Annotated in this window: 62 protein-coding genes and 1 pseudogene (2 of these 63 running past the window's edge); 33 read left to right on the plus strand and 30 right to left on the minus strand. The window is 64.9% G+C overall.

Going from position 1 to position 54,526, the window contains the following annotated elements; translation table 11 throughout:
* The 3 genes in view from AB0L63_RS20615 to AB0L63_RS20625 are tightly spaced (at most 54 nt apart) and all read left to right on the plus strand, a layout consistent with a single transcriptional unit that may run on beyond the window.
* Window positions 1-17: the final stretch of an amino acid permease gene (locus tag AB0L63_RS20615; protein WP_364503059.1), read on the plus strand. It extends 1,411 nt beyond the left edge of the window; only the last 17 of its 1,428 coding nucleotides appear in the window; its start codon lies beyond the left edge, outside the window; the stop codon is at window positions 15-17.
* 26 nt (window positions 18-43) lie between these two features.
* On the plus strand, window positions 44-1,066 hold the full coding sequence (locus AB0L63_RS20620; protein ID WP_364503062.1) for an FAD-dependent monooxygenase: 1,023 nt from the start codon (window positions 44-46) through the stop codon (window positions 1,064-1,066).
* Window positions 1,067-1,120: 54 nt separating this feature from the next.
* Window positions 1,121-1,774 carry a class I SAM-dependent methyltransferase gene (locus AB0L63_RS20625; RefSeq protein WP_364503065.1) on the plus strand — a complete coding sequence of 218 codons (654 nt, stop codon included), beginning with the start codon at window positions 1,121-1,123 and terminating at the stop codon, window positions 1,772-1,774.
* Window positions 1,775-1,915: 141 nt separating this feature from the next.
* Here the strand turns inward: AB0L63_RS20625 and AB0L63_RS20630 are convergent, their stop codons facing one another.
* Window positions 1,916-2,212, minus strand: a complete 297-nt coding sequence (locus AB0L63_RS20630; protein ID WP_364503068.1) for an FAD-dependent oxidoreductase — start codon at window positions 2,210-2,212, stop codon at window positions 1,916-1,918.
* 167 nt (window positions 2,213-2,379) lie between these two features.
* Here AB0L63_RS20630 and AB0L63_RS20635 point away from each other — a divergent pair, with 167 nt between their 5' ends.
* Together AB0L63_RS20635 and AB0L63_RS20640 are read left to right on the plus strand one after the other, a co-directional pair.
* Window positions 2,380-2,589, plus strand: a complete 210-nt coding sequence (locus tag AB0L63_RS20635) for a hypothetical protein (RefSeq protein ID WP_364503071.1) — start codon at window positions 2,380-2,382, stop codon at window positions 2,587-2,589.
* The gene (locus tag AB0L63_RS20640) at window positions 2,586-3,323 is read left to right on the plus strand and encodes a hypothetical protein (protein WP_364503074.1); all 738 of its coding nucleotides are present in this window, start codon (window positions 2,586-2,588) and stop codon (window positions 3,321-3,323) included. Before AB0L63_RS20635 ends, AB0L63_RS20640 begins: the two co-directional genes overlap by 4 nt.
* Before the next feature lie 6 nt (window positions 3,324-3,329).
* Here AB0L63_RS20640 and AB0L63_RS20645 read toward each other — a convergent pair whose 3' ends face one another.
* Entirely contained in the window at window positions 3,330-4,742 is a 1,413-nt protein-coding gene (locus AB0L63_RS20645) for an MDR family MFS transporter (protein WP_364503077.1), read from the minus strand.
* 461 nt (window positions 4,743-5,203) lie between these two features.
* On the opposite strand from AB0L63_RS20645, the gene AB0L63_RS20650 reads away from it, so the two are divergent.
* Window positions 5,204-6,085: an SDR family oxidoreductase gene (locus tag AB0L63_RS20650; RefSeq protein WP_364503080.1), complete on the plus strand. Its 882-nt coding sequence runs from the start codon at window positions 5,204-5,206 to the stop codon at window positions 6,083-6,085.
* 12 nt (window positions 6,086-6,097) lie between these two features.
* Here AB0L63_RS20650 and AB0L63_RS20655 read toward each other — a convergent pair whose 3' ends face one another.
* A complete protein-coding gene (locus AB0L63_RS20655; protein WP_364503083.1) occupies window positions 6,098-6,847 on the minus strand; it encodes a hypothetical protein in 750 nt (249 codons plus the stop codon).
* A gap of 158 nt (window positions 6,848-7,005) precedes the next feature.
* Here AB0L63_RS20655 and AB0L63_RS20660 point away from each other — a divergent pair, with 158 nt between their 5' ends.
* Window positions 7,006-8,022: an NADP-dependent oxidoreductase gene (locus AB0L63_RS20660; protein ID WP_364503086.1), complete on the plus strand. Its 1,017-nt coding sequence runs from the start codon at window positions 7,006-7,008 to the stop codon at window positions 8,020-8,022.
* A gap of 68 nt (window positions 8,023-8,090) precedes the next feature.
* Here the strand turns inward: AB0L63_RS20660 and AB0L63_RS20665 are convergent, their stop codons facing one another.
* The 3 genes and pseudogenes from AB0L63_RS20665 to AB0L63_RS20675 form a co-directional block, all read right to left on the minus strand.
* Window positions 8,091-8,450, minus strand: coding sequence for a hypothetical protein (locus AB0L63_RS20665; protein ID WP_364503089.1), 360 nt, complete (start codon window positions 8,448-8,450; stop codon window positions 8,091-8,093).
* 59 nt (window positions 8,451-8,509) lie between these two features.
* The gene (locus tag AB0L63_RS20670; RefSeq protein WP_364503444.1) at window positions 8,510-8,839 is read right to left on the minus strand and encodes an SAM-dependent methyltransferase; all 330 of its coding nucleotides are present in this window, start codon (window positions 8,837-8,839) and stop codon (window positions 8,510-8,512) included.
* A 15-nt stretch (window positions 8,840-8,854) separates the two neighbouring features.
* A pseudogene (locus AB0L63_RS20675) lies at window positions 8,855-9,064 on the minus strand (SAM-dependent methyltransferase); the annotation flags it as partial.
* 218 nt (window positions 9,065-9,282) lie between these two features.
* Between AB0L63_RS20675 and AB0L63_RS20680 the strand changes: the two are divergent.
* On the plus strand, window positions 9,283-9,558 hold the full coding sequence (locus tag AB0L63_RS20680) for a hypothetical protein (RefSeq protein ID WP_364503447.1): 276 nt from the start codon (window positions 9,283-9,285) through the stop codon (window positions 9,556-9,558).
* A 123-nt stretch (window positions 9,559-9,681) separates the two neighbouring features.
* Window positions 9,682-10,677: an aminotransferase class I/II-fold pyridoxal phosphate-dependent enzyme gene (locus AB0L63_RS20685; RefSeq protein WP_364503092.1), complete on the plus strand. Its 996-nt coding sequence runs from the start codon at window positions 9,682-9,684 to the stop codon at window positions 10,675-10,677.
* A 118-nt stretch (window positions 10,678-10,795) separates the two neighbouring features.
* Here AB0L63_RS20685 and AB0L63_RS20690 read toward each other — a convergent pair whose 3' ends face one another.
* The gene (locus AB0L63_RS20690) at window positions 10,796-11,836 is read right to left on the minus strand and encodes a PDR/VanB family oxidoreductase (protein WP_364503095.1); all 1,041 of its coding nucleotides are present in this window, start codon (window positions 11,834-11,836) and stop codon (window positions 10,796-10,798) included.
* Window positions 11,836-12,123, minus strand: coding sequence for a hypothetical protein (locus AB0L63_RS20695; protein WP_364503098.1), 288 nt, complete (start codon window positions 12,121-12,123; stop codon window positions 11,836-11,838). The genes AB0L63_RS20690 and AB0L63_RS20695 overlap by 1 nt, the downstream gene beginning before the upstream one ends.
* Window positions 12,124-12,222: 99 nt before the next feature.
* On the opposite strand from AB0L63_RS20695, the gene AB0L63_RS20700 reads away from it, so the two are divergent.
* The 4 genes from AB0L63_RS20700 (at window position 12,223) to AB0L63_RS20715 (ending at window position 14,279) form a co-directional block, all read left to right on the plus strand.
* Window positions 12,223-12,840 carry a helix-turn-helix domain-containing protein gene (locus AB0L63_RS20700; protein WP_364503101.1) on the plus strand — a complete coding sequence of 206 codons (618 nt, stop codon included), beginning with the start codon at window positions 12,223-12,225 and terminating at the stop codon, window positions 12,838-12,840.
* 189 nt (window positions 12,841-13,029) lie between these two features.
* Complete coding sequence (locus AB0L63_RS20705) at window positions 13,030-13,266, plus strand: hypothetical protein (RefSeq protein ID WP_364503104.1); 237 nt, start codon at window positions 13,030-13,032, stop codon at window positions 13,264-13,266.
* Window positions 13,267-13,705: 439 nt separating this feature from the next.
* Window positions 13,706-14,032 carry a hypothetical protein gene (locus AB0L63_RS20710; protein WP_364503106.1) on the plus strand — a complete coding sequence of 109 codons (327 nt, stop codon included), beginning with the start codon at window positions 13,706-13,708 and terminating at the stop codon, window positions 14,030-14,032.
* Between the two features lie 79 nt (window positions 14,033-14,111).
* Window positions 14,112-14,279: a hypothetical protein gene (locus AB0L63_RS20715; protein WP_364503109.1), complete on the plus strand. Its 168-nt coding sequence runs from the start codon at window positions 14,112-14,114 to the stop codon at window positions 14,277-14,279.
* A gap of 203 nt (window positions 14,280-14,482) precedes the next feature.
* Here AB0L63_RS20715 and AB0L63_RS20720 read toward each other — a convergent pair whose 3' ends face one another.
* The 6 genes from AB0L63_RS20720 to AB0L63_RS20745 all read right to left on the minus strand — a co-directional run bounded on the left by AB0L63_RS20720 (window position 14,483) and on the right by AB0L63_RS20745 (window position 21,429).
* Entirely contained in the window at window positions 14,483-15,775 is a 1,293-nt protein-coding gene (locus tag AB0L63_RS20720; protein WP_364503111.1) for a dihydrolipoamide acetyltransferase family protein, read from the minus strand.
* A gap of 11 nt (window positions 15,776-15,786) precedes the next feature.
* Entirely contained in the window at window positions 15,787-16,770 is a 984-nt protein-coding gene (locus AB0L63_RS20725; RefSeq protein ID WP_364503114.1) for an alpha-ketoacid dehydrogenase subunit beta, read from the minus strand.
* Between the two features lie 42 nt (window positions 16,771-16,812).
* Window positions 16,813-17,874: a pyruvate dehydrogenase (acetyl-transferring) E1 component subunit alpha gene (pdhA, locus tag AB0L63_RS20730; protein WP_364503116.1), complete on the minus strand. Its 1,062-nt coding sequence runs from the start codon at window positions 17,872-17,874 to the stop codon at window positions 16,813-16,815.
* A 9-nt stretch (window positions 17,875-17,883) separates the two neighbouring features.
* A complete protein-coding gene (gene lpdA, locus AB0L63_RS20735; protein ID WP_364503119.1) occupies window positions 17,884-19,338 on the minus strand; it encodes a dihydrolipoyl dehydrogenase in 1,455 nt (484 codons plus the stop codon).
* 155 nt (window positions 19,339-19,493) lie between these two features.
* The gene (locus AB0L63_RS20740; RefSeq protein ID WP_364503121.1) at window positions 19,494-20,702 is read right to left on the minus strand and encodes a helix-turn-helix domain-containing protein; all 1,209 of its coding nucleotides are present in this window, start codon (window positions 20,700-20,702) and stop codon (window positions 19,494-19,496) included.
* A gap of 232 nt (window positions 20,703-20,934) precedes the next feature.
* Window positions 20,935-21,429, minus strand: coding sequence for a phosphoribosyltransferase (locus AB0L63_RS20745; protein WP_364503123.1), 495 nt, complete (start codon window positions 21,427-21,429; stop codon window positions 20,935-20,937).
* Window positions 21,430-21,526: 97 nt separating this feature from the next.
* On the opposite strand from AB0L63_RS20745, the gene AB0L63_RS20750 reads away from it, so the two are divergent.
* Together AB0L63_RS20750 and AB0L63_RS20755 are read left to right on the plus strand one after the other, a co-directional pair.
* Window positions 21,527-22,111: an NAD(P)H-binding protein gene (locus AB0L63_RS20750; RefSeq protein ID WP_364503126.1), complete on the plus strand. Its 585-nt coding sequence runs from the start codon at window positions 21,527-21,529 to the stop codon at window positions 22,109-22,111.
* Between the two features lie 114 nt (window positions 22,112-22,225).
* A complete protein-coding gene (locus AB0L63_RS20755; protein ID WP_364503128.1) occupies window positions 22,226-22,591 on the plus strand; it encodes a hypothetical protein in 366 nt (121 codons plus the stop codon).
* 34 nt (window positions 22,592-22,625) lie between these two features.
* On the opposite strand, the gene AB0L63_RS20760 is transcribed toward AB0L63_RS20755, so the two are convergent.
* Entirely contained in the window at window positions 22,626-22,862 is a 237-nt protein-coding gene (locus AB0L63_RS20760; RefSeq protein WP_364503131.1) for a hypothetical protein, read from the minus strand.
* A 16-nt stretch (window positions 22,863-22,878) separates the two neighbouring features.
* Between AB0L63_RS20760 and AB0L63_RS20765 the strand changes: the two genes are divergently transcribed.
* Genes AB0L63_RS20765 through AB0L63_RS20780 form a run of 4 tightly spaced genes read left to right on the plus strand, consistent with a single transcriptional unit; the run spans window position 22,879 to window position 26,645 of the window.
* Window positions 22,879-24,474, plus strand: a complete 1,596-nt coding sequence (locus AB0L63_RS20765; protein WP_364503133.1) for a hypothetical protein — start codon at window positions 22,879-22,881, stop codon at window positions 24,472-24,474.
* The gene (locus tag AB0L63_RS20770; protein WP_364503136.1) at window positions 24,471-24,941 is read left to right on the plus strand and encodes a FixH family protein; all 471 of its coding nucleotides are present in this window, start codon (window positions 24,471-24,473) and stop codon (window positions 24,939-24,941) included. The genes AB0L63_RS20765 and AB0L63_RS20770 overlap by 4 nt, the downstream gene beginning before the upstream one ends.
* A gap of 31 nt (window positions 24,942-24,972) precedes the next feature.
* Window positions 24,973-26,100 (plus strand): hypothetical protein, encoded by a 1,128-nt coding sequence (locus AB0L63_RS20775; RefSeq protein ID WP_364503139.1) that lies wholly within the window; start codon window positions 24,973-24,975, stop codon window positions 26,098-26,100.
* The gene (locus AB0L63_RS20780) at window positions 26,100-26,645 is read left to right on the plus strand and encodes a hypothetical protein (RefSeq protein WP_364503141.1); all 546 of its coding nucleotides are present in this window, start codon (window positions 26,100-26,102) and stop codon (window positions 26,643-26,645) included. Before AB0L63_RS20775 ends, AB0L63_RS20780 begins: the two co-directional genes overlap by 1 nt.
* A gap of 11 nt (window positions 26,646-26,656) precedes the next feature.
* Here AB0L63_RS20780 and AB0L63_RS20785 read toward each other — a convergent pair whose 3' ends face one another.
* Window positions 26,657-28,453: an acyl-CoA dehydrogenase gene (locus AB0L63_RS20785; protein ID WP_364503144.1), complete on the minus strand. Its 1,797-nt coding sequence runs from the start codon at window positions 28,451-28,453 to the stop codon at window positions 26,657-26,659.
* Window positions 28,454-28,563: 110 nt separating this feature from the next.
* Between AB0L63_RS20785 and AB0L63_RS20790 the strand changes: the two genes are divergently transcribed.
* On the plus strand, window positions 28,564-29,172 hold the full coding sequence (locus AB0L63_RS20790; protein ID WP_364503147.1) for a QsdR family transcriptional regulator: 609 nt from the start codon (window positions 28,564-28,566) through the stop codon (window positions 29,170-29,172).
* Here AB0L63_RS20790 and AB0L63_RS20795 read toward each other — a convergent pair.
* Window positions 29,157-30,149 carry a pyridoxal-phosphate dependent enzyme gene (locus AB0L63_RS20795; RefSeq protein ID WP_364503150.1) on the minus strand — a complete coding sequence of 331 codons (993 nt, stop codon included), beginning with the start codon at window positions 30,147-30,149 and terminating at the stop codon, window positions 29,157-29,159. The two genes, AB0L63_RS20790 and AB0L63_RS20795, sit on opposite strands and share 16 nt — an antisense overlap.
* Before the next feature lie 409 nt (window positions 30,150-30,558).
* On the opposite strand from AB0L63_RS20795, the gene AB0L63_RS20800 reads away from it, so the two are divergent.
* A complete protein-coding gene (locus AB0L63_RS20800) occupies window positions 30,559-31,173 on the plus strand; it encodes a hypothetical protein (RefSeq protein ID WP_364503152.1) in 615 nt (204 codons plus the stop codon).
* A 10-nt stretch (window positions 31,174-31,183) separates the two neighbouring features.
* Window positions 31,184-31,666 carry a hypothetical protein gene (locus AB0L63_RS20805; protein WP_364503154.1) on the plus strand — a complete coding sequence of 161 codons (483 nt, stop codon included), beginning with the start codon at window positions 31,184-31,186 and terminating at the stop codon, window positions 31,664-31,666.
* A gap of 5 nt (window positions 31,667-31,671) precedes the next feature.
* Here AB0L63_RS20805 and AB0L63_RS20810 read toward each other — a convergent pair whose 3' ends face one another.
* The 4 genes from AB0L63_RS20810 to AB0L63_RS20825 form a co-directional block, all read right to left on the minus strand.
* A complete protein-coding gene (locus AB0L63_RS20810; protein WP_364503156.1) occupies window positions 31,672-32,811 on the minus strand; it encodes a hypothetical protein in 1,140 nt (379 codons plus the stop codon).
* Between the two features lie 346 nt (window positions 32,812-33,157).
* Window positions 33,158-33,577, minus strand: a complete 420-nt coding sequence (locus AB0L63_RS20815; protein WP_364503159.1) for a hypothetical protein — start codon at window positions 33,575-33,577, stop codon at window positions 33,158-33,160.
* Window positions 33,578-33,829: 252 nt separating this feature from the next.
* Complete coding sequence (locus AB0L63_RS20820; protein WP_364503161.1) at window positions 33,830-34,048, minus strand: hypothetical protein; 219 nt, start codon at window positions 34,046-34,048, stop codon at window positions 33,830-33,832.
* On the minus strand, window positions 34,045-34,293 hold the full coding sequence (locus AB0L63_RS20825) for a hypothetical protein (RefSeq protein WP_364503164.1): 249 nt from the start codon (window positions 34,291-34,293) through the stop codon (window positions 34,045-34,047). Before AB0L63_RS20825 ends, AB0L63_RS20820 begins: the two co-directional genes overlap by 4 nt.
* A gap of 916 nt (window positions 34,294-35,209) precedes the next feature.
* Between AB0L63_RS20825 and AB0L63_RS20830 the strand changes: the two genes are divergently transcribed.
* The 3 genes from AB0L63_RS20830 to AB0L63_RS20840 are packed head-to-tail and all read left to right on the plus strand — an operon-like array spanning window position 35,210 to window position 36,522.
* On the plus strand, window positions 35,210-36,088 hold the full coding sequence (locus AB0L63_RS20830) for a helix-turn-helix transcriptional regulator (protein WP_364503450.1): 879 nt from the start codon (window positions 35,210-35,212) through the stop codon (window positions 36,086-36,088).
* Window positions 36,085-36,291: a DUF397 domain-containing protein gene (locus tag AB0L63_RS20835; RefSeq protein WP_364503167.1), complete on the plus strand. Its 207-nt coding sequence runs from the start codon at window positions 36,085-36,087 to the stop codon at window positions 36,289-36,291. The genes AB0L63_RS20830 and AB0L63_RS20835 overlap by 4 nt, the downstream gene beginning before the upstream one ends.
* A 24-nt stretch (window positions 36,292-36,315) precedes the next feature.
* Window positions 36,316-36,522, plus strand: a complete 207-nt coding sequence (locus tag AB0L63_RS20840; RefSeq protein WP_364503170.1) for a DUF397 domain-containing protein — start codon at window positions 36,316-36,318, stop codon at window positions 36,520-36,522.
* Window positions 36,523-36,820: 298 nt separating this feature from the next.
* Here AB0L63_RS20840 and cysC read toward each other — a convergent pair whose 3' ends face one another.
* From cysC to AB0L63_RS20855, 3 genes are read right to left on the minus strand one after another with little or no spacing between them, the layout of a single operon-like run.
* Window positions 36,821-38,659, minus strand: a complete 1,839-nt coding sequence (gene cysC, locus AB0L63_RS20845) for an adenylyl-sulfate kinase (RefSeq protein WP_364503173.1) — start codon at window positions 38,657-38,659, stop codon at window positions 36,821-36,823.
* A complete protein-coding gene (gene cysD, locus AB0L63_RS20850) occupies window positions 38,659-39,591 on the minus strand; it encodes a sulfate adenylyltransferase subunit CysD (protein ID WP_364503176.1) in 933 nt (310 codons plus the stop codon). Before cysD ends, cysC begins: the two co-directional genes overlap by 1 nt.
* Before the next feature lie 32 nt (window positions 39,592-39,623).
* The gene (locus AB0L63_RS20855) at window positions 39,624-40,511 is read right to left on the minus strand and encodes a helix-turn-helix domain-containing protein (protein WP_364503179.1); all 888 of its coding nucleotides are present in this window, start codon (window positions 40,509-40,511) and stop codon (window positions 39,624-39,626) included.
* Window positions 40,512-40,600: 89 nt separating this feature from the next.
* Between AB0L63_RS20855 and AB0L63_RS20860 the strand changes: the two genes are divergently transcribed.
* The 3 genes from AB0L63_RS20860 to AB0L63_RS20870 are packed head-to-tail and all read left to right on the plus strand — an operon-like array spanning window position 40,601 to window position 43,713.
* Window positions 40,601-41,764, plus strand: a complete 1,164-nt coding sequence (locus AB0L63_RS20860) for a hypothetical protein (RefSeq protein ID WP_364503182.1) — start codon at window positions 40,601-40,603, stop codon at window positions 41,762-41,764.
* Entirely contained in the window at window positions 41,764-42,540 is a 777-nt protein-coding gene (locus AB0L63_RS20865) for an SDR family oxidoreductase (RefSeq protein WP_364503185.1), read from the plus strand. Before AB0L63_RS20860 ends, AB0L63_RS20865 begins: the two co-directional genes overlap by 1 nt.
* A 9-nt stretch (window positions 42,541-42,549) precedes the next feature.
* Window positions 42,550-43,713, plus strand: coding sequence for a sulfotransferase (locus tag AB0L63_RS20870; RefSeq protein ID WP_364503188.1), 1,164 nt, complete (start codon window positions 42,550-42,552; stop codon window positions 43,711-43,713).
* Between the two features lie 44 nt (window positions 43,714-43,757).
* Here the strand turns inward: AB0L63_RS20870 and AB0L63_RS20875 are convergent, their stop codons facing one another.
* Window positions 43,758-44,429, minus strand: a complete 672-nt coding sequence (locus AB0L63_RS20875) for a PaaI family thioesterase (protein WP_364503191.1) — start codon at window positions 44,427-44,429, stop codon at window positions 43,758-43,760.
* A gap of 236 nt (window positions 44,430-44,665) precedes the next feature.
* On the opposite strand from AB0L63_RS20875, the gene AB0L63_RS20880 reads away from it, so the two are divergent.
* Window positions 44,666-45,319 (plus strand): HAD family phosphatase, encoded by a 654-nt coding sequence (locus AB0L63_RS20880; RefSeq protein ID WP_364503194.1) that lies wholly within the window; start codon window positions 44,666-44,668, stop codon window positions 45,317-45,319.
* Between the two features lie 94 nt (window positions 45,320-45,413).
* On the opposite strand, the gene AB0L63_RS20885 is transcribed toward AB0L63_RS20880, so the two are convergent.
* Window positions 45,414-46,037 carry a TetR family transcriptional regulator gene (locus AB0L63_RS20885; protein WP_364503197.1) on the minus strand — a complete coding sequence of 208 codons (624 nt, stop codon included), beginning with the start codon at window positions 46,035-46,037 and terminating at the stop codon, window positions 45,414-45,416.
* Window positions 46,038-46,058: 21 nt separating this feature from the next.
* Between AB0L63_RS20885 and AB0L63_RS20890 the strand changes: the two genes are divergently transcribed.
* Both AB0L63_RS20890 and AB0L63_RS20895 read left to right on the plus strand, forming a co-directional pair.
* The gene (locus AB0L63_RS20890; RefSeq protein ID WP_364503200.1) at window positions 46,059-46,427 is read left to right on the plus strand and encodes a hypothetical protein; all 369 of its coding nucleotides are present in this window, start codon (window positions 46,059-46,061) and stop codon (window positions 46,425-46,427) included.
* Window positions 46,424-46,927: a hypothetical protein gene (locus tag AB0L63_RS20895; protein ID WP_364503203.1), complete on the plus strand. Its 504-nt coding sequence runs from the start codon at window positions 46,424-46,426 to the stop codon at window positions 46,925-46,927. Before AB0L63_RS20890 ends, AB0L63_RS20895 begins: the two co-directional genes overlap by 4 nt.
* Window positions 46,928-47,063: 136 nt before the next feature.
* On the opposite strand, the gene AB0L63_RS20900 is transcribed toward AB0L63_RS20895, so the two are convergent.
* From AB0L63_RS20900 to AB0L63_RS20915, 4 genes are read right to left on the minus strand one after another with little or no spacing between them, the layout of a single operon-like run.
* Entirely contained in the window at window positions 47,064-48,320 is a 1,257-nt protein-coding gene (locus tag AB0L63_RS20900) for a sigma-70 family RNA polymerase sigma factor (protein ID WP_364503206.1), read from the minus strand.
* 8 nt (window positions 48,321-48,328) lie between these two features.
* Window positions 48,329-48,676, minus strand: coding sequence for a YciI family protein (locus AB0L63_RS20905; RefSeq protein ID WP_364503209.1), 348 nt, complete (start codon window positions 48,674-48,676; stop codon window positions 48,329-48,331).
* Between the two features lie 38 nt (window positions 48,677-48,714).
* Window positions 48,715-49,587, minus strand: coding sequence for an ATP-binding cassette domain-containing protein (locus AB0L63_RS20910; RefSeq protein ID WP_364503212.1), 873 nt, complete (start codon window positions 49,585-49,587; stop codon window positions 48,715-48,717).
* A 42-nt stretch (window positions 49,588-49,629) separates the two neighbouring features.
* Entirely contained in the window at window positions 49,630-50,301 is a 672-nt protein-coding gene (locus AB0L63_RS20915; RefSeq protein WP_364503215.1) for an FCD domain-containing protein, read from the minus strand.
* 168 nt (window positions 50,302-50,469) lie between these two features.
* Between AB0L63_RS20915 and AB0L63_RS20920 the strand changes: the two genes are divergently transcribed.
* Window positions 50,470-52,221: a 2-isopropylmalate synthase gene (locus AB0L63_RS20920; protein ID WP_364503218.1), complete on the plus strand. Its 1,752-nt coding sequence runs from the start codon at window positions 50,470-50,472 to the stop codon at window positions 52,219-52,221.
* A 79-nt stretch (window positions 52,222-52,300) separates the two neighbouring features.
* A protein-coding gene (locus AB0L63_RS20925; protein WP_364503221.1) for a LuxR C-terminal-related transcriptional regulator crosses the window boundary here: on the plus strand, window positions 52,301-54,526 show its 5' portion. It continues 54 nt past the right edge of the window; 2,226 of the gene's 2,280 nt are visible here — the first part of the coding sequence; the start codon lies at window positions 52,301-52,303; its stop codon lies off the right edge, out of view.

A 54,526-nucleotide genomic window follows, 5' to 3' on the forward strand; every position in this document is an offset into this window, starting at 1 on the left:
CCGAACCGGTGGCCTAACGGTCCACACCGGACTGAGGAGTCACATGGTCACCATTATCGGCGGCGGTATCGCGGGCACGATCCTCGCCGGAGCCCTTGCACGCGATGGACTTCCGGCCACCGTGTACGAGCGCCGGTCCACGGTCGACGCGGGTGCATTCCTCACTCTCGACGCGCGGGCGCACGCGGCGCTTGGCGAACTCGGGATAGATCGCGCGGATTTGGCCGCCGCGTCGTATGAGGTGCGCGCGCTCGGTGTGCACGACCGCACCGGATATCGCGCGCAGCCCGGTGCCGGTCGGCGGATCTACTTCCGCCCGGATCTGCTACGAGTGCTCACCGGCTTCGCCCACGCCACGGCCGCGGCGTTCCACTACGACCGTCCGGTGACCGATCTGGACATCGAGAACGGAACCATGTGGCTCGCAAGTGAATTGGTGACGCCGGACGGGCCGATTATCGCCGCGGACGGTATCGACTCGCTCGTGCGCGCCCACCTGGAACCCGACCGGCCCGCGGTCTACTCGGGTCAGGTCGTCATCTACGGGGTCACCACCACCCCGGTCACCCTGCCCACCGAAGAATCGGTACTGCACTTCCATCGCACCGGCAATGCCCGGCCGACCGACGCCTTCGGGCACCTGTGGAACGACGAGACGGCGGTATGGTTCGCCAGAATCCGCCGCCCGCCGATTCCCATGGCGGACAACGGTTTCCACCCGGTCGATGTCTGGGCGGAGCAGATCCACACCGCGCTGCCCGCCATCCCGGAACTGATCGACTCGCTGCTCGCGATCACCGATAAGGTGCACGTCAGCAATGCCCGCGATGTGCCGCTGACCCATCCGCGCCTGCCTCGAGACGACATCATCCTTTGTGGCGACGCCGATCATGCCATCACGCCTGCCGCTGGCGTCGGTGCCCGCGACGCGATCGAGGATGCCGCCGCCCTCTACCGGGCACTCGTCGCCGAGACGTCGATCGCCGAGAGCATGGCGACCCGTCGTGACCAGATCCGCGCCGAGCGCGCCGAGGTCGCCGAAGCCTTCCGCCGCGGCCGCTTCTGATGTCGGTGGGTTCGTGGTTGCAGCCTGGTCGGCCTCGCGTGCGAGACTGGTTGGATGGCCGTGAATCGAGATGCCGATGCCAGCAGGTTGGCCGCGAAGTCGCTCGCGCAGGACGATCCGACCGGGTGGTTCGAACAGCTATACGCGGAGGCGGCCGCCGGGGCGGCGATTGTGCCGTGGGATCGTGATCAGCCCAATCCGATGGTGGTCGAGTGGACCGAGCGGCGCGCCTCGAACGGTGCCGGGCGGCGGGCATTGGTGATCGGCTGCGGGTACGGCCAGGATGCGGAATACATCGCGCGGTTCGGCTTCGCGACCACCGCCTTCGATATTTCGCCGACCGCGATTGCCGAAGTGCGCCAACGATTTCCGGAATCGGCCGTGGAGTATGTGGTAGCCGATCTGCTGGATCCGCCCGCCGCGTGGCGGGATGCGTTCGATCTCGTCGTCGAGTCGATTACGGTGCAGTCGATGCCGGTGTCCGTGCGCGACACTGCGATCGCCAATATCCGGCGGGCCGTGGCGCCCGGTGGTCAGCTGATCGTGATTGCCGGAATTCGAGCGGAGGGAGAGCAGGTCAGCGGACCGCCGTGGCCACTCACCCGGTCGGAGATCACCTCGTTCGCGGATGGGCTACAGATAGTGGAGATCGAGCAGAATCCGCAGACGCAACGCTGGCGGGCCGAATTCCATCGACCGATGCCGTGATCTGCGCGGCGGCATGTCTACCCGAGCACACCACGGTACGTGCGCCGGTACCACGCGCGACATCCGATCCAGCCGTCGCAGCCCGATGTAGGCATCCAGCAGGGCGGACGCGGCGATCAACGGAATCCGACCGCGACGGCGCTACAGTTTCCCGTGCGGTTCGAACAGCTGCCGACCGGCGATGTAGGTGGGAAACGTCGCCAGCCCCGATCCGTCGATCAGTGCCATTACCCGGTCCTGATCGGGGCCGACCCACCGCCCACCGACCTCGACGATCTTGCCGTCCCCGATCGGGTGGTTCACGGTGCGACCACCGACCGGATCCCGTCGCATCGACGACCACGTATCGAATCCATCTCGGCGCAACTGGCGAGCCGCCGTCGATCCGGCCAGTCGGCCGCCGATCACCGCGATATCCACCGTGCGCTCGACACCCATGGCGACCACCGATCCACCCGTGACCGATCGACTCGGTCCTATGCTCCGACGTCAGGACCGGCGCGGTACCCGTCGATGACCCCGAAGAGCATGGTTTTCTTGCATCCCGCCACAAATCGCCCCACTGTTGATCACGAGCGAACCCGATGGGCCCGACGGAGGCAACCATGGCAGAGCACACGCTGGCGGAACTGATACCTGATGAGCTACCCCCGGGCATTGCCGCGCTGAGCCCGGAGCACCAAGCTGAACTCGCCCAGGCGATCGAGGCTGCCGGATGGCGGCAGATCGGCGAGCTCAGGGATGCCGCCGCCGGCATGCTCGACTTCCTGCCGCGCTTGCTACGCGGCCCGGTCAAGAAGGCGGCCGGATTGTGACGGTGCAATTGCTGAAACTCGCACGGACACTGGGGGTTGCGGTCGAGCAGCTGGATTATCTCGGCGACGTATCCGATGCGGACCTGCGTGCCTTCCGCCTTCAGATCACGGATCTGTTCGTGGCCGGACAGGAGCCCGGACTGCGGCGGGTTGCCCAGGCGTCCAAGGTGATTCCGGCGCAGATCACCGCGAAAATGGTGGCGCGCAGCCGCGGTGCACTACTCGCGGCCCGGATGTCGGGCGTGCTCGACCCGTCGCACGCGGTGGATGTCGCCAAGCGCCTCCCGGTCGACTTCCTCGCCGATATCGCCGCACGGCTCGATCCACGCCATGCCGCGGCCATAAACGGTGGCCTGTCCGAGGCGACCATTGTTGCGATCGGCAAAGAGCTTGCGGCCCGCGAGGATTGGCTCACCCTCGGCGATCTGGTCGCCTCGATCTCCGATACCGTGGCCCGCGCCGCCGAATCCGCGCTCGATGGCGTCGCGCTCGTCCGCTCGGCCTACCTCGTCGACGACACCACGCAGCTGGCCCGCTTCGTCAACCTGGCATCGCCCGACAAACTCACCGAAATGCTCTATGCCACAGCCGAAAACGATCTATGGTCGCAATATCGCTGCGTACTGGACGCCCTCTCCGAATCCGCGATCGACGTCGTCCGCACCGCCGCCGAACAACTACCCGTCGAGCAACGGGCCCGCGCGCTGGCCGAAATCGTGGAGCGGCGAGGCTGATAACCCTCACTCGGCGTTCGCGCCTCGGCGCGGCATCATCGCGGATGCGATCACCATGACCAAGGCCATGGCGGCCACCGCGAGGAAAACCAGATGCACCGCCGAGGACAGCAGTTCCGGTGCCGGATGGTCGGTGTCGCCGACGCGCGAGTTCACGATTGCGCCGAAGATAGCGACACCGACCGCACTGCCCAATGACCTGGCGAACATATTCGCCGAGGTAACCACGCCGCGCTCGGACCACTCCGCTGTGGTCTGGGCCGCGATCAGGGTGGGTGTGGCGACCAAGCCCATGCCGGTGCCGATCACGAAACACGAAGCCGCGACCTGAATCAGCGTGGAGTTCTCATCGATCAGCAACGTGGTCGCGGCACCTAACGCGGCCAGGGTGCTGCCGATCAGCGCGGTCGCGCGAAAACCGATGCGCAGGTAGACCTTGCCGGCCTGTGAGGCGGCCAGCGGCCAGCCGAGGGTGAGCGCACCGACGGTCAGACCGGCCAACAGTGCCCCGGTACCGAGCACGCCCTGGGTGAAGGTCGGCACATACGAGGTCATACCGAGCAGGATCGCGCCGACCAACACCGAGAGCAGGCTGCTGGCGATAATGACTCGACGCGTGAAAACCCACAGCGGCAGAATCGGATTCGCAGCCCGGCGCTCTACCAGGCCGAACAGCACCAGCAGGAGTGCGCTGCCGACGAAGATGCCGATGCCGGTCGGAGACGACCAAGCCCAGGCCTGTCCGCCCTCGAGCAATCCGAGAATCAGCGCCCCGGCGCCGACGGTGAGCAGTGCCGCACCGAGGTAGTCGACGCGTTGTTCGCGCCGTGGCGTGCTCTCCGCGAAGCTGCGCACCAGCATCCACCCGGCCAGGGCGGACAGCGGGATATTGATCAGGAAGATCCAGCGCCAGCTGACGTATTCGGCGAACAGCCCGCCCAGCAGCGGCCCGACCACCGCCGAGATCGCCCACACGCTGGCCAGGTAGCCCTGCACTTTGGCGCGTTCGGTCAGGGTGTACAGATCACCGGCGATGGTCATGGTCATCGGCATGATGGCGCCGGCGCCGATACCCTGCACGGCGCGGAAAATGATCAGCCCCAACATGCTCGTCGCCACACCGCACAGCAGCGAGCCGAGCGCGAAAACCGCTATGCCGAATAGGATTACCGGCTTGCGCCCGACTGTATCGGCAACCTTGCCGTACACCGGCACGGTAACCGCTTGTGTTAGTAGGTAAATCGAGAACAACCACGGGAATTGCGAAAATCCGCCGAGGCTGTCGGTGATGGTCAGCACCGCGGTCGCGATAATGGTGGAATCCAGCGCGACCAGTCCCGTCGCGAGCATCAGCGAAGCAAGGATCGCACCCCGATCGGATCGCAGACCGACAGACGACTCCACTGCCTCGGTTGCCACCGACCGGCCCCTCTCTTTCGCTTCACTAACTACCCGAAGCAACGTATCGCGGTCGCGGCTATTCCCGCGCGGAATTTTTTCGGCACCGATCGGTCGGCGCAGTCCGGGTTCGGTCGCGATCTCCTCTTGCAGTGGCAGGCATCCCGTTTTTTGGCCATGGGGTGCCCGGCCGTGCGGCAGGGTGCCGGTCTCGTGGATTGCGGCAAACCGGGGATACGAATTTCTACTGATTAGATGCGTGATACTCATCACGCTTGCGATCAAAGTGCCTGTTAGAAGAGGTTCTGAAGTTTCTCGGGTTCGTCATCTACTATTTATCTCAGTAGTTCGAGCAGGGGCGAAGGGGCCGTGATCCATCGAACAACGACCGGGACCAGGCGGTGCGGCGGAGTTCTCGCGCACCGTGTGACGATTCGGCAATGTGGATGCTGGCCGGTAGCGGGCGATTAGACTCGTGGACCATGACCGCCTTCACCGGCAAAGTTGTACTCGTCACCGGCGGCGCGAGCGGCGTAGGCGCGGAGGTCGCTAGACGGTTGCGCGCCCGGGGTGCGCACCTCGTGCTCGTTGATCTCGACCTGTCCCGGCTGCGCGAGTTCGCGAAAGAACTCGGCGGCGACGAGCATGTCGTGGCTGTCCCTGCCGACGTGCGCGACCTCGCCGCGATGGAGGCCGCGGTCGCGCAGGGGATCGAGAAGTTCGGCGGCATCGACATTGTCCTCGCGAACGCCGGAATCGCCAGCTACGGGTCGGTCCTCGAGGTGGACCCCGCCGCCTTCCGGCAGGTGATCGAGGTCAACCTCGTCGGTTGCTTCCACACCGTCCGCGCGGCCCTGCCGGCGGTCATCGAGCGGCGCGGTTATGTGCTGATCGTCGCCTCCCTCGCGGCCTATGTGGCGATGCCGACGATGGCGGCCTACAACGCCTCGAAGGCCGGGGTCGAGCACTTCGCGAACGCGTTGCGGCTCGAGGTCGCGCACCTCGGCGTCGATGTCGGGTCCGCGCACATGTCATGGATCGACACCCCGCTCGTGCGGGAGAGTTTCGCCGATCTACCCGCGACCACGCGAGCGCTCGCCGCGCTGCCGAGCCCGATTCGTAAGACGACCTCGGTGCAGGAGTGCGGTGCCAAGTTCGAGCGCGGAATCGAGCGGCGCGCCAGGCGGATCAATGTGCCCGCCTGGGTCGGCGTCCTACGCTGGCTGAGACCGCTGCTGCAGACGCCGTTCGCCGAACGCGAGAGCAGCAAGACCACTTCGGCCTGGCTGCCGGAGGTCGACGCCGAGGTGGCCGGGCTCGGTCGTTCGCTCAGCGCCCGGACGCAGGCTCTCGGCAAGGACTAGCATCTGCTTTCATCAGGGGTGCCAGGTGATCCGACCGCCCTGGAATTCCTGCGCCTTCCCGCCCTGGTAGTCGTATTCCTCGCCCGTCGGGAAGCCGTAGCGCCCGGATTCCGCGCCGTTGGACACCCACAGATCGCGGATCGCACCCCAGACGACATGTACACCGGAACGCGGGGACCAATAGATCGCGCCGCCCGGGAACAGGTTGTAGCGCCCGTTGTCCGCGCGTGCGGCCGACTCGTCGGTGAGCGGGAACCCGAGCGCGCCGCTCTCCCAACCGTAGGCTCCCCATTTATCGCGTATCGCGCCGCCGATCTGGTGCGCGGCGGTGCCGAGGGACCAGTAGATGGACCCGCCCTGGAAAACGTTGTAGGTGCCGGATCCCGACGGCGTGGATAGCTGACGGGTGACGGGGTAGCGCAGTACACCGGTCTCCCCGCCGAGGTCGCGCCACTTGTCGCGGATCGGGCCGCCGATCTCATTCGCGCCGGTATCGGGATGCCAGTAGATCGAGGCATTGCGCTCGAATGTCTGGTACCGGCCACCGTTGGCGGCGTCGAGTTCGGGTCCGGTCGGGTCGCCGAGCGCACCCGGGCCGCCCACCTGGTCGTATTCGACCTCGATGGCTCCGCCGACGTCGTAGGGACCGACGGGGCGCGCGGTCGCGGTGCCGAGGCCGACGCTCAGCAGCAAGGCCAGTGCGGCGGTGGTCGAGGTGAGCGCCGTCCGTGCAGGGTGTCCGATGCGAAATTGCGGTGCCAAATTAACTCCTGAGCAGGTCGTAGTCGAATACGAACTTCGGTGAAGCCGCGAACTGTCGTCAGAGGAGTCGACAGTCCTGTATCGGTGGCAGCGCGATATCCGTTAGCCGAATTAGCTATTCCATGCCTGGGCGAGTGGCTAGCGATAGGGTAAGCCATATGGTCGAGTCGACGAGGATTGTGCTGGCATCCCGGCCGGAGGGCGCACCGACCCCGGCGAATTTCCGCATCGAGACCACGACACTTCCCGCGCCCGGCGAGGGTGAGGTGCTGCTGCGGACCCGGTATTTATCCCTCGATCCATATATGCGCGGGCGGATGAGTGCCGCTGAATCATATGCGGCGCCGGTCGAGATCGGTGCTGTGATGGTCGGCGGCACCGTCGCCGATGTACTCGAATCACGCGCTCCGTCACTTACGAAAGGTGATGTGGTGCAAGCCTATTCGGGCTGGCAGACGCATCAGGTCGCGTCCGCGTCGGGACTACGCAAGCTGGATCCGGACAAAGCGCCGATATCGACCGCGCTCGGTGTGCTCGGTATGCCGGGGTTCACGGCGTATTCCGGGCTGCTGAAGGTCGGGCAGCCGAAGGCGGGGGAGACCCTGGTGGTCGCCGCGGCCAGTGGCCCGGTCGGCTCCGCTGTCGGCCAGATCGCCCGCATCAAGGGTCTGCGGGCGATCGGCATTGCGGGTGGCCCGGAGAAATGCGCCTATGTGCGCGAGGAATTGGGCTTCGATGCGGCAATCGACCATCGCGCACCGGATTTCGCCGATCGATTGCGTGCCGCCGTGCCCGATGGCATCGATATCTATTTCGAAAATGTCGGCGGTGCGGTGGCGGACGCAGTTTATCCGTTGCTGAATACCTATGCGCGCGTTCCGGTTTGCGGCCTGATTGCGAATTACAACGCAATCGGAACACCCGAGGGCCCGGATCGCCTGCCCGGCTTCTACGGTCGCATTCTGACCAAGAGTCTCACGGTGCGTGGATTCATTCAGACCGAATTCGTCCGGGAGATGTACAAGGATTTCCTGCGCGAGATGTCCGGCTGGATCGCCGAAGACCGGGTCCGCTACCGCGAGGACATTGTCGAAGGTCTCGAGCAGGCGCCGAAGGCGTTCATCGGCATGCTCGAGGGCCGTAACTTCGGCAAACTCGTGGTGCGGGTCGGGTAGCTCGGATTACACCGGCTGCGGCATGTGCACAACCACATCGCATATGCCTCACATCACACCCTGATTGCTCAGCCCGCGACGCTGCCACCGCCGATGCCCAGATAGACGATCATCATGGTGAACAAGAACCAGCCTCCGCCCTGCCAGATCGGCCAGCTCCGGCCGCGCCGCCATTCGCGATAGGTCTGCACGAATGCGCCGATGCCGCCGAGTATCAGCACCACGGTCGGTCCGGCCAGGACCGCGGCTTTCGCGGCGGTGTCACACAGCATGCTTTCCGCGGACGCGCAGGCCGCCCGGCCGGCCGCCCAAATCGCGGTAATCACGAAGACGGCCGCGGCCACCGCCAGCACCGCCGCCACATAGATAGCCACCCGGCGAAAGGTCCGGTCGTCCCCCGCCCACCGTTTCTCCAGATCGTTGACCATGATCGATCACCTCATGAGTGGGGTTGCCGACCGGCGTCGACCCAAACATCGGACGGCGATCAGGCCCTGCGGCCCACACCCGCCCAATACCACGCGGATTCCGGATCGGCGAGGACCGCTTGTGCTCGACCCGATAGGTCGCCGACCAATTCCGGATGCCAGGTGACGACGGGGACGACGCCCGGTTCGACGATCTCGGCTCCGGCGAACAGACTTTCGGGGTCGTCCCGGCTGCGCGGATTGAAGGAGATTCCGGCGGATTCGGCCGAGGCCACCACCCTGGCCATGGCGCGGGCGTCGAAATCGGCGGTCGGATGGGTGATCACGAGATAGCTGCCGGACGGGACGACGTAGCGCACCGCGCGGCCGGCCCGATTGTCGCGGGCCATAGTCTGGATGGCCGGAATGTGGGTGGCTATCGCGTCACCGAGTGCCCGGTCGGCCGGATAATTATCCTTTCCGCCTAGCCAATAATCGTAAACTCGAGCTTCATGGGCCACTTGTGTCGATTTTGGCCGGCAACCCAGTGGCGGTTTCGGCCCAGCTATCCGGCATGAAGATTCCCTCCTGTGACGGGGCGGGATGTCAGGTCCCGCAATCGCCGATCTGCCCACGGTCGGCGGCCCGCTCCGGCGAATTTTTCCCGCTCAGGATAGGCGTGGCGAATGCCCGGCAGGCCGGGATTCGAACCGCATCAGGGGATCGAATCCGGTGTGTCGGCCACGCCACATGATCTTGATGAGGTTGAATCTGTGGAGGTCGACGCGCTCTAGCGGTCCATTGCGAAGTCTTCTCCCAGCACCGGCATGCGACAAGGAGCATGAAAGTGAGCATGATTCTCGCTGCATTACACGACACTGTGCTAGCCGAGATCAGTAATCCGGAGCCCGAGGCGCCGCCGGTGGCGGACAAGCTGATGCAAATGGGCCGGTATTTCACCTGGCTGATTCAGTTGTCCGGGGTCACCGCCATTACCTATGGCGGTGGTCGGTTCGCCTGGGAGAAATGGTCCGGGGGTGGACTGCAGTCGCCGAAGATGATTGCCAGTGCGATGGCCGGTGGCGTGGTCGCGACCAGTGCGGGCACGATCATGAATGCGGTGATCTAACGACCGCGGAGCATGCGTTCGAATCGAGCGCCCGCACAGATAGCCGTGCGGGCGTTCGTCGTAGCCGTGGCATCAACGGAACCGTCCGGTAACCGTGGCGGACACTGAGCGAGGGGATTCGATATGTCGCCGACCTCGGAACTGGAGCATCGGCTTTCGCTAGATGAAAACCCTTATGGCCCTTTACCATCCGTGCGCGCCGCGCTGCGGGGCGCACGGCTGGCGGCGAACCGTTATCCGGAGTACCTGCCGCGCAGGCTGCCCGGAATGATCGCCGAGCAGCTCGGCGTACCGGCCGATCAGGTGGTGGTCGGCGCGGGTGCGACCGGGGTCATCAGGCATATCTTGCGCGAGTTCGTCGCGCCGGGCGATGGCGTGGTGATGGCGACACCGACCTTCGACGGATATCCGTTGCTGACCGAGACCATCGGCGGTCGGGTCGTGGAGGTTCCACTTACAGCGGACGGTCATCAAGATCTCGACGCCATCGGCGATGCCATCGATGCGCGCACGCGGATGGCTGTGCTGTGCAGTCCGCACAATCCGACCGGCACCTGTATCGGACAGGTGGAACTCGAGGGGCTCCTCGATCGGATCGATCCATCGGTCACGGTCGTGCTCGACGAGGCGTACATCGACTTCGTCGCGGAGGCGGATCGGGTGGCCGCGGCCGACCTGGTGGTGCGGTATCCTAATCTTGTTGTGCTGCGGACTTTTTCGAAGGCACACGGGTTGGCGGCGCCACGGGTCGGGTATGCGTTCGGAGCGGTCCCGGTGATTGCGCGGATTCGACGGCGGCAGTTGCCGTTCGGGGTGACCGCACCGGCTGAGGCCGGTGTGCGGGCCTGCTATGACGCCGAGGCGGAATTGACGGTACGCACCGCGGCGATCACCCGCGAATGTGGTCGGCTCACTACGGGGTTGCGCGAACTGGGCTTCGCGGTGCCGACGAGTGCGGCGAACTTCGTGTACCTCGGTTCCTGCGGTCCTGCCGAAATAGATCGGCTCCATGCGGCTTTCGTGCGAGACGGAATCCAGGTCAAGCAGTGCGGCATGGGTATCAGGATTACCGTCGGCGCTGCCGCGGCGACGGATGCGGTGCTTGCCGCATCGGCCTGAATTCCGATGCCGGGGAGTGTCGTCCGAGGCCGCCCGAGCCAAGGACTTTCGAATGCGATCCGCGCCAGCGCGGCCGTTGTGCCGGGTGGCAGTGGAACCGGGGTTGGCCGCCGGCCGTTCAGAGGTCGAGTACGAGTTCGTCGCTGACAGCGCGCGACACACACACCAGCATGTGATCGGCTCGTTCGGATTCGGCGAGCAGGCGGTCGCGGTGATCGACGGATCCGGCGGCCACGCCGACCTTGCAGGTGCCGCAGAAGCCCTGCTGGCAGGAGTAGGCGGTATCCGGGAGCCGACGGCGCAGCGCGGTCAGGGCGGTCTCGTCCGCGCCGACGCGGACCGTGCCGCCGGTGCGAGCGAGGGCGATATCGAATGCGCGGCCATCGGTGACCGGTAGCGCCGAGAAGCGCTCGGTGTGCAGCGATCCGGTCGGATTCAGCTCGAACATGCAGCGCTGCGCCGCCGCCAGCATCGGCGGCGGTCCGCAGACGTACACGGCTGCACCGGGTTCGGCGCGAGCAATGAGTTCGGCGATATCGGAGACACCGAATTCGTCGTCGGGACGGATATCCGCGTCGGGCAGTTCGTGCAGAAATGGCATGGTGTCGCGCGAGCGTCCGAGGTACACCAGTTGCCCGCGTGTACCCGCGGCCCGCACCATCGGCAGAATCGGTGTGATGCCGATGCCACCGGCCAGGAACAGATACGACGGGGCGTCGACGAAGGTGAATGCGTTGCGGGGGCCGCGAATGCGCAGCCGGTCATCGGTGCGCAGCGTCTCGTGCACCTCGCGGGAGCCTCCGCCGCCGTCCTGGATGAGTCGCACCGCGATGCGGTAGCGGAACCGATCCGACGGATCCCCGCACAGCGAATACTGCCGCTGCCGGCCGGAGGGCAGAAATACATCCACATGAGAGCCCGGTCGCCAGGTCGGCAGCGGGCCGCCCGCCGCAACGCGCAGCGTCAGACTCACCACATCATCGGTCTGGCGTTCGATACGCTCGATGCGCACATCGAGCTCGAATCCCGTGCGCCGCACCGGCTTCGGTTGCGACAGCAGTGGGGCGGCCCCGCCTTTCACGAAGACGCTCTTGTAGGCGTCCACGATCGCGCCGAGTACCCGCAGACTCATCGGCGTGCCATCGGTCGGCCTGCCCATCAGTGAACCGCCGCCCGAGCCGCGCGCGAGTGCCCGAGATACCGCAACGGCTTGCTCATCGGACCCAGCTGCGTGGGAGGGAAACCCGGTCGCAGACAGCGCGGGATTTCGGTCGTCCAGCTGGGGATCACACTGCGGCGGGTGGCACTGGCGAACTGCCGCAACCACAATCGGCCTGTGCCGGCCTCCGGATCCTTCCGTTCGAACTCGAAATGGACGTCGCTCGCATTGATCGCGTGCATGTCGTCGCGGTGGGTGCGCTTCGTCGCGTCCGCCGTGTCAGCCATGCCAGGACCGTACAGCGCCACAAATCTCATTGCAATGTGGCAGCATGTTCCGCCCATCGGCCACATTTCCGGCGTGGGCGGTCTGCTAGCGTCAATTGCGTGACGGCGTCGAGAACACCCCTGAGTCGCCACGATGCGTCCGATCTCGAGGCGCGGATCCTCGACGCTGCCTTGATCCAGTTCGCGAAGGTCGGCGTCAAGAAGACGACGATCGAGGATGTTGCCCGGCGGGCCGGGGTGGATCGGGTCACGGTCTACCGGCGGGTGGGTTCGCGCGATGATCTCGTGCAGGCGGTGATCAGCCGTGAGGTCGCGACCCTGCTGGCGGAACTCGGCGCAATGCCCGAACGTCACGACAGCATCGATGATCTCGTCGCCGATATATTCGTCACGGTCGTGACGGGCTGGCGCACCCACCCCATGGTCGAACGAATGCTCACGGTCGAACCCGAGCGGGTGATCATGAAACTCACCGTCGACGGCGCCACCACGTTCACCATGTGCGTCGCCGCAACCGCCACCATACTCGAAGGCGCGGTAGCGCGCGGACTCCTCGCCGACGCGGACGACTTGGGGATTCGTGCCGAAATCGTTTGCCGCGTAGTGCATTCACTCATCCTTGCCCCGCACGGTACGGCCCGGCTGGGGTCCGACGACGAGCTCGCCGCGTTCGCGCGCAGGTATCTGGTGCCGGTCGTCACCAACGCCCGCGGCTAGCGCGCACGTTCGGGCCGCCCGCGCGCCGCGTACTGGTGATCCACGGATGGCGGGATGGTTGTTCCCCTGCGTCGAGTCGATCGTCCGCTACTTCGCGGCCGGGGCCCATAAACCCTTCGCCTGTCTTCGCGTGCTCCCGCACCGCAACGATCCGGTCCATCCGCGGCGGCGTGTGTTGCTGATCATCTGGTGGCGCGGCCTCCGGCACCGGATCTGGTTGTGGCCGCGGTGCTGCTCGCTTTGGTGGCCAGTCGGGTACTCAGCCGCAGTACCTGGTTGTGGGCGGTAGCGGTGGCTTCGGACTGCGCGCTCGACTCGCGCAGCACACAGCGGCCGGTGCCGGCTACCACGTTGCTGAGTCAGGTGGAATTCGCCGTCCGCTACGACCGGGTAGCCACCGGGAGCTGGCCAGAGCGGCGATGCTGACGGTACGCAACGGCAGGCTGCTCGACACGACCATGTGGTCGATCGGCTGTGCCGGAACGTGTCGCGATCAGGCGTGGTCGCCGCTCAGCAAACGCGCCGCTTGATATCGGTTCGGTAACTTCGGCGTCTCCCCAACAGACGCAAGTGTCGCCGTGTAGGCAGTTATCCACCGAGGTCATGGATCAAATCCGTGCGCCAGGTCACGATTCGGTCTCGCGTGAGCGTGTGGAGTCGGATATCACATTCGGGCTTTTCTCGAAGCTGAATAACCGGCACGCTATCGATATCCAGTAGTTAGCAATCGTAGACGTGAGGGAGCGGCAGTCGCGCCGCATGACAGGACGGATCGGTCGCCGACCACGGCGATTACCCCGTGTTGCGCCATTTTCCATATCGAATCGCTACCGCGGTCGATCGCAGTGTCGGCCTGGAGAACGCTATGGCTATCCGAACCTCCATACCCAACTCCTTCGAGACAATCGATACGGGTGTTCCCGCCGCCCGACCGAGTTCGCGGGCCGCGGATCCGGCGCGGTCCACCCGTGCCGTTCTCGATGAGCAGCTCGCGCCGCTGAGGATCCCGGCACTGGTGGTCGGCGCACTGCTCATCTGCCTCGGTGTGGTGGCGCTGCTGCCGTTACCGGGATGGCTGCACGACTACGGCAGCTGGCTGGTCATTGCCGCTTACCTGCAATACATGGCCATGGCGACAACCGTGGAGGTGTGGGGTCTGCGCATGTCCAGGAAGAGTCGACGCCGCATGTGATACGGCTGCGATGCGGCGTGAGTTCCGGCGCTGTCGACTGTTCACCTTTCGGTCAGAGTATGCCGATAGTGTCTCGAAAATGACCGACGCCGCGACGCGGCAGCCATTGCTTGATTTCAGTGCGATCGGCGACCTCGAGCCCGCGGTCGAATTATTCGGCACCGTCGGTATCGTCGTCGACGATTTCGACGCCCGCGGTAGCTACGAGGCCGACAAACGCCTATTGCAGATTCCGGTTGCACTCTAAGCAACTGTCGCACCGGGACCGGACCGAGTGCGGTCAGCAGCGCCTCGCGAAGCACACCGCCATGGGTCGCCAGCGCGAACGGCGCGTGTGCTGCCGGCAGCCGATGGGCCGAGCGCATGAAGGCGACGTCGGTTGGCTCGCCGTACAGCAAGGCTGGATCGGGCGATTCGAGGTCGGGGCCCGAAGACGATGAGGTGGTCGAGTTAGGTGATGATGCGTAGGGGGTGCTCCAGAAGTTCGGTCAGTTGCTGGAGGAATCGTGCGGCGGTGGCGCCGTCGATTGCGCGGTGGTCGGCGGAGAGGGTGACGCGCAGGATGCTGCGGGTGATGACCTGGGTGTTGTCCAGGCGTAGTTCGTCTTTGGCGGCGCCGATGGCGAGGATGGCGGATTCGGGTGGGTTGATGACGGCGGTGAATTGTTCGATGCCGAACATGCCGAGGTTGGAGATGGTGAAGGTGCCGCCGCTCATTTCGTCGGCGCGGAGTTTGCGGTCGCGGGCGCGTTCGGCTTTGTCGCGGGTTTCGGCGGCGATCTCGGAGATGGGTTTGCGGTCGGCGTCGCGGATGACCGGGACGAGGAGTCCGGCGGGGGTGGCGACGGCGATGCCGAGGTGAATGCCGCGGTGCCGCAGGAGTTTGTCGTCGAGGATGGAGACGTTGACGGCGGGGTCGGTGCGCAGTGTTGTGGCGACGGCTTTGACGAGTAGGTCGTTGACGCTGACCTTGGTTTTGCCTGCCTGTTCGAGGGTGCGGTTGATCTCGGCGCGGAAGGCCAGCAGGTCGGTGACGTCGATTGCGCTGGTCAAGTAGATGTGCGGGGCTTGCTGTTTGCTTTGGGTGAGGCGTTTGGCCGATACCTGCTGGATGGTGCTGAGCGGGATCTCGTCGTAGTCGCCCGAGGTAGGAATCGCGGTAACAGCTGCGTCGGCCGAGGTATCGGGGGTGGATTCGATGGTGCGGTGGGCGGATTCGACATCGTGGCGGGTGATCCGCCCGCTGGGCCCGGTGCCGGTTACGGTGGCGAGGTCGATACCGAGTTCGCGGGCGATCTTGCGGGCCAGTGGTGAGGACTTCTCGCGGCGTCCGGTGTGGGTAGCCGCGGGAACAGTTCCGGCCGCGTCGATCGGATTATCCTGCGCACCAACGCTTCCCGACGGCGTTGGTGAAGTGGCCACACGCCCTTTCGCCGTATCACTCGATGCCGGACCACTTTCGGCAGGCGAGTCGTTCGATCCGCCGGAGCCGCCCGGTGTGGACCGGGTTCCGTCGCCGATCAGCGCGATTGTGTTGCCGATCGGGACTCGCGAGCCGGGTTCGAACAGGATCTGTTCGAGGATGCCGTCATCGTAGGCTTCGAGTTCCATCAGGGCTTTGTCGGTTTCGATTTCGGCGAGGATATCGCCGCGGTTGATCGTGTCGCCGACTTGCTTGAGCCAGGCGACGATGACGCCTTCCTCCATGGTGTCGGAGAGGCGGGGCATGGTGATGTCGGGCATGTGTTCTCTCCTCAGCGGCGTCGGCCGACGGCCGCGAGTGTTTCCGCGGCGGCGGTGTAGAGGGATTCGGCGGACGGCAGCGCGATCTGTTCGAGGGTTTTGGCGTAGGGCAGTGGTACTTCGGCTGCGGCGACTCGTCGGACGGGGGCGTCGAGGTAGTCGAAAGCGCCGTCGGAGATGGAGGCGGCGATTTCCGCGCCGATGCCGTAGGTGAGCCAGTCGTCTTCGGCGACCACGGCGCAGCCGGTCTTGCGTACCGAGGTGACAATGGTGTCGCGGTCCAAGGGGCGTAGGCTGCGCAGGTCGATGACCTCGGCCGAGATCCCTTCGGCGGCAAGGCGTTCGGCGACTTGGGTGGCGATCGTCGCCATTCGCGAGTAGCCGATGAGGGTGATGTCGGTGCCGGCGCGGGTGATCGTTGCCTTGCCGATCTGGGCGGGCGGAAGATTCTCGGGTACTTCGCCTTTGGTGTTGTAGAGGGCGAGGTTTTCCAGGAACAGTACCGGGTCGTCGTCTTCGATCGCCGCGCGCAGCAGTGCGCGGGCGTCGGCTGGAGTGCTGGGGGCGACGACCTTCAGTCCGGGTACGAACGCGTAGTACAGCTCGATGTTCTGTGAGTGGGTGGCGCCGAGTTGTTGGCCGCCGCCACCGGGAGTGCGGATCACCATCGGGACGCTGGTCTGTCCGCCGAACATGCCGTAGATCTTGGCGGCGTGGTTGACGATCTGGTCCAGCGCCAGCAGCGAGAAGTTGATCGTCATGAGTTCCACGACGGGGCGCAGGCCGAGCATGGCGGCGCCGATGGCCGCGCCGACGAATCCCTCTTCTGCGATCGGAGTGTCGCGGACCCGTTTATCGCCGAATTCGGCGAGTAATCCAGCGGTGATCTTGTAGGAGCCTTCGAAGATGCCGATCTCCTCCCCGATCAGCAGGACGTCGTCATCGCGACGCATCTCCTCGCGCAGGGTTTCGCGCAGCGCTTCGCGATAGGTCATGACAGGCACGGTGGTGTCCTCAGCGGTTTGCGGGAAGTGTTTTCAGAACAGCGGATCGGCTGGTAGCCGTCGGGACTCACCGGCCACCGGGGTGGCGTAGGTGTAATCGAACAGGCTCGCCGGCTCGGGATGCGGACTGGCGTCGGCGAATGCCACGGCGGCGTCCACCCCTTCGCGCACCTCGGCTTCCATAGCGGCAACGGTGTCCTCGTCGAGGACACCGGCGGCAATCAGCTCGCGCTGTAGCCGCGCGACCGGATCGGCTTCGTGTGCGGTCGAAACCGCTTCGGCGCTACGGTATTTCGCGGGGTCGACCACCGAATGCCCCTTGAGTCGGTGGCTGACGGCTTCGAGCAGGGCCGGTTTGCCCTCTCGGCGAGCGGCTTCCACCAGCTCGGTGGCGATATCCCGCACCGCGAGGACGTCGGTCCCATCGACTCGTTCGCCGCGCATCCGGTATGCGGTGGCCCGCTTGTAGAGGTCGGGTTCGGCGGAGGACTGTTCGACGGTGGTGCCCATGCCGGTCTGGTTGTTGATGACAACGAACACCACGGGCAGGCGCCACAGTGCCGCGATATTCAGCGACTCGTGGAATGCACCGATATTCGTTGTGCCGTCACCCATTTGGCAGACCACCACATCGTCGCCGCCGCGGTAGTCGATGGCCAGTGCGGCGCCGACGGCCAGCGGCAACTGGCCGCCCACGATGCCATAGCCGCCGAGCAGCCGGGTCGCGGTGTCGAACATGTGCATCGAGCCGCCCCAGCCTTTGGAGGTGCCGGTGGATCGGCCGTAGAGCTCGGCCATCACCCGGCCGGGTTCGATGCCTTTAGCGATCGCGTAGCCGTGTTCGCGGTAGTTGGTGAACAGGTAGTCGGTGGGGCGCATCGCTGCGGCGAGTCCGACGACGGTGGCTTCCTCGCCGAGGTTGAGATGGCAGTAGCCGCCGATCTTGGCCTGGGTGTAGCCCTGCGCGGTGCGCTCTTCGAAGCGGCGCACGAACAGCATGTCGCGGAAGTAGCCGCGCAGAGTATCGGGATCGGTGCCGGCGAATGCCTCGCGGGCTTTCGATGCGGTTTTCCGGGGGGCGGTCCTCGTGGTCACGGTGGCTCCTCAGCGTTTGCGTGGCGCGATGTGTACGGGCAGTCCGAGTCCGGCCAGTGCCGCCTCCATGCCGATTTCGCCGAGAGTCGGGTGGGCGTGGATGGTGTCGGCCAGTTCGTCGAGTGTCGCCTCGAGCGAAATCGCCAATGCGCCTTCGGTGATCAGGTCGCTCGCTGACGGGCCGATGATGTGCACACCAAGGACCTCCTGATGCTTTTGTCCAGCAACAATTTTCATGAAACCCTCGGTATCGCCGAAGGTCTTGGCTCGCCCCAGAGCCGCGAACGGGAAGCGCGCGGTGATCACCTCGTGCCCGGCGGCGCGGGCGGCGGCCTCGGTGAGTCCGACGCTGGCGATCTCCGGATGGGTGAACGTGGCCGCGGGGATCACTGTGTAGTCGATACGCGCCTGGTGTCCGGCGATCACGTCGGCGGCGGTGAGGCCCTGATGGGAGGCGACGTGGGCGAGTAGCGCCCGACCGGTCACGTCGCCGATGGCATAGACGTGTGCGGTCCCGGTACGCAACTGCTCATCGACGGTGATGAATCCGCGATCGTCGGTGGCGATTGCGGCGATGTCCAAGCCCAGGTCGGCGGTATTGGGCCGCCGACCGACACCGACCAGCACCACGTCGGCGTCCAGCTCATGCGCCTGCGGGCCGTCGACCGTCACGCGCAGTGCCTGATTCGACTGTTGCGCAATGGATTTCACCGTCGACCCGGTGCACACCGTGATGCCGCGCTTGGTGAAGGACCGGCCGAGCGCAGTCCCGATATCCTTGTCCTCCGCGGGAACGAGCCGGTCCTGCATTTCGACGATGGTGACCTCGGCGCCGAAGGTGGCGAACAGGCTGGCCCATTCGGCGCCGACCGCGCTGCCGCCGATGATCACCAGCCGCCGCGGCACCTCGGTCAGCCCGAACGCGCCATCGGAAGTGATCACCCCGGGCAGATCAGCGCCGGGAATCGGTAGCCGAGCCGGCACCGAGCCGGTCGCGATGATCACATCACGGCCGCTGACCAGCTGGATCGGCGTGGTCGGGGCGGCGGCGTAGCGCGGGCCCTCCGGTCCTATGGGGGAGGGACCCACCTCGTGCACCTCGACGGTGGTGGGATCGATGAAGCGGGCATGGCCATGGATGACCTTCACCCCGTTGGCGGCGAGCAAACCCGCGACACCGTTGGTGAGTTCGGTGACGATGCCGTCCTTGCGCTGGCGAACGGCGGCGAAGTCGTAGCGCACATTGTCGACATGGACGCCGAAATCCGCTGCGGCACTGACTGTCTGGAAAACCTCAGCGGATCGCAACATGGCCTTGGTCGGAATACAGCCCCAATTCAGGCATACCCCGCCCGGCCGTTCCTTCTCCACCAAACCGACCGTCAAGCCGTGCTGGGCCGCGCGGATGGCGGCCACATAGCCGCCGGGGCCGCCACCGACCACCAAAACATCGAAGTCCGGCACTCGTGGTGCTCCTCGTCTCGAACGATATCGACTCGGCACGGGTATGGCGCGAGTCATCATTGACGAGTCTCGTCACCACCCAGCGCACAAACAATCACTCCGAAGCCCAGGAAATCGGTCCCGAAAATGGGCGCTGAGCCCAATTTCAACGGTGACTATCGGGACTCTGAGGAGCCGGATTGGCCAAGTTGGAGTGCCGCGAGCGCCAGTGACAACTCCACATAGCAGCGCTGCCCGTCAAGCGGACGATCGAGCAGGGCCGAGATGCGTTGCAGCCGGTTGATCACGGTATTGCGGTGGCAATGTAAACGCGGCGCGGCATTGGCCGCCGAGCAATTCTCCGCCAGCCACACCGCCAGCGTGTGCAGCAATGAGTCGCGCTCTTTGCCGGGCAGCGCCAGCACCGGGCCGAGGGTTCGCGTGACCAGCAGTTCGGTCAGGTCGGGCGAGCGCACCAGCAGCGCTTCCGGATACCGCTCGTCCAAGGCGACCACTCCCGTCGCGTCCAATGGCAATGTCTGCATCGCTATGACAGCGAGTGCGTGCGCGGTATCGACATCCGCGAGTCCCGCGACAGCAGGAGAGACTCCAGCCAGTCCGCGTATCTGGGGGCGAAGATGAGCCAGCACGGCAGCGCTGTCGTGACGTGCCAGCGACACCAGCCCGATCGTCGCATCCACACGGTCATGCCACACCGACCGAATCCCCAACGCGCCCAACGCCGTCTCGGTGCCCGCGCGCAGCGCCCGCCCCTCACCACCGCGGACCGCGACCACCAAATACCCACCCTGCGCGGGCAAGTTCAGCTCACGTGCCACCCGCGCCGCGAAGCTCGCATCATGCGCCCGGCCCGCGAGCAGATCCTCGATCAGCGCATGCCTGCGGCGCTCATCGCGGCGCACCTGTTCGAGCTCGGCGTTGCGATACGAGGTAACCAACGCCGAGGACAACCCATCGACCACCGTCCACATCGCCGTACCCGCCGCACGGACCTCCCGCGCATCAATCGCCTCGGCCTTGTCCAGCAACGCCTCCCACACAATCGCGCCGCCGAGCCGGAAGGTGCGCAGCATCGCCTCCAACGGCACCGCCTGCGCAGCGCGATGCCGACCGATCGCCGCAGCCACATCATCATGCTCGGGATCGATCCCCGCCCCGCCCAGCAGATCCAAAATCCGAGTCAGATACTGCCGACACCCCTCCCGCAACTCCTTACGCGGCACCGATGTGTAATCCGTCCACTCCGGGTTATCGGTGAAAATCGCCGACAACAACCGCCGGGTCAGCAGAGGAATCTCCGCACGGCAAGCCGCGGCCAACTTCCGCGTACCCACAGTGGCGACCGGATGCTGAGATGTAGCCATAACACTCGACGCTACTCAGTACCGTCGAGTGAGCCACCGGCCATGCCACACAGCCATTTCGGCGGCCGGCGGGGGCCGCCCGGAACAGTTCGGTGATTGGACGATCGTCTGCGTTTATCCAACTGCGCGACCAGGTCAACGCACTCGGCACCCGCCTCGACGCCGCTACGGCCCAGCGCTCCGGGTAGTCACCGTCGCACGGGACGTATGAAAAAGCGTCGAGTCGGGCGGCTCAGGCGTCGAGCACTCGGGCCTGCCGATCGACGACCGGCGGTTCGGTGGACCAGGGGAAGTTGATCCAGCGGTTGGTGCGCCGCCAGACGTATTCACACTCGACCTCGGAATGCGGCTTCTGGTATACGACCGCGCAGCGCACCTCGGCGACATGGTCGATGCAGAAGTCGCGCACGAGTTTGAGGGTGGCGCCGGTATCGGCGACATCGTCGGCGATCAGGACCGTCGCACCCGCGAGATCGACCGCCTGCGGGACCGGTGGCAGCATGACGGGTAGATCAAGGCGCTGATCGATACCTGTATAGAACTCGACATTCATTACGTGCAGGTTCTTGACGTCCAGTGCGTAACCGAGCGCCCCGGCGACGAATAGGCCACCGCGTGCGATCGAGAGGATCAGGTCTGGCTCGAACCCGTCCTTGGCGATTTCGATGGCGAGCTCGCGGCTCGCCGTCCCGAATAATTCCCAGGTCAGCACTTCCCGATCCGCCATAGATCCTCCATCTCCCTCGATACCGCCGGCTTAGAGCATACGACCAGCTACGCGGGCGCGTTCCGGACTATTTCATCCGAGAATTAGGCTGGGGCGGGTGCGGATCTATCTGGCCGGTGCGACCGGTGTCATCGGAACCCGGTTGTTGCCGTTGTTGATCGAGGCCGGGCACGAGGTTGCCGGGATGACCCGGTCTGCGGCAAAGGCCGACCAGTTGCGTTTCGTCGGTGCGGAACCAGTGGTCTGCGATGTGTACGACCTCGACGAGCTCACCGTGGCGGTCGTCGCCTTCCGGCCCGATCTGGTGATGCATCAGCTCACCGATCTCCCCGACGATGTCACGCTGCTTCCGGAACGCGCCGGTGCGAATGCGCGTATCCGCTCCGAGGGCACTCGGAATCTGATCGCCGCCGCCCAGGCCGCGGGCGCGAAACGTTTTCTCGCCCAGAGCATTGCGTGGGAGCTGCCCGCCGGTCGTGGTGCCGTCATTCAGGAACATGAGGCCGCGGTGCTCGATATCGGCGGCGTGGTCGTGAAGTACGGCCAATTCTATGGTCCGGGTACGTATTACGAATCCGAGCTGCCCGATCATCCGCGCGTGCATGTGGATGATGCTGCCGCGCGGACGGTTTCGCTGGTCGATGCACCCAGCGGTGTGGTGGTTATCGCGGATCCCGCCTGATTCTCGGCGCGATGGACGACTTGCGGTCTCAGGTCGTCGCCGAGCCGGTCGATGTGGAATACGGTGGCTGGGGGTGCTCGCCCGGATCCGCTCACATCCACGAAGGAGACCCGCTTGCGCAACACGCTGCTCGTCACGTCCGTACTCGGTGCCGCACTGCTGGCGATGCTGCCCGCTGGTGCGGCCGGTGCGCAGGCACCGGGCGATGGTCCGCTGAAGGTGCAGGCGACCACCGGCACCGATCAACTGCCGGTGACGGGTGTGGAGGTCGGCATCACCACCTGCGCCGCCGGTCCGGTGCTGGCCACCTTGACGACCGGGGGTGATGGGACCGTGACGCAGACGTTCCCGAACGGCTGCTACCAGGCGCAAGTGACCTCCGTTCCGTCCGGCTGTGAATTGGCGAGCATCGCCTACGTTCAGGTCAACGTGGCACCCGACACGACACCGGTCGCTGGCTTCCAATTCCGCTGCGCATAAACCGGTTTCGACTCGAGCCGGGGGCGGTCGATGGCTACGACAATGCGTGCGCACTGTGCAACGCGCGGCGCGCATAAGCCGCCGAGCGAGCGGATGCGGCGTCATCGTCGAGCGCATCGTCGGTGCGTTCCCGGTCTTGGGGTCCCGCAGGTGGCCGGGCGGTGGTTCCGACGGTGAGCCGGGGGATTATCCGGATGCCGGGATACCGCGGCATCACACCAGCGGGTGAGGCGAAATCCCCGCTGGGTGTGATGTTCTCGCGGGTCCGCATCCCTACCATGACAGGCGTGGCTGTTGTCGCCGGTATCGGTCGTGCTCTGCTGGTCGCAGGGGTGTGTGCATTGTTGGTGTCGATCGGCGTGGGTTCCGCGTCGGCGGATTCGGCGTCCTCGGGTTCGGATACTTCGGTGGCGCAGTCGCTCGGTGATCGGGAGCTCACGATCATCTTGCGCCGGGTGACCAGCGTTCCCGGGCCATTGCGGGTGGAAGTGGTCACCCACGCGGGTACCGCCGCGGGGCGGCTGACTCTCGTGGCGACACCAACGGGGGTATCGGCGCAGTCGAGGCAGCCCGCACCGGGAGCGCCCACCGCCGAGGCGGTTGTCGAACTCGGCGATACCCCCGGAATGTATTCGGCCACTGTCCGAATGGACCGGGCCGGGCCGTGGGAGCTGGCCGTCGGGGACGGCACGCGGGTGGCGCGGATTCCGTTTGTCGTGCCCGCGCAGGTGACCTCGCCACCCGAGCGCTTGGTGTACGGCGGGTTTCTGATGGCTGGCCTACTGCTGCCCGTCGCTGCGGTGATCGCGATTCGTGCTCGACGCAGCGCATGGGCTCTGGTTCCGGCCGCCGGAATGGTGGCCGGGGTGGCGGTTTCGGTGACGGCCGCCCTGCTGTCGGTATCGCTGCCGCTGCCGCCGCAACCCGGCGGTCAGCTCGATCCCACGCTCGACAATGTCACCGATCCGTATGCCGTGAATCAGCCCCTGATTTCGGACTTTTCGCGGCCGCCGGTACTGCTCACGGTCGCCGGTGGGCCCGGGCGCGCTGAGCAGCCGGGCGATCTCGACCTCAGGCTGATCGATGCCGCCACCGGTGCGCCCGTCGACGATCTGGTTGTGCACGACAGTGCGCTCATGCATCTGCTGCTGGTCGGCCCGACCGGGCGCCTGCGGCATCTGCACCCGATTCGGGTCGGACCCGGTCGGTATCAGGTTCACCTGGCCGCACCCGAGGCTGGGCAATATGCACTGTCCGCGGAATTGGTGCGGCGCGGCGGTGGTGTGCAAATGATCCGCGCGGCAACCGGATTCACGGTCTCGCCCGGTGCGGCGACACCGGATTCCGCCAGCGCCACGGTGCATCTCGGTGGTGGTGACAAGTCCGCGTCGACCGTGATCGACGGTAACCAGGTCACTGTCCGGACGACTACGCCGGTCGCAGGGTCGCCGACCACGATCACCGCCGAATTCGGCGACTCCGCCGATCTACAGCCGTGGCTCGGCATGGTCGGCCACCTGATCATGGCGGGTCCACTGCCGGACGATTCGAATATTGCTGTAGCAGTGCAGAATTCACCCATCTGGGGCCATGGCCACTCAATGGGCCCGACATCGATGCAGGGTATGTCCGACATGCCGGATATGGATATGCACGGCATGGATATGACCGCGCGCGCCGCGAGCCGCGGCACTATGCTCATGCCGCCCGCCAACGGTGAAAGTGCACCCGACGAGACGGTCGCCGCATACGGCCCCGATGTGCCGTTCACCTATACGTTCCCGATTGCCGGCCGCTATCGCCTCTGGATCCAGGTCGAACGGCGCTACACCGTGCTCACGGTCCCCGTCGTTCTCGATGTCGCGGCGGGAGCGCAGTCATGAGCGAGCGTAGCGAGCGAATATCGGACACAGCCGAGCAAGCGAAGAACACGGCCACACCACGGAAAAGCGTTCTCCTCGCCGGGGGAGCGGTGATCGTCGTCGCGCTGGCCGCCATCGCCTGGTTCGTCTGGCCGCGCCCATCCGGTCCGCTCATATTGCGAACCGGTACGCCGCAGCATCTCGTCACGGTGTCCATCAACAGCCTCCGCATCGGCAGCACCGCAATAGATATCACCGTAACCGACCGCGCCGGCGCGACGAAAGACCATGCCGCAGTGCGTATTCAGGTGAACCAGCCGCTCATGGGTCATGCGGGACAGGCCATCGCGGCGACGGCCACCGGTCCGGGACACTTCCATGCCGCAGCGGTACCACTGATGATGACCGGCCCATGGGAGCTTCGCCTATCGATAGACGAACACGACAGCGTCGACGAACTCACGGTGCCGATCTGGGTCGGCGGCTGAAACCACGTACAGATCAGGAGGAATGATCACTATGAGCACGTCAGCACCACCGGAGACGGTTGCGGCCGACTCCGGACCGAACGTCTCTGATGACTCCAGCGCGGCCCGCATCGGCGCCTGGGGCGTATTACTCGGCACCGCGGTCACATTGATCGGCCTGAGCTGGGATATCGAGTGGCACAACGAAGTCGGGCCGGACACCTTCTTCACCCTGCCGCATCTGTTCCTGTACTCCGGCAGCGCGATCTCCGGATTCGTCAGCCTGGCCATGGTTCTCATCGTCACCGCCGCCCAACGGGCCGGGCGGCCCGTGCCCCGGCTCGGCGGCACACCCATCCGGGTATTCGGCAGCAACCTGACCGCACCGCTCGGCTACATGATCGCCGGAGCCGGTGCGGCATTGTTCCTGATCTATGGCCTGCTCGATCTGGAATGGCATTCGATCTACGGCTTCGACGCGGTGCTCAATACCCCGTCGCATGTGGCGCTGTTCCTGTCCATCGCGCTCACCATGATCGGCAGCATCATCGCTTTCGCCGCCCACCGCGACCATCGCTGGGGTCGGCTGGGCATTGTCGTCGCGATTCCGATTCTGATCACCTTCGCCCCGATTCCCACCAACGCGTTGAACAACCTGCATCTGCCCGTCGACCCGACCATCCTCGGCATCGTCGGTTTCGGGCCGATGCTGCTCATCCTCGGCGCGGCACTGCTGGCGCGCGCGGGCGCGGCCACTGCGATCGCGGTTTCGCTCGGCGCCATGCAGGCGATCCTGTGGTGGTTCTCGCCCTGGGCCGCGGAAACCTATGCGTCGGCGATCGGGTTGCCACTGCGGGACGGCCTCACCGGACGGCCGCCGGATCTGCCCGCCATGATGCCGATGTTCCTGATCGTCGCGGCGGTCGCGGTCGAGGGCCTGTTCTGGCTGGCCCGCGCCCATGGTTTCGACGCGCGGAAGATCGTATTGATAGCCGGTGCCGTGACCGGCGTCATCGTCGGCGTGACATTCCCGCTGCAGTTGAACCTAGTCCGCGCCACATCGCACATCGGCCTCGGCGACATCGTGACGATAACAGCGCTCGGCATTCCGCTCGGCCTGCTCGCCGGATTCCTCGGCGGCCGGTTCACCGCCATGTTGCCCGCAGTGAAGGATGCGTGATGTCCGTACTCCGCAGGCTCGCCGTCACTGTACTGGCCATGATCACTCTGTCGCTGCTCGCCGTCGCCCCCGCGTCGGCCTATGCGCCGGTCGAGATCGTGCATACCGAGCGTGTCCAGGTGGGGCCGTACGGCGTGACCGTCGGCTTCTCCACCTGGCCTATCCGCGCGATGAAGTCGCTGGACTTCACCTTCATGCCCGATGGCGGCATCGCCGACAAATCCGGGACGCTGCACATGACCGGCCCCGCGATCCGACCCGGCCGCCGCGCCGCGCCGCTGGTCCGTCATCCCCGCAAGCGTGACTCCTGGGGCCTGGACGTCAAGGCCTTCGACGACCCTGGCACCTACACCTTCACCTTCGCGATCGACGGCCCGCTCGGGCACGGCGAAGGGACCCTCGGCAATGTCACGGTGCTCGATCAGCCCGGCCCGCCGCTGCCGCTGAGCTGGACGATCGGCACCCTGCCGTTGGTGGGTCTGCTGGTGTTCTTCGCCGTGGCCTGGCGCCGCACCCGACCCGGGCGGCAACTACTGGTCGTTTGACGGCGTTGCGGTCAGAACCAGGCGTCGCGCATGTCCAGCGTGGTGCGGTCCATCAGCTCCAGCAGATCCAATTGCGGTGTGGTCTTGGGCAATTCGTAGCGGAAGAAGTAACGGGCCGCCGCGCGCTTGCCGTCGTAGAAGTCGCCGTCCTTGCCGTGGGCGGCGAGCGCCTGCTCCAGCCAGATCCAGGCGACCACGACGTGTCCGAATGCCTCCAGGTAGATGCTGGAATTCGCCATGGCGGCGGCAATATCGCCGGAGGCGAACATCCAGCCGGTGACGGTGAGCAGCCGCTGCCAGACCGCGTCGAGCTGGCCGCCGAATTCGGTCCACTCGCCGCCCGCCTCGGTGGCCGCGAGTACGGTCCGCTCGATTTGGACGGCCAATAGCCGCAGGCTCGCGCCGTCGTGCTGGATCACCTTGCGGCCCAACAGATCCAGACCTTGGATGCCGTGGGTGCCTTCGTGGATGGCGTTGAGACGGTTATCGCGGTAGTGCTGTTCGACATCGTATTCGCGGGTGTAGCCGTAGCCGCCGTGCACCTGGATGGCGAGGTTATTGGCCTCCAGACACCATTGCGATGGCCAGCTCTTCGCCACGCCGGTCAGGATTTCCAGCAGCGGGGTGTATTCGCGTTTGGCGATCGGATCCGTGGTGGTGTGTTCCAGATCGACAAGGCGGTTGCAGTAGAGCAGCAGTGCGAGCGCACCCTCGACATAAGACTTCTGCGCCAACAGCATGCGCCGCACATCGGCATGCTCGATGATCGGCACCTGCGGTGCGGCCGGGTCCTTGGCGGTGACCGCACGGCCCTGACGGCGTTCACGGGCGTATTCGAGTGATTTCAGATATCCGGTGTAGCCCAATGCCGTCGCGCCCAGACCGACACCGAGGCGCGCCTCGTTCATCATGTGGAACATGTAGGACAGGCCGCGATGCGGTTCGCCGACAAGGTAACCCACCGCACCGGGCGCACCATCCGGATTGTGCTTGCCCTCGCCGAAATTCAGCACCGTGTTGGTGGTGCCCCGATATCCCATCTTGTGGTTCAACCCGGCCAGCACCACATCGTTGCGCGCCCCGAGCGAACCGTCCTCGGCCACCAGGAATTTCGGCACGATGAACAGCGAGATGCCCTTGGTTCCGGCCGGTCCGCCCGGAATCTTGGCCAATACGAGGTGCACGATATTATCGGTCAGCTCGTGATCGCCGCCGGAGATCCACATTTTCGAGCCGAACAGTCGGTAGGTGCCGTCGTCCTGGGGTTCGGCGCGGGTGACGATATCGGCCAGCGACGAGCCCGCCTGCGGTTCGGACAGACACATCGTTCCGGTGAACCGGCCCTCGACCATGGGCTTGACGAAACGGTCGATCTGTTCCGGGGTGCCGTGCGCGGCAAGGAGATTGGCATTGCCGACGGTCAGGAAGACGTAGCCGGTGGTGCCGACATTGGCCGCCTGGAACCAGCAGAACCCGGCCGCCTCCAGCGTGGCCGGCAGCTGCAACCCGCCGATCTGCTCATCCATCGCGGCACCGATGAGATTGGCCTTGGTGAAGGCTTCGATGGCGGCCTTCACCTCCGGGATGATGGTGACCCGCTCGCCGTCGAAGGTCGGCTCATTGGTGTCGTTGCGCTTGTTATGAGTGGCGAAGTGTTGCGTGGCCAGATCCGCGCAGAGGTCGAGAAAGCCGTCGAAGGTCTCCCGGGAGTGTTCGGCGAACCGGGGCAGTGCCGTGAGCTCCTCGACCCGCAGCCATTCGTAGAGCAGGAAGTCCAGGTCCCTACGGGAAATCAGGGTCGAGCGCACGGGCACATCCTCTCGCGGTGGCGGAGCACTGGCCCAGACGGGCGCGGTACTCGCTCGGGTTGGTTTGGTACGTTACTACGCATGTGTCGCGAATTGATTCCAGGGCTGGGATGACCAATACTTCCGGTGCCGCCCGTCCCGTCGGCCGTCCCGCCGCCGCCTCCCCGGAGCAGGTGTTAGCCGCGGCCAGTGCCCAGTTCCTGGCCTGCGAGCGGGTCGATGTGCAGGCAATCGCGGCGGAACTCGGATTGTCGCGCGCGACCATCTACCGCTGGTTCGGTTCGCGCGACGGTCTACTCGGCGCGGTCATTGTGTCGGAATTCGAGCGGATGGCCGTCGCGGCGCAGACGCGCACCGATGGCACCGGCGCGTCGCGGGTGCTCGCCCTGCTGGACCGGATGGCGCAGTGGCTGACACGCAGCGAGCCATACCGGTATTTCATCGCGACCGAACAGGCCACCGCTGGCCGCATCATCACCACCAGTGACGGGCCGGTGCAGCCGAAGGTGGTCGGGGTGGTCGCCGATATTATCGATACCGCGATCGCCGAGGGCTACCAGAACCGGGTCGATACCCACACCTTCGCCTATGCGCTGGTCCGGCTCATCGAGGCGTTCCTGTATCAGGATGCGGTGACCGGTATTCGGGGTGATGTGGAGCGGTTGCGTGCGGTGCTGGCGGTGATTCTGGGGCTGGATCCAGATCAACGAGGTCCGTAGGTATTGAGGAACAGAACTGGTCCGTTGCCGAAATCGCCGCGGGTATCCATCTCGAGAAGTCCGGCCAAAGCCTTTGCGGTGTAGACGGTTTCCAATTCCAGCCCGTTGGTCGCGGCGAGCTTCTTCGCGGCAATGGCGGCTGGGGTTTCATGGCCGTAGCCGGGTCCGAGCCAGTCGCGCACCATCGTCACGTCGTCCGGGCGCAGCTGGGGCGCGGTGAATTCCGCGCCGCGTGCGTGCAGCACAGTCGCGGCGCGGTTCGCCAGCTCGACAATGTGTCGCGCGTCGAGGGGGAGCGAGTCGTTGACGACGACTCCGACGACGCGGGTGCGTAGTCCGGCGAGCCGTAGGCCGAGGGCCAAACCTGCTGCCGTACCACCGGATCCAACGGCGGTCACCAGATGTGTCGGTTGCGGTAGTTCGCCCGCGGCGATCTGCGCCGCCAGTTCCAATGCGACCTCGACGTAGCCGAGTGCGCCGATCGGCGACGATCCGCCGACGGGCACCAGATACGGTGGGGTGCGCCCGTGCATATGCCGCAGCAGTAGCCATGGTGCGGCCAGGACGGTGCGTAACTTGCTGTGCGTGAAATGTAGGGTGGCGCCGGAGTTTTCCAGTCGTTGCAGCTGCGTGCGGACGTGGTCGTCCACCGGTTGGTCGACCAGCGCGAGCGCGGTTTCGATGCCGAATTCCCGGGCGTAGAGCGCCGCCGCCAGACCCCAGTTGGTTCCGGTGCCGCCGAAGGTGAGAATGGTGCGGGCACCGCGCCGTCGGGCCTCGGGCAATAGCCACTCCAGCTTGCGGATCTTATTGCCACCCCAGCCACCGGAGCCGTACCCGCTTTCGTCCTTGCACCACACAGTGCTGTTGGTGCCGAGGTCCAGCGGGCGGACTGGCGTCGGCGCGATACCGAGCCGGGCGAACGGCAATGAGCCGGCCAGTTCGGGGAAGCGCTGGTGGAGTAGGGATTCGGTCATAGTCTGACCATTATCGGGGTTCAGCTCACTTCGGTGAGCAATTGGTCGAGGCGGAACGCGCAGACCTGGGAGAGATCGCTCATGCCGAGATGGCTGGACCTGCGCGGCGGGAGTACGGAAAGCAGGACTGCGCAGAAGATTTCGCAGCCTGTCGATCATCAACGGCTGGTTCGTCCCGCCGACCTGGGACCGGCGTTCGACTGGTTCGGCAGCCGTGCTGCGGGCGAATCCCTGACGTTGCGCAATGGAGTAAGGTGCAAGGCGGCGAGACTGCGCTATCGACTGGGGGAGATTTCCGGTGGCACCACAAATTCCGGGAATGCCGACGCCGCCACCGGATGACCCGGGACAGGCTCCGCACGGTTCGCAACCGTGGTACAGCCGCGCCGACGACATCGCGTTCGCGGAGGTGGCAACCGCCGCGGCAGTTGCCGCGGATGTCCAAGGGTTGACTCACGCATCGAAACATCTGCGTCATTACCTCGATAACTCCGGCACCGATTTGATCCTCGACCCGGACCAGATCATGGATGATGATCCCGGCTTGAAGCGGTTCGCCGAAGATATCGTCGCCAGGTCCATCCTGAAAATCGCTGGCCAAGCAGCGGTGACGAACAGCTATGAGAATTCGATCCCCTTCCAGTCGGGGTGGGATGGCTACACATTCGATCGTTCGAGCCAGCGGGACTGGTACCTGGCAATAGGATCGATGCACGTCGCCGCCAGCGGGGTGGTCACGGTTCATCGCCCGGACGACGCCGCACAGCCCCGTGTCACGGTCTACTACGAGATTCATCTGCATGACCGCTACAACTGGGATGGCAAGAAGTCGACCGAAATCGCTGGAGTCACCTTCACCGACCGCCGGTTGGGTGCGTTGCATACCGCCGGATTGGCGCAGGAATTCGAGCAGTACGGTTCATCGATCGAAAAACTATATGAGGGGGTAGTGCCCACCAATGGCTCAATCGACCTGCAGGGGCCCGAAAATCGCAAAGACACTCGCACCGACCCGACCCGGTGAGGGGCGTTCGATGACGGGTTCGGGGATGACGCTGCGCGTGCTGCTGTCCGGGATCCTGGCGCTGGTTTCACTGGCCGTGGCCGGATGCTCGAGCGCCGTCGATCGTGCGATAGCGCCGGATGTCGAGACATCGACCAGTCCAGAACTGGTGCGGGAAGCCACGGAATTCGGCGGTTGGACGCTGCCTGCGAATGGGAAGGTCCTCATGGTGAGAAGGGAGATCGTGCGCCACAAGATATACAAGTTGGCCGTGGAGATGTCTCCGGACGAGTTCCGCTCGATGTTGGAGGCATCTCACTTCACGGCTACTTTCGAGAAGCTGTACTTGGCCTCTCATGAGACGACGATCGCGGGGCCCGATCTGGCCTCGTCGCCGAATGTCGAGACAGCTCAGGACACGTTCCAATCATCGACTGGAGTTGGGATGCTCCGTACCGTCATAGTCGATGAGCGCGATGCGAATACTCGGATCGCGCACATCACGTTTTTCTGAAGCAATCAGACCGAGGATGCAGCGGAATCGATGCTGTGCTCCCACCAGGCATTGTTGCCGAATCCATACTTCACACTGCCCATATCAACTACCACCTTGGCGGGGATGTCGAAATCCGTTGCGTTGTAGGTCGGAGCCGCCTGCCCAGGAGAATAGTTGAGCGCCTGGGAAATCCGGCCGACAGTCGTGGTGATGGCGTTCTTCGTTGATTCGGCCGTCTGCTTCAAGGAATCGACCGCGGAAGTTATCTCGGATCTGATCGATTCGTTCATGGGATCGTTGATCCGCAATGCCCACACTCCCACTGGCATGGTGAATCCGAGTGCGTTGATAGGCCGGGTGATCGCGCCGGCGATTCCGATCGCTTGGTTGTACACAAGGCGTTCGAGGAGTGTGCCGCCGTTTTCCACGATCTTCGACACTGTCTCGACGCCATTGCTGCGTTCGTCGACCGACCGTCCAAGGCTGCCCGCACTCGATCCGAAGCTCTGCGCGGCACTTCCCGTCCAGGCACTGCGTAACCAGGTGGTTCCGCCGGAGATGTTCTGCGATGTGACGTAGTCGTTGATTCCGAGAAACCTGATCCGTTTACCGATGGCTTGTAGCGATTCCCAATCCGACACCAGCGGGTTTAGGTAGTCCGCCGCGGGCTTGATGCCGACGACTTGGCTCCAGGGGTCGTCGTAGGCGGAGATCAGCTCGATTGCTGAGGTAACCACCTGACGGACGGTGTATGTACCGTCCTCGACATGCGGCAGGTCGGGAAGTTGCAGACTGCTGTAACGGGTGACACCCTGTGGATCGCCCGATCGAGCGGACGTTGCCGCGTCTCCTGTCACATTCGAGGTGCCCGCCGATATCGAATCCGCGTACGCGCCATCGGTGGCTTGATAGTCACTCTTGGCGGTGGAAAGGTCTGTGACAAGGGTATTCACCGCGCTCACGTCACGTTGGTGCGCTCCGGACAGCGTGTTGTGAAAGCCATCCAATGCCGAAGTCAGCGTGGCCAGCAGCCCCGTCGTCCCCGAGGGAAGTTCCAGCCCCGACAGCTGGGTCGAGGCATTCGAGGAAAAGTTCGTCACCAGGTCCTGGAGATCCAAGGCGAATCCGGCAATACTGGGCAGGTCGACGCTGAACTCAGCCACGCCGGCCCCGAATCGCATTGCAGTGCCGCATAATCAAGAACTTCCCCTCCCTGCGAGCCGCAAGCTACACCCTACTGCTCCGGAATACACCCGTCGACGGGCGGACCGACGCGAGCAGAAGCAGTAGGCACGAGAGCGGCCCGGCACCCTTCGAGGCGCCGGGCAGCTCTCGTGCTACCAGGTTCGGGGGCACGATGGAACAGAGCCGGACGGCGAATCAGCAGCGCTGAGATGGTCGCGCTCGTTTAGACATTCGAGTTCGGCCGCGCCCGTTTCGTGCCCACAACCGCCCGGAATCCGCTGTCATCGCGGATCAATCACAGTCATGTGTTTCCGCCCGGTGGTTTCAACTGGCCGAGCCAGTGCGGACCTTGGGGGCGTTGGGGTCGTATATCACAGCCGCGGAATAGCCGATACGTGTTGGTTCGGTCGGCAGTTGAGTAGTTCTCGTGGGGAAATCGTTGCCCATGGGCGAATGTTCAGTTGTCACATGCGGTGGGCAGTTCACCCCTTTGACTTCCACAGATTCGTGGGGTCGAACCACTACGTTGAACGGGATTTCGGTTTCTGATGCGGTGCCGATGATGCGGCAGTGCTGCCAGGCTTCGATGAGATAGGTGTCGTCGGTGTCGTTACGGCAACTCGTGGCCGAACACGACACCCCCGCGGGGAAGGGGCGCGCACTGGCCTGCGGGGCCAGTCCGACGACGGTGGCTGTGAATACAGCGCCCGCGATACCCGAGACAGCCAGCAACCGTTTGAACAAATTGATCGTTGTCCTTTCGACTTTCCCGCATGCTGTGACATGCGCGATTACCGACCACCGCCGCACCGGAGGACCCGGTGTCGACGGCGGCCCGGACGGTAGCCCGTCCATCGAAGTATGCATTCGCCTCGGCGGTGGGAACATCCGCGAGGTGCGGTGGTGGCAGCTGGCCGCGCGGTCCGGCCAACACATGCCGGTAAGCGCGCGCGTCGGGGCAGGTGACCAACGGTTCGAACCACTACGTGTGTTCGATCAGGGTTCCAGATACAACCGTTCATTGGGGAGACGCGGGTAGCCGCTGGCATTGCCGAGGTCGATGGTCACCGCATCGGTGTAGTGCCGCGCCTGGTGCTCCTGCATAAAAGTCAGCGCTGCGGTGAGGCAGGCGGCGAAGTCGAATCGTGCCCCCTGCAGGAACACGCTCAGATGCACATCCGGCTCTTCGGGGTTCGGAGATACGTTCGCGCTCATGGGTTCTCGCGATCCACGGCGCTGACCGGCAGGACATCCCTCGCGTCGTTGCTTCGGTCGTCGTCGTAGTCGGCGAGCCAACCGTCTTCATCCACCTCGGTAATCCCGTCGGAGGTGTGGCAGAGCATGACGCTATCGACAGGCGCGAGGTTCAATTTCTCTGACGTGTGCTCATGAAAGACCTTAAGCAATGCCGCCACCGACGGCGCGAGGTCGGTCCCACGTTGCCGTTCAACCTCATTCATGGCGCACAACTCCGAAACCGCTGGGCGCGAGGTCGGTGCGGTCGTCGAAGACCCGCACCCCGTCCACGGACCACTCAAGCATGAGCGTCCCTCGGTCGCATAGGCCGGCACTGCCTCGAGCAGGCGCGGATCGCGTCAACCACCACAAGTCCGGACGGTCGGAAGGTGCATCGGGGTGGTTCGATCCAGCGCCGGAACTGCTCACCTTGGTCGACTGGTGACGGTAACGCGACAGTGCCACCGGTTCGCACCACCGATACGTTCAGACGGAACATCTCGGCGAACAGGCGCACGTCATCGGGGATGTCGGGCCTGACCAAGTACGTCCAGCGGTTCGAGCGTGGATGCGACAGGATCGGACCAATGTTCGAACCCTGGTGCTGCATATGTATTTTCACGGCTTGGCCGAGGTGAGCAGGAAGTATCAGTGCCCAAACGTGTTCGGCCTTCATGATGATGCGGCCCAGGTGCGGCGGATCGATGTTCGCGGGCAGATCGCATACCCGCCGATAGAAGTGGCAGCGTGACACCGGGCTGTCGCCAAAAGCTATGTGGTCCATCGGTTTCAGGCCCCTCGATTGGGTTGTTCAGTGCTGGTTTGCTCGGATTGCGACTTGCGTAGGGCGTCTAGGTATCGCTCGAGGACATCGACCGGGACATCAACCGCGGGCGTGGCGGGCGGACCGACGAGCGGCATGCGGTGCGGTAGTTCTGGATTCAACATCGTGACCCCCTGGTACGACGGCGGCTGAGGTGCGTGCGGATTTCTGGCCGGCTGCCCTTCCGCGTGGCACACATTGAGTACACACCGATTCGCATTATTTTGGAACTGATCCACAGTGAGATGTGGCAAGATAAAAACGTTCCAATCAAGCTGAATTAAGTAGCGGAGCTAACAACGGGCAAGGTGGTTCTGATGGCGACAGAGACAACGACCCTTCCGCGCAGGCTGCTGGCCCGACGGCTGGTCGAATTGCGCGAAGCCGCCAAACTCAAGAGCGACGACGCGGCCAAACTTGCTGAGATCGGCCGACAAACGCTGTGGCGCTTGGAGAATGGACGCACTTCCGAGGTGAAGAAGCCGATCATCCGAGCGCTGTGCAGGGTGTACGAGGTCGGCGAGGATGACGTGCTCGGGCTGCTGTGGCTGGCAGACGAGTCCCGCAAGGATGGTTGGTGGCAGTCCTACAGCGACGCGATTTTCAATGTCGATCTGTTCCTCAGTCTGGAGCAGGCCGCGAGTCGAATCAGCTCGTTTCAGCTGACGCTGTTGCCCGGACTCGCGCAAACGGCCGACTACCGCCGTGCAATGGCGCGGAACTATAGGCCAGCATTGCGTGCTGAGGAGATCGAACGACACATCGAGTTATTAGCTAAACGTCAAGCGCGCCTTACAGATTCGACCAACCCTCTTACACTGGAGGTATGGCTCAGCGAGGCGGCGCTACGGCACCGAGTCGGTGGCGCATCGGTTATGGCCGCCCAGGCACGGCATCTCTACGAGCTGAGCGCGCTGCCGAACGTGTCGATCCGGGTCGTTCCTCTGACGGTCGAAGGCTATCTGGGACTGGAAACAGGCTCGTTCGTGCTGCTCGAGTTCCCGAGACATTTGAACCCGTCACTAACTCAGCCGCCGGTCGTATACATCGAGAGCTACGCTGGAGCTCTGTACCTGGACAAACCAACGGAGCTCGAGTTGTATCAAGCAGCGCTGTCAGCTATCGAAGAGGTAGCGCTGGATGAGCCGCAGTCCAGGGCATTGCTACAGAAGATCGAACAGGAGTACCAAGCGTGAATATCGACCTATCGGCTGCGAAGTGGTACAAGAGCAGCCGTAGCCACACCGGCAAAGACTGTGTGGAGGTCGCGCACCTTGACGGGGGCATGGTCGGAGTGCGTGACTCGAAGGATCCGACCGGCCAAGCGCTCGTCTTCACCCCTGCCGAGTGGGACGCGTTCACTGCTGGCGTACACGACGGCGAGTTCGACCGGCCGTGACATGGCGATAGCGGAGCGTTTGAGGTGATCATGGATCTGTCGAACGTTCAATGGTTCAAGAGCAGCCACAGCGAACATGCAAACGCGTGCGTCGAGATCGCTCATCTTGACGAGGGCATGGTGGGTGTGCGCGACTCGAAGAACCCAACTGGTCCGGCGCTGGTCTTCTCGCCTTCGGAGTGGGATGCGTTCACCGTTGGCGTACACGATGGCGAGTTCGACCGGCCATGACGCGTCGCTAGCAAACAGCCCCCAGCCTCAAAGCTGGGGGCTGTCTTCGTGGTACGCCCGGCATGGGTAATCGCTTGGGGGTGCTAGTCTCTGGAGGAAGACGTAGTGCTAACTCTGAACCCGAGGCACCCGGACCGAATGCTGGTGAATGTAAGCATCTATTGTTCACCGATACCGCCCGCAGCGTGGCCAACTTCTACTGCGAGCGCATCCACGATGCCGCCATGTTCGCGCCAGCACCCTCGGACCGGTATTCAACTGGCTGGGTGCCGCGCTGCGGGCGAATCCCTGACCGGTATCAGTCCAGCTCGGCCAACTCGGCGAGGATGGCCGCGGCCATGGCCGCCGGATCGCCGTCCGCGGGCCGCAGCACCAGTTCGGCTCGGGTGGGCGCCTCGTAGGGATCGTCGATGCCGGTGAAACCGCGGATTTCACCGGCCCGAGCCTTGGCGTACATGCCCTTGGGATCGCGGGCTTCGCAGATCTCCAGTGGCGTATCCACGAAGATTTCGACGAAGGGGATGCCCGCGGCGTCGTGCACGGCACGGACCCTATTGCGATCGGCGGCGTAGGGACTGATCAGGGAAACCACTGCGACCACACCGGCTTCGGCGAACAGTCGCGCCACTTCACCGACGCGGCGAATGTTTTCGGCGCGATCGGCGGCGCCGAAGCCGAGGTCGGCATTGAGGCCGTGGCGCAGGTTGTCACCGTCGAGCAGGAAGGCCGGGCGGCCCGCCGCGACCAGGCGACGCTCCAGTTCTACTGCGACGGAAGACTTTCCGGAGCCGGACAGGCCGGTAAGCCAGACCGTCAATCCCGCCGTCGGGCGCTCGTCGCGGCCGACGGCGGTGGCATGCCAGACGACACGAGAGGAGGGCAGGGTTGGTCCGGTGATCATGCCCGCGGCGACGGTGTTGTTGGTGGTGTCATCGACGAGGATGAAGCTGCCGGTGGTGCGGTTGCGTCGGTACGGATCGAAGAGCAGGGGTTGGCGAGTGCGCAGTTGGATGCGCCCGATCTCGTTGAGCGACAAAGAATTCGCGCCCTCGTCGCGGTGCAGGGAATTGACGTCGAGGCGGTAGTCCAGGGTGCGCACCTCGGCGGTCGCGGTGCGCGTGGTGTGCCGGATGGTGTAGGTGGCGCCGGGGGTGAGTTCGGAATCCTCGGCGAACCAGCACACCATCGCATCCAGGTCGCGTCCGATATGGGGCCGGTTCGCGGGGCGGCAGATCAGATCGCCACGGGATACGTCGAGATGGTCGGCGAGCTGGATGGTAACGGACTGTGGCGGAAAGGCTTCCGCGATCGGTGTGCCGCCCGGACCCCAGATCGCCTCGACCGTGCTGGTGAATCCCGAAGGCAATACCGCGACCTCGTCGCCCGGTTTGAAGACACCACCGGATATGGTGCCCGCGTAACCACGGAAATCCGCTGCGTGCCTGCGGGTTACATATTGCACCGGGAATCGCGCATCGATGAGATTACGGTCCGAGGCGATATGCACCTCCTCGAGGTGGTGCAGCAGAGGCGAGCCTTCGTACCAGGGCATGCTCGCACCGCGGTGCACGATATTGTCACCGTGCAGCGCCGACATCGGAATGAAGGTCAGATCGGCGACATCGAGTTTCATTGCGAAGCCGACGAATTCCTCGCGGATCTCCTCGAACCGGTCCTGCGACCATCCGGCCAGATCCATCTTGTTCACACACAGCACCAGGTGCGGGATGCCGAGCAGGCTGGCCAGGAAGGCATGCCGCCGGGTTTGTTCCACAATGCCCTTGCGCGCGTCCACCAGGATCAGCGCGAGATCGGCGGTGGAGGCGCCGGTGACCATATTGCGCGTGTACTGAACATGGCCGGGGGTGTCGGCGATGATGAACTTGCGGCGAGGTGTGGCGAAGTAGCGGTGCGCCACATCGATGGTGATGCCTTGTTCGCGTTCGGCGCGCAGACCGTCGGTGAGCAGTGCCAGATCTGGATAGTCGTCACCGCGCGCCTTGCTGGTCCGCTCCACCGCGGCGAGCTGATCGGTGAAGATCGTCTTGGAATCGAAGAGCAGACGGCCGATCAGCGTCGACTTGCCGTCGTCGACACTGCCCGCGGTGGCCAGGCGCAACAAGGTGGTGGTCGTCATCAGAAATACCCTTCCCGCTTGCGGTCTTCCATGCCGGCCTCGGAAATCCGGTCGTCGGCGCGGGTGGCGCCGCGCTCGGTGATTCGGGTGGCGGCCACTTCGGCGACCACATCGGCCGGAGTGGCCGCGGTCGATTCGACACATCCGGTGCAGGTCGCATCGCCGACCGTTCGGAATCGCACCGTGCTGTCGTGCGGCTGTTCGCCGTCGATCAGGGTAAGAAATCGTGTGTGCGCCAGCAACATTCCGTCGCGCTGTACCACCGGTCGGCGGTGCGCGTAGTACAGCGACGGCAGTTCGATACCCTCGGCGGCGATGTAATGCCAGATATCGAGCTCGGTCCAATTGGACAGCGGGAACACTCGGATGTGTTCACCCTTGCTGTGGCGGCCGTTGTAGAGGTTCCACAGTTCCGGTCGCTGATTGCGCGGATCCCACTGCCCGTACTCGTCACGGAAGCTGAATACGCGCTCCTTGGCGCGTGCTTTCTCCTCGTCGCGGCGCGCGCCGCCGAATACCGCGTCATATCCGCCCTCGCGAATCGAGCGCAGCAAAGTGGCTGTCTGCAAACGGTTTCGGGAGGCGCGCGGTCCGGTCTCCTCCTTTACCCGGCCCGCATCGATATCGTCCTGCACGCTGCCGACCACCAGTCGCAGACCGAGCCGCTCGACCGTGCGGTCACGGTATTCGATGACCTCGTCGAAATTGTGTCCGGTATCGATATGCAGCACCGGGAACGGCAGCGGCGCTGGCCAGAATGCCTTCGCCGCGAGATGCAACATGACGACCGAATCCTTGCCGCCGGAGAACAGCAGCACCGGCCGTTCGAAGGTGGCGGCGACTTCCCGGAATATATATGCCGACTCGGCCTCGAGCGCGTCCAGATGAGGCAGCTCGTAGGTGCTCGCCGTCGACTTCGCGTACTGGCTCACGACCCAAAACTAGAACACGTTTCGGCCATTGGTCAATGGTTGGCATCCGGCTTGTGGCCTCCGGATTCGGCGGTCACCCGATCCGCGGCGGCCACGAGTGCCGTTCCGCGACGGTCGATCTCGGCGCCGGTAATGGCGGCTCCGACATACATCGTCAGCACCATGTTCTGTCTGCCGTCGCCGCCATAGGTGGGTGCCGCGAGCAGGCTGACCGGATGTTCTTTGCGTGGGCGCAGATCGATGCCGAGATAGACTCGCTCGCCGAGGCTGGTCACCAGTTCGCCGACGAGTTCGCGCAGCTCATTGGGCAGGTCGCTGGCCGCGACCCCGGCCAGCAAAGCGTACAACCGCCGACCTGTCGTGGTCAGGCTTTCGACCAGGTAGCCGCGCTCGCGGCACTCCGCCACGATCTGGCGCAGCCGGGCCTCGTCCTGGCGCAGCGGCACCGTCGACGGCTTGCGCAACCAGGCGTCGAAGGCGTCGTCGGTATCCCAGAGCACGTACATCAGACCGACGGGCGGTGCGAAATGATAGGTGGCCCCCACCTTGACCAGGCCCGGACCGGTGCTCTCCAGCACCATGATCTGCTCGCCGACCACGGCCGAGGCGGTACAGGTGGTGCGGTAGAGCGCGGTGAGTTTCTCCAGCTCGGCACGCGCGATGCCGGCGATGGCGAAGCTGTCCTGTGCGACCCGGCCCGCGGCGATAAGTGCTGGTCCGAGGCCGTAGGTGCGGGTGTTCGGGTCGCGCATCAGATAGCCGCCCGCGGTCAGTTCGGTGAGGATGCCCAGGCAGGTCGGCTTGGCCAAGTCGAGTTCGCGGGACAGTTCGGAGAGCCCGAAGCGTTTACCGCGCCGCTCGACGAAGAAATCCAGCACTTGGACCACCCGTGCGGTCGGGGCGGATCTGCGCGCAACCATGGACAACTCCTAGAACGGGTTCTAATCTTGCTTGTATCGAAATGTACCAGAGCGGTACATATTTGGAACAGCTACTTCGGAGAAGCCTCTTGCTGACACAGCCGTTCGCGGAAGCCATTGCCGCCGCCGAGGAGATCATCACCGGCGCACCGCATATTCGGACCGAACAGGACCTCGTCGAGGGCTATGACTACCTCGCGGGCAGTATTCGCGCCTGCATCCAGATGGCGTGGGCCTTCGAGCGGGACTTTCCGTTCTTCGTCATGTCCACCGGGCCGTATACCAAGATGGGTCTGGACAACCCGGACACCCTCTACTTCCACTCATATCTGCGCCCCGACGCCGAGTATGTGGTGACCGGAACTCGCGGTACCACCCGTGACCTCAGCTTCCAGGTGCTCAATGGCAACTACTCGCCGGTGGACGTCCCCGATAGCGAGACCGCCTTCGATGCCCGCGCCCTCGATATCGCATCCGACGGGTCCTATGAGCTCCGTCTCGGCCCCGGCGAGGCGCGCCCCGGCTACGTCCATCTCGCGCCCGACTCCGCCATGCTCGTGGTGCGTGAGGTGTACAGCAATTGGGCCACCGAGAAGTCCGGCACGATCCGCATCCAGCGGGTGGACCGGATCGGGGACGCACCGCCGCCGCTGACCAGGGACCTGATGAGCAAGCGGTACGACATCGCCGGGAAAATGCTGATCTCGCGGCTGAATACCTTTCTGGCGTTCCCGAAGTGGTTCTATCTCAACGTGCCGGTCAATACGATGACCGAACCGCGCTCCACCCCGGGCGGGCTCACCACCCAGTTCTCCTCCGTCGGCCACTACGAACTCGACGACGATCAAGCGATGATCCTCACCGTGCCGAAATCGGATGCGCCGTACCAGGGCTTCCAGCTCGGCAGCATGTGGTACCTGTCGCTGGACTACATCAACCACCAGACCAGCCTTACCGCCGACCAGGCGCGCGTGGATCCGGACGGGATGATCCGGCTCGTCATCAGCGAGCGAGACCCCGGACTGACCAACTGGATCGAGCGTACCGGGCATGCGCGCGGGTACCTGCAGTTCCGCTGGCAGCAGCTGTCGCGGGAGCTGAAGCCCGAGGACGGACCCAGGGTGGAGGTGGTGTCGGTCGCGGAATTGCCCGAGCGGCTGCCGTACTACCAGGAAGCTCGAGTCACGCCCGAGGAATGGACGGCGCGGATCGCGGCGCGCCAGGCTGCCGTGGCGGAGAGGATGCTCGGCTGATGTTGTTGCAGGACAAGGTCGTTGTCGTCTCCGGTGTCGGTCCGGGGCTGGGACGCGCCATTGCGGTGCAGAGCGCGCGTGCGGGTGCCGATGTGGTGCTGGCCTCGCGGACCGAATCCCGGCTGACCGAGGTGGCCAAGGAGATCACCGGACTCGGCAGGCGCGCGGTGGTGGTGCCGACCGATATCAATGATGAAGCGGCCGTGACGAATCTGGTCGAAACGGCGCAGAGCGCATTCGGCCATGTCGACACGCTGGTGAACAATGCCTTCCAGATTCCGCCGATCACCGATCTGGCCGATGTCGACCTCGATGATGTGCGTGCCGGCTTCGAGACGAATGTGCTTGCCGCACTGCGGTTGACGCGGCTGTTCGTGCCTGCGCTCACCGATTCGAAGGGGTCGGTGGTCATGATCAATTCGGCGGTGCTGCGGCATTCGCGGCGCACCTTCGGACCGTACAAGATGGCAAAGGCGAGTCTGCTCGCGTTGGCGCAGAGCCTGGCCACCGAACTCGGGCCGAAGGGCATTCGGGTGAATAGCGTTGCGCCCGGCTATATCTGGGCGGACAACTTGAAGTGGTACTTCAACTATCTGGCCGAGCAGCGCGGGATCACCCCTGAAGAGGTATACGCCGAAACCGCCGAGACGATCGATCTGCGCAAGCTGCCCGAACCCGATGAGATCGCCGACGCCGTGGTCTTTTTCGCCTCGCATCTGGCGCGGGCGATCACCGGCGCGTGTCTGGATGTCAACGGCGGCGAATACCACCACTAGGAGATGACTGTGATCGGCAGAGACGACGTCGGCACCATCGACGATCTGCACGCCTCGGCGACCAAGGTCGTCGGACTGGGCGATTTCGGCGACGAAGGCTATCGCGAGGGGCTGCGGGTGCTGCTCGAGTCCTATGCTACGGAGGCCGAGCTGACGCCCTTCGGCAATAAGGTCAATCGGGCCTTCCTGCGCGGTGCGCTGATCGCTCGGCTGCTGAGTGAGGCAGCGTGGCGACGCTTTCCGGAGCACACCGAGGTCGCGATCGAGCGCCCGATCTTCGTGACCGGGCTGCCGCGTTCGGGTACGACGGCGGTGCATCGGCTGCTGAACGCGGATCCGGCGCATCAGGGCCTGGAAATGTGGCTCACCGAGATGCCACAGCCGCGACCGCCGCGCGACACCTGGGCGGACAATCCGGTGTACCAGCGGATCGAGGCGGCATTCGAACGGCACCATGTGGAACATCCGGAATTCATGGGCGTGCACCATATTTCGGCGGATCAGGTGGAGGAGTGCTGGCAGCTGCTGCGGCAGTCGCTGATGTCGGTGTCCTATGAATGCCTCGGCTATCTGCCCGGATATTCCGAATGGTTGCGCGAACAGGATTGGACCGATGCCTATCGCAGGCACCGGCGCAATCTACAGTTGATCGGGATGCCGGATGCCGACCGGCGATGGGTATTGAAGAATCCGAGTCATCTGTTCGCGCTGGACGCGATCTTCGAGGTGTATCCGGATGCGCTGGTGATCCAGATGCATCGGGATCCGCGCACCATTATCGCCTCGGTGTGCAGTCTCAACGAGCAGGCGTCGGCGGGGTGGTCGGAGAAGTTCAGTGGTCCGGTCGTGGGTGCGGCGCAGTTGGATCTATGGGCCAGGGGAGCCGATAGATTTCTGGCAGATCGCAAGCGGCACAATGCCGCTCAGTTCTGTGATGTGTACTACGACGATTTCGTCGCGGACCCGATCGGCACCGTCGGATCGATCTATCGGCACTTCGATATCGCGCTGAGCCCCGAGGCCGAAGCCGCGATGACAGCATTGCATACGGAAAGTACCTCCGGCGCGGCGCGGCCCGCGCACCGCTACTCACTCGAGGACTTCGGCCTCACCGCCGATCAGGTCGACGACCGGTTCGCCGAATACCGCAACAAACACTTCCCCAAGGGTTAGGACGCTCGAGATCGGGTGGTGTCGGTTCCACCCGATCTCGGTCCTCACTGCTGTCCGGGCCTGAGGACGATGAACAGTCCCTGCGCCTCGGCGCACAGGCGATCACCATCGTGGAGGGTGGCCCGGACATAGACCTTGCGGCCCTCCTGCCGTTCGACCCACGCGCGCACTTGCAGTTCGGTATCGAGCGGGGTGATCGAGCGGTAGTCGACGGTCAGCGATGCGGTGCGGGTCACCTCGCCCGCGTGCATCGCCGCGGCCATGCCGAGCAGATCATCGAAGCCGATCGCGACGTGTCCGCCGTGGGCGGCATTATTGCCGCCGAGGTGGAAGGTGCGAAAGGTGATGCGGGCATCGACGCCGTCCCGGCTCGCCCGATCGATGATGAACGGTGGGAGGGTGATATTGCCCCGGGACGGCAGGTCGACCCGGGTCCAGGTCGGGGCGGACCATTCGTCGACGATCGCGGCGTCCAGCTTGTCGTTGAGCTGTTTGAGAATGCCGATCGTCTCCAGCGCGAGCTCATCGGTCGGACAGGCCAATCGGGCCCGATCCATCAGACCGCGCACTTGTTCGATGAACGCGCCGTAGTGCGGGCCGCCGCGCGAAATATCGAGGTCGTCCAGCTGTGCGTTGATCAGCTTCGACATCGGCCGGAATCCGCCCTCGTGGTGCTCGGCGCTCGGCAGCGAGATGCCGACCTGCTCTTCGTTCATAGAGAACACGTTATCGGTTGCCGGCCGAATGCTCGTTCGGTGGGGCCGCGCGCTGCGTCGACGGAGTGGACGGATGGGATGCCGCGGTGGGGTGCGCGGGCGGATCGGCTGGCCTAATGTGGGTACGCGTTCGCGTTCTTGAATCAGGTCGTCCGAAACCCCCACCGCGGGGCGGGTCGATGGCTGGCCATCGAGTCGTCGCCGAGCGGTGTCGCTGGCGAAAGGCTTTGCCCCGTATGCATATTGCTGCTGTTGTCTTCGATATGGACGGTGTTCTGATCGACTCCGAGCCGGTGTGGGAGCAGGTGCGTCGCAAGTACGTGGCGGAGCAGGGCGGGCGCTGGCTACCCGATACGCAGCAGCGGTTGATGGGGATGAGTACCGGGGAATGGTCGGAGTACCTCAGTACTGAACTCGGTGTCGGTGCGTCGCCGGATACCGTGGCCAATGACGTGATCGATCAGATGGCGCAGCATTACGAGCAGTCGGTGCCGCTGTTGCCGGGGGCGGTCGAGGCGGTGCAGCGCATCAGCGAGCACTGGCCGCTCGCGGTGGCCAGTTCGTCGCCGCGGACCTTGATCGACACGGTGCTCGGCCGCACCGGGCTGATCGAATTCTTCGGCGTCACCTTCTCCACCGAGGAGGTCGATCGGGGTAAGCCAGCACCCGATGTCTACGTGGCAGCGGCCGCATTTCTGCGACACAAGTCCACTGAATGCGCGGCAGTCGAGGATTCGAGCAACGGCCTGCGCGCGGCACACGCGGCGGGCATGCGCGTCATCGCGGCACCGCGCCCGGAATACCCACCGGCCCCGGACGCCCTCGCCCTGGCCGCCGAGGTGATCGACACCCTCGACGAACTCACTCCCGCCCTCGTCATGGGGAACTAGCGTTGTCGGTGGCTGGTGGGATGCTGCCGTGGTGGCACGGCACACATCATTCCCGTTCTGCTCGGACCCCACGGTCGAGCAGCAAGCGGTGCTGTCACGCCATGTCGGCGCGGCGCGGTTCGCGTTCAGTGGTGTAGGACTCGAGCAGGGCGCGGGCGGCGGCGGTGAGGTCGGCTTCCAGCCAGTCGGGGAGGGCGGGGGCGTGGGCGTGGCGGCGTAGGGCGGCGTAGGGGAGGTCGACCACGGCGCGGCTGACGGCGTCGATTTCGCGGTCGCCGGCACGGCCGAAGCGGGCGGTGGCAATGCGGCGCAGATGGTCGATGAGCGGTGCGTTCATGTGGTCGAGGCGGGCCCGGAATTCCGCGTCCGGTCCGCCGTCGAGCAGGTCACTGGGGCGCAGGCTCAGTAAAAGCTTTGCGTCGTCGGGTAATTCGCGAGCGAAGTGGATGCTCGCCACGGCCATCGCGACCCCGGCCTCGACCGGGTCCGGTTCGGCGGCGGCGGCATTGACGCGGTCCTGAAAGCGTTCGAGCGCGCGCAGCCAGGCCGCGGTGAGTACGCCGTTGCGGTTGCCGAAGCGGTGGTAGAGCGTGCCGACGGGTGCACCACTGGCCGCCGCGATCGCCGCCACGCTGGCGGCGCGGGGACCGTCGGTGAGCACGAGGGTGCGCGCTGCGTCGAGGATCACATCGGTGTCGTGCTTGCGGGGAGGCGCCATGTACTAGTACGTTCCTTCTATATGGAGCGATTGCCCTATATAGATCAGCATGCCAGATCGGTGGCCGCGAATCGCGATCGGGCGTGGAAAGCCTTGCTGAAAGTTGTCTGTAAGGACCCGAACGATCCGTCGAAGGCGCCGACCGGATTCGTGCTCGATGCCGCCGAGGAGCCCGGTCGGCTGGCACTGCGGGGACGCCACTGGTTCTCGCGTTATGCGCTGGTCTTCGAACTGGACGAGCAGGGGCCGAGCCGGACATTGGTGCGAGCGCGCAGCTGGGCCGAATTCCCCGGGCTGCACGGAAAAATCTACCGCGCGTTGGTCATCGGCACCGGCGGCCACAAGATCGTGGTGCGCGATATGCTCCGCCGAATCGCGGCCGCGGCATGATCCCGGGTTTGGTCTGGGGTGCCACCGAGGCCGAATGCGAGCTTCCGCTGCCCTGTGACGAGGTGCAACCCGGTGGGGTGCAGGCGGATCGGGCCATCAGCATCGATGCGCCACCCAGCGTGGTGTACGGCTGGCTGTGCCAGTTGCGGGTCGCGCCGTACAGCTACGACCTGCTCGACAACTTCGGCAGGCGCAGCCCACGCCACCGCGATCCGGTGCTCACCGAACTCGAAGTGGGGCAGCGGTTCATGTTCGCGTTCACCCTCGTCTCCTTTATGCTGTGCCGCCATATCACCCTGGTCTCCGGCAAGGTCTGCGTCACCTACGCGGTGCGCCCCGAAGGGGGCGGTACCCGCTTGACAGTCCGATTGCGTTGCGGCGCACCATGGCTCATCGCCCGTGTGCTGGCCTTCGGCGATCGGCTCATGATGCGCAAACAGTTGCTGACACTGAAGGAACTGGCCGAGGTCGAGGCGCACGCCGCCGACGTAACGCGATAGCCGAGCGTGGCGTCGTGCCCGATTCGTCGCCGCGGTCCCCGGCTTGGCCCGCCCGCTACGCCAGATCGCCCACAGCGGTTGGCGGTTGCGGAAGTGCCGATGAGCGGTCGCAAGCGAAACCATAGGCACTAGGCGGCTATTGACATCCGGACATACGGCCCCGCAGCAACGCCAGTTCGGCATTGTTGCCGGTCAGCTCCGCCGCACGAGCGAATTCGGCACGCGCTTCGTCCGGTCGACCGAGTCGGTCGAGCAGGTCACCGCGGACGGCGGGCAGCAGGTGATAGCCGCTCAACGTACCGGTGGCGATGAGCGCATCGACGAGTTCGAGACCCGCAGCGGGTCCGTGCACCATGCCGACCGCGACGGCTCGATTCAGTTCGACGATCGGTGACGGAAAGCGTTCGGCGAGTATCGCATACAGGCCCGCGATGCGTCGCCAATCGGTCTCCTCGGTGCTCGGCGCCATGGCGTGCACGGCGGCGATCGCAGCTTGCAGCGCATAGCGGCCCGGTCGTATCCCGCGTTCGCGGCTGACCGCATGGGATCGGCCGAGTGCGGCGTAACCACGTCGGATCAGCAGCTGGTCCCACCGGGCACGCTCCTGATCCGCCAGCAGGACAACGGTTTTCGTTGGTCCCATCCGGGCGGCCGAGCGCGAGGCCTGCAATTCCAGGAGTGCGGCGAGGCCGTGTGTTTCCGGTTCGTCGGGCAGCAGATTCGCCAGCATCCGCGCCAATCGCAAGGCGTCCTGGCACAACTCGACGCGGATCCAATCATCGCCCGCCGTCGCCGAGTAGCCTTCGTTGAAGATTAGGTAGACGACCTCCAGTACCGAATCCAAACGCCTGGCCAGTTCGTCACCATGCGGTACCGCATACGGCACGCGCCTGGCGGCGATGGTGCGTTTGGCCCGCACAATGCGTTGGGCGACAGTCGATTCCGGTACGACGAAGGCTCGTGCGATCTCCTCGGTGGTCAATCCGCCGAGCAACCGCAGCGTCAAGGCCACCCGGGCCGGTGACGACAGCACCGGATGACAGGCCGTGAAGATCATGCGCAACAGATCGTCTTCGATATCTTCCTGCGCCTCGGGCTCCGAAACGGTCCGCAATTCATGACCGACCAAGGTCAGCTTCCGGGTGAGGTTCTGCTTGCGCCGCACCCGATCGATCGCCCGGTGCTTCGCGGTGAGCATGAGCCAGCCGCCCGGATTCGGTGGCACACCGTCGCCTGGCCACTGCTCCAGAGCCGCGACCAGCGCGTCCTGGGCGAGTTCCTCGGCGGCGTCGATATCGCCGACGATCCGGGTCAGCCCGGCGACCAGGCGTGGCCATTCCATCCGCCACACGGTTTCGACGGCATCGCGGATCTGCTCGGGCGACCGGCTCATCTATCGGATCAGCCCTCGGCGAGCTGACGAATCTCGATCTCGATATCCCACTCCGGCCCGTGCACGCTCAGGAAGCGCGAGGTCCATTCCACCGCCTCCTGCTTCGTTTTCGTCTGCAGCAGACAGTACCCGCCGACGACCTCTTTCGATTCGGTGAACGGACCGTCCAGCACGGTCTGCTTACCACCGCTCTGGGTGATCTTGGTGGCCTCGGTGATCGAATGCAAGCCGGCGGTATCCAGCAGCACCCCGGCCTTGGTCATTTCCTCGATCACCTTGTTGACTTGCTCGATCAGTGCCTCGTCGGGAACCGGCGCATTCGTCGGATCGACTCGGATCAGCATCATATGTCGCATCTGACCATCCTCGGTTCTGTGGTCGGCTTGTCCGACCCTCACTCAACGCATCGAACGGCATCCGCCCGCATCGACATTCTCCCGGAAAGTTTTCCTCCGGAAGTTTGCTGAGCGGACCAGGCGCGCACGGCGGCACGCGCGGTCCACCGGCCGTCGTCGTAGCGGACCGCCACCGGGTGGTCGAAGGCCGCGCTCACGGTCTCCGTCGTGACCGTTTCGGCCGCGGGACCGGCGGCAACGGTCCGGCCGTCGGCGATGAGCAGCGCGTGGGTCGTGGTGCTCGGCAGCTCCTCGAGATGATGCGTGACCAGGATCGACGCAACCTCGGGATGGGTTTCGCCGAGTGCGTCGATGGTTTCGAGGAGTTGTTCGCGGGCCGCCACATCGAGTCCGGTGGACGGCTCGTCGAACAACAGCAGGCGCGGTTCGGCGATGAGCGCACGCGCGATCAGGGTTCGGCCGCGTTCGCCCTGGGACAGCGTCGGCCAGTTCTCCTCGCCCTTGCCTTTGAGGCCGACGGTGTCGATCATGGCATCGGCGCGGCGCAGATCCTCCGGCGTCGGCGTCCAGCGCATCGGGGTGTCGATGGTTGCGGTGATGCCGGTGAGCACGACCTCGCGGACGGTCAGCCGATAGCGCAGTGGATGGCGCGGATTCACATGACCGATGCAGTGGCGCAGTGCGGCCAGCTCGACCCGCCCCATCCGCTTGCCGAGGATATCGACGGTGCCCGAGGTCGGGAAGGTGACTGCGGCGCAGAAGCCGAGCAGCGTGCTCTTGCCCGCGCCATTGGGTCCGAGCAGCGCCCAGTGTTCGCCCGCGTGGACGGTCAGCGAGATGCCGTCGATGATCTGTTTGCCTTCGCGGCGGAAGATGACATCGGTCAGTTGCAGGACCGGGGTTTCGGGCACGGGGACCTCCGTTGGGTTCAGATTGTGCGATCAGATCGCGGGTCAGGTGAACGCGTCCTTCAGAGCCGTCAGATGATTTCGGCTGAATTCCGCTGCGGCGCTGGGATTTCGATGTGCGATCGCGTCCGCGAGCCGAGTATGCGCGTCGTGGTCGGCGGGCTCGGAGGGGACCGGACGGATCTTCAGCATGTCGATCATCGCGACCCGTAGCCGGGGCAGGAAGCTGTCGAAGAGTTGGGTGAGCACATCGTTGTGGGCGGCGACGATGACGGCGCGGTGGAATGCCATATCGGCATCGACATGGTCGGCGATCGGCTCACCGCGCGGCTCGCGCGCGGCCAGTGCGCGGCGGATGGCGCGCAAGTCGGCCGGGGTGCGGCGCTGTGCGGCCAGGGCGGCGGCCTCGGCCTCGATGGCGATGCGGGCCTCGATGACGGCGGCGATCGTGGCGCGGCGCAGCACCACATTCCAGTCCTCGGTGACATCCAGCGCGGTCACGAAGACGCCTGCGCCCTGACGACTGTCGAGCACGCCCTTACCCGCCAATTCGCGGATCGCCTCGCGCAGCGTCGAGCGACCGACGCCGAGCTGCGCGGCGAGGGTCATTTCGCCCGGAAGGCGATGTCCCAGTGGCCATTCCCCGTTCCGGATGCGGGTGAGCAGCAGTTCCGCCGCCTGTGCCGCGAGGGGATGTCGCCGAACCTGCGAGACCATTCAAACCTCTCTACTTGTCTGATGAGTTGGTATAGTCTAGCGATCATGCGCACCATGCTTCTGCTCAGCCGCCACGGCGGGGCCTAACGACCGGCCGCCCGCCGTGGGGCTGCGTCGTGGCCGGTCACCGTTCTCTGTGACGGCCGCGAAGGCCAGGAAGCAGCAATCATGACCACATTCCCCACCATTGCCACGCCCGCCGGTGCCGTTGCGGATACCGCCCCGACATGGAATAGACAGCGGTGCTCGCAGATGCCGTCGCATCGCTACCGCAGTGTCTACGATCGCGTGGAAGTACCACTCGCCGAGCGCGATTGGCCCAACGCCCGGCTCAGTTACGCGCCGCTGTGGGTGCCGGTCGATCTGCGCGACGGCAACCAGGCGCTGGCCGAACCCATGGATCCGGTGCGCAAGCAGCGATTCTTCGAACTGCTGGTCGCCATGGGCTACAAGGAGATCGAGGTCGGCTATCCTTCGGCATCGCAGACCGATTTCGATTTCGTCCGCCTGATCGCGCGGACCGATATCGCGCCGGAGGATGTCACGATCGTCGTGTTCACCCCGGCCCGACGCGATCTCATCGAGCGCACGGTGGAATCCGTGCGCGGCATCCGCAACGAGGTCGTCATCCACATGTACGCCGCAACCGCGCCGGCATGGCGAAACGTGGTGCTGGGCAAGGACACCGGTGAACTGCGCGAGCTGATCGTTTCGGGCGGCCGCGACGTTCGCGAATTCGCCGATGAGCTGCCGAATGTGCGGTTCGAATTCTCGCCCGAGGTATTCAACCTGACCGAACCGGATTTCGTACTCGATATCTGCGACCACATGACGATCCTGTGGGAAGCCACCCCGCAGCGGCCGGTGATCCTGAATCTGCCCGCCACGATGGAGGTCGCGACCCCGAACGTCTATGCCGACCAGATCGAGTACATGCACAAGAATCTGGCCCGGCGCGACAGTGTCATTCTGTCCGTGCATCCACACAATGACCGGGGGACCGGTATCGCGTGCGCGGAGCTGGCGGTACTCGCCGGAGCCCAACGCGTGGAGGGCTGCGTCTTCGGCAATGGCGAACGCACCGGCAATGTCGATATCGCCACCCTGGCGCTGAATCTGCACGCGCAGGGTATCGATCCGATGATCGACTTCTCCGATATCGACGAGATCCGCAGGACCGTCGAGTACTGCACCCGCCTGCCGATCCACGAAAGGCATCCATACGTCGGTGATCTCGTGCATACCGCGTTCTCCGGCACACATCAGGACGCGATCAAGAAGGGAATGGCCGACCATCGCGATCGGGCGGCCGCGACCGGCATCGATCAACGCGAACTCGACTGGCAGGTCCCGTATCTGCCGATCGATCCGGCCGATATCGGACGCAGCTATGATGCGGTGATCCGGGTGAATTCCCAGTCTGGCAAGGGCGGCATCGCGTATCTGCTGGAGTCCGAATACGGCCTGGAACTGCCGCGTCGGCTCCAGATCGATTTCGCGCGGCATGTGCAGGCGCGAACCGATGACACCGGTCTGGAGATTACCGCCGCCGAACTGTACGAGCTGTTCGAGGCGACCTATCTGAACAGCGAGGCGGCATCGGTCACGTTGACCGAATGGCGGGCGACCGACGCGTACACCGAGGTCACGCTGAGCATCGATGGTGTCGCCGAGCGCACCGAGTATCGCGATATCGGTCCCATCGAGGCACTCACCGCGGCACTGGCCCGGGTGGGCTATCCAGTCGAGGTGCTCGGCTTGAGCCAGCAGTCCATCGGGGCGGGCGATAACGGGACCGCGATCACCTATCTCGAGTACCGCGTCGGTACCCGGACCGGATGGGCCTGCGGACGCGGTGATTCGGTCCTCGGCGCATCGCTGGGCGCGGTCATGCGCGCCGCGAACGCGATAGTCTCCTAGCGGGTACCGATACGACATCTCGGTCAAAAAGCCTGCGACGGTGGCCGCGCATGAAAAGGTATGCAGCGTGGTGCGGCACGTGACAGGGAACCTCCCCGCTGAGGTGACGAGCTTTGTCGGTCGTGGCGCCGAGGTCGCCGCGGCGCGCAAGCTGCTGTCCAGCACGCGGGTGCTCACCCTGACCGGGCCGGGCGGCGTCGGGAAGACCCGGCTCAGCCGGCGGGTGGCAGAGGCGGTGCGCCACGCCTTTCCCGATGGTGTCTGGCTGGTCGAGGTGGCGCATGTGCACGACGGGGATTTGGTGGCGTTGACCGTCGCGCAGGCGCTCGGTCTGCGCGACGACACCACCTCACCCGTCGTCGGCCTGACCGAATTCCTGGCGGACAAGAGCCTGCTGCTGATCCTGGACAACTGCGAGCATTTGATCGGCGCATGTGCCGAACTGGTGGACCGGCTGATTCCGGCGACCACCGATGTGCGGATTCTGGCGACCAGCCGCGAGTCGCTCGGGGTCTCCGGGGAACAGGTCATGCCCGTAGCGCCGCTCGCCGTGCCGGAGGCGGACGAGGACGAGGCACGTCCGGCGCATGTCGACAGCGACGCGCTGCGGCTGCTGATCGATCGGGCCGTCGCCGCCAATCCCGACTTCCACGTCACCGATGCCAATCGCGGGACGCTCGCGGCGATCTGCCGTCGCCTGGACGGCATACCGCTGGCACTCGAGCTGGCGGCATTGCGGTTGCGGGTGTTCACGCCGGATCAGGTGCTCGCCCGCCTCGACGATGCGATGCGGCTGCTCACCGCCGGGTTGCGCACCGCGCCGGAGCGGCAGCAGACCCTGGAAGCCGCGATCCGGTGGAGCTATGACCTGTGCACACCCGACGAACAGCGCCTGTGGGAGCAGCTGTCGGTCTTCGCGGGCGGTTTCGATTTGGAGGCCGCGGAGGCGGTCTGCGTGGTTCCGGACGCGCTGTTGGACGCATTGACCGGGTTGGTGGACAAGTCGGTGCTCGGCTACCGGCAGAACAGCGACGGTACCGGGCGGTACACCATGCTCGAACCGCTGCGTCAGTTCGCCTTGGCGCGATTGGTCGCGCACGGTGGTGAGCGGGCGGTGCGCGTACGTCATCGCGATTACTACCATGGGGTCGCCGCGCGTGGGCGCACCGCGTACTGGGGCAGCGATGACGTCACCTGGTTCCGCGACGTCACTCGGGAACATCCGAATATGCGTGCGGCACTACAGTTCTCGCTCGCCGATCCGGAAAGTGTCCATCGCGCACTGGAGCTCGCGACGGAACTGCGCCCGTTCTGGGAGCACTACCGCTTCCTGCTGGAGGGCTATCGTTGGCTGCTGGAGGCGTTGGAGAAGGATCTCGACCATACGAAGGATCGGGCGCGCGCTCTGGCCGCCGCCTCGGTGATCGCCGCCATGCTGGCGGATCCGGAGACCGCGACGCGATTGGCGGGCGAGTGTCTGCATATCGCAACGGAACTCGATGCCGAAGATGTGCTCGTCGAACATGCCCTGCTCGCCGCCCTATTGGCATTCGCCGACGACGAACCGAGGCAGGCGCTCGATATCGCCGAGGCCGCCTCGGATCGTGCGCGATCCTGCGCCTACCACGGCGCCGAAATGGAAAGTCTGGCCTTCGCGTATGTCTGTGCTCTGGTGCTCGACGACGATCGGGCGGACGCGATCGCGGATCGATTCCTCGCCGAGACCAAGGACTATGATTCGCACCTGTTGGGTGGGTTGGGGCATTGGGCCGTTGGCACCAACTATTGGCGTAAAGGCGAGCAGGACAAGGCAATTGCGGAACTGCGCACGGCGGTCGAGCTGTTCAGCCTATTCGACCGATGTGTGTGGACGGCGTCGGGTTTCGACGGCCTCGCGTGGGTGGCGACGGCCGAGGGCGATCTGAACCGGGCGGCGCGATTGATGGGTGCCGCGTCGACGGTGCGGCGCGGCAGTACCCAGCGGCTCGCCCATGAGATGACCGAATTCGTGGGGGACAAAGTGCGCCTACAGGTGCGCGATGCGATGGGCGAGAAGGAGTTTCGGGCTGGCTTCGACGCGGGCGCGGCTATGGGGTTGGCGGAGGCCGTCGATTATGCGCTCGGCAGACGGTCGCGTCCAGCGGCTCAGGCGGTGAAAACCGTTGCGGTGGACATGCTCACCCGACGCGAGCGCGATGTCGCGCGCTTGATCGCGGCGGGCTACAGCAATAAGGGCATCGCGAGCGAATTGGTGATCTCGATCCGGACCGCGGAGAGCCACGTCGACCACATTCTCACCAAGTTG

The organism is Nocardia sp. NPDC051990 (assembly GCF_040680755.1).
Lineage (GTDB): Bacteria > Actinomycetota > Actinomycetes > Mycobacteriales > Mycobacteriaceae > Nocardia.

What these genes read in the sequence shown, in the direction of transcription:
- AB0L63_RS20770 (WP_364503136.1), top strand. Translation starts at nt 24,471, where the DNA reads ATGAGCGAGCGTAGCGAGCGAATATCGGACACAGCCGAGCAAGCGAAG.
- AB0L63_RS20905 (WP_364503209.1), bottom strand. Translation starts at nt 48,676, where the DNA reads ATGCGACATATGATGCTGATCCGAGTCGATCCGACGAATGCGCCGGTT.
- AB0L63_RS20695 (WP_364503098.1), bottom strand. Translation starts at nt 12,123, where the DNA reads ATGGCTGACACGGCGGACGCGACGAAGCGCACCCACCGCGACGACATG.
- AB0L63_RS20890 (WP_364503200.1), top strand. Translation starts at nt 46,059, where the DNA reads ATGGAGCGATTGCCCTATATAGATCAGCATGCCAGATCGGTGGCCGCG.
- AB0L63_RS20790 (WP_364503147.1), top strand. Translation starts at nt 28,564, where the DNA reads ATGACCAATACTTCCGGTGCCGCCCGTCCCGTCGGCCGTCCCGCCGCC.
- AB0L63_RS20915 (WP_364503215.1), bottom strand. Translation starts at nt 50,301, where the DNA reads ATGGTCTCGCAGGTTCGGCGACATCCCCTCGCGGCACAGGCGGCGGAA.
- AB0L63_RS20920 (WP_364503218.1), top strand. Translation starts at nt 50,470, where the DNA reads ATGACCACATTCCCCACCATTGCCACGCCCGCCGGTGCCGTTGCGGAT.
- AB0L63_RS20725 (WP_364503114.1), bottom strand. Translation starts at nt 16,770, where the DNA reads ATGACCTATCGCGAAGCGCTGCGCGAAACCCTGCGCGAGGAGATGCGT.
- AB0L63_RS20715 (WP_364503109.1), top strand. Translation starts at nt 14,112, where the DNA reads ATGACCGACGCCGCGACGCGGCAGCCATTGCTTGATTTCAGTGCGATC.
- AB0L63_RS20625 (WP_364503065.1), top strand. Translation starts at nt 1,121, where the DNA reads ATGGCCGTGAATCGAGATGCCGATGCCAGCAGGTTGGCCGCGAAGTCG.
- AB0L63_RS20825 (WP_364503164.1), bottom strand. Translation starts at nt 34,293, where the DNA reads ATGAATGAGGTTGAACGGCAACGTGGGACCGACCTCGCGCCGTCGGTG.
- AB0L63_RS20885 (WP_364503197.1), bottom strand. Translation starts at nt 46,037, where the DNA reads ATGGCGCCTCCCCGCAAGCACGACACCGATGTGATCCTCGACGCAGCG.
- AB0L63_RS20875 (WP_364503191.1), bottom strand. Translation starts at nt 44,429, where the DNA reads ATGAACGAAGAGCAGGTCGGCATCTCGCTGCCGAGCGCCGAGCACCAC.
- AB0L63_RS20775 (WP_364503139.1), top strand. Translation starts at nt 24,973, where the DNA reads ATGAGCACGTCAGCACCACCGGAGACGGTTGCGGCCGACTCCGGACCG.
- AB0L63_RS20660 (WP_364503086.1), top strand. Translation starts at nt 7,006, where the DNA reads ATGGTCGAGTCGACGAGGATTGTGCTGGCATCCCGGCCGGAGGGCGCA.
- cysC (WP_364503173.1), bottom strand. Translation starts at nt 38,659, where the DNA reads ATGACGACCACCACCTTGTTGCGCCTGGCCACCGCGGGCAGTGTCGAC.
- AB0L63_RS20900 (WP_364503206.1), bottom strand. Translation starts at nt 48,320, where the DNA reads ATGAGCCGGTCGCCCGAGCAGATCCGCGATGCCGTCGAAACCGTGTGG.
- AB0L63_RS20650 (WP_364503080.1), top strand. Translation starts at nt 5,204, where the DNA reads ATGACCGCCTTCACCGGCAAAGTTGTACTCGTCACCGGCGGCGCGAGC.
- AB0L63_RS20760 (WP_364503131.1), bottom strand. Translation starts at nt 22,862, where the DNA reads ATGCGGACCCGCGAGAACATCACACCCAGCGGGGATTTCGCCTCACCC.
- AB0L63_RS20740 (WP_364503121.1), bottom strand. Translation starts at nt 20,702, where the DNA reads ATGGCTACATCTCAGCATCCGGTCGCCACTGTGGGTACGCGGAAGTTG.
- AB0L63_RS20780 (WP_364503141.1), top strand. Translation starts at nt 26,100, where the DNA reads ATGTCCGTACTCCGCAGGCTCGCCGTCACTGTACTGGCCATGATCACT.
- AB0L63_RS20680 (WP_364503447.1), top strand. Translation starts at nt 9,283, where the DNA reads ATGATTCTCGCTGCATTACACGACACTGTGCTAGCCGAGATCAGTAAT.
- AB0L63_RS20620 (WP_364503062.1), top strand. Translation starts at nt 44, where the DNA reads ATGGTCACCATTATCGGCGGCGGTATCGCGGGCACGATCCTCGCCGGA.
- AB0L63_RS20720 (WP_364503111.1), bottom strand. Translation starts at nt 15,775, where the DNA reads ATGCCCGACATCACCATGCCCCGCCTCTCCGACACCATGGAGGAAGGC.
- AB0L63_RS20710 (WP_364503106.1), top strand. Translation starts at nt 13,706, where the DNA reads ATGGCTATCCGAACCTCCATACCCAACTCCTTCGAGACAATCGATACG.
- AB0L63_RS20745 (WP_364503123.1), bottom strand. Translation starts at nt 21,429, where the DNA reads ATGGCGGATCGGGAAGTGCTGACCTGGGAATTATTCGGGACGGCGAGC.
- AB0L63_RS20665 (WP_364503089.1), bottom strand. Translation starts at nt 8,450, where the DNA reads ATGGTCAACGATCTGGAGAAACGGTGGGCGGGGGACGACCGGACCTTT.
- AB0L63_RS20880 (WP_364503194.1), top strand. Translation starts at nt 44,666, where the DNA reads ATGCATATTGCTGCTGTTGTCTTCGATATGGACGGTGTTCTGATCGAC.
- AB0L63_RS20630 (WP_364503068.1), bottom strand. Translation starts at nt 2,212, where the DNA reads ATGGGTGTCGAGCGCACGGTGGATATCGCGGTGATCGGCGGCCGACTG.
- AB0L63_RS20670 (WP_364503444.1), bottom strand. Translation starts at nt 8,839, where the DNA reads ATGGCCCGCGACAATCGGGCCGGCCGCGCGGTGCGCTACGTCGTCCCG.
- AB0L63_RS20635 (WP_364503071.1), top strand. Translation starts at nt 2,380, where the DNA reads ATGGCAGAGCACACGCTGGCGGAACTGATACCTGATGAGCTACCCCCG.
- AB0L63_RS20830 (WP_364503450.1), top strand. Translation starts at nt 35,210, where the DNA reads ATGGCGACAGAGACAACGACCCTTCCGCGCAGGCTGCTGGCCCGACGG.
- AB0L63_RS20865 (WP_364503185.1), top strand. Translation starts at nt 41,764, where the DNA reads ATGTTGTTGCAGGACAAGGTCGTTGTCGTCTCCGGTGTCGGTCCGGGG.
- AB0L63_RS20895 (WP_364503203.1), top strand. Translation starts at nt 46,424, where the DNA reads ATGATCCCGGGTTTGGTCTGGGGTGCCACCGAGGCCGAATGCGAGCTT.
- AB0L63_RS20795 (WP_364503150.1), bottom strand. Translation starts at nt 30,149, where the DNA reads ATGACCGAATCCCTACTCCACCAGCGCTTCCCCGAACTGGCCGGCTCA.
- AB0L63_RS20685 (WP_364503092.1), top strand. Translation starts at nt 9,682, where the DNA reads ATGTCGCCGACCTCGGAACTGGAGCATCGGCTTTCGCTAGATGAAAAC.
- AB0L63_RS20690 (WP_364503095.1), bottom strand. Translation starts at nt 11,836, where the DNA reads ATGGGCAGGCCGACCGATGGCACGCCGATGAGTCTGCGGGTACTCGGC.
- AB0L63_RS20805 (WP_364503154.1), top strand. Translation starts at nt 31,184, where the DNA reads ATGACGGGTTCGGGGATGACGCTGCGCGTGCTGCTGTCCGGGATCCTG.
- AB0L63_RS20855 (WP_364503179.1), bottom strand. Translation starts at nt 40,511, where the DNA reads ATGGTTGCGCGCAGATCCGCCCCGACCGCACGGGTGGTCCAAGTGCTG.
- AB0L63_RS20820 (WP_364503161.1), bottom strand. Translation starts at nt 34,048, where the DNA reads ATGAGCGCGAACGTATCTCCGAACCCCGAAGAGCCGGATGTGCATCTG.